The 57,309-nt window shown below is 55.0% G+C and carries 57 protein-coding genes, 6 tRNA genes and 1 pseudogene (2 of these 64 only partly in view); 19 read left to right on the top strand and 45 right to left on the bottom strand.

Features of this window, described 5'->3' with window-relative positions:
• The 12 genes from gltB to C230_RS0117390 all read left to right on the top strand — a co-directional run.
• A protein-coding gene (gene gltB / locus C230_RS0117330) for a glutamate synthase large subunit (RefSeq protein ID WP_018133322.1) crosses the window boundary here: on the top strand, positions 1 to 2,681 show its 3' portion. The gene continues 1,918 nt to the left of window position 1, outside the view; only the last 2,681 of its 4,599 coding nucleotides appear in the window; the start codon falls outside the window, past its left edge; the stop codon is at positions 2,679 to 2,681.
• Positions 2,682 to 2,970: 289 nt separating this feature from the next.
• A tRNA-Leu gene (locus C230_RS0117340) sits at positions 2,971 to 3,057 on the top strand.
• A gap of 11 nt (positions 3,058 to 3,068) precedes the next feature.
• Positions 3,069 to 3,155 (top strand) — tRNA-Leu (locus C230_RS0117345).
• A 60-nt stretch (positions 3,156 to 3,215) separates the two neighbouring features.
• Positions 3,216 to 3,292, top strand: a tRNA-Pro gene (locus C230_RS0117350).
• A 21-nt stretch (positions 3,293 to 3,313) separates the two neighbouring features.
• Positions 3,314 to 3,389, top strand: a tRNA-Phe gene (locus C230_RS0117355).
• A 30-nt stretch (positions 3,390 to 3,419) separates the two neighbouring features.
• Positions 3,420 to 3,495 (top strand) — tRNA-Thr (locus tag C230_RS0117360).
• A gap of 6 nt (positions 3,496 to 3,501) precedes the next feature.
• Positions 3,502 to 3,586: transfer RNA gene (locus C230_RS0117365), tRNA-Tyr, on the top strand.
• Between the two features lie 96 nt (positions 3,587 to 3,682).
• Positions 3,683 to 5,071, top strand: a complete 1,389-nt coding sequence (locus C230_RS0117370; RefSeq protein ID WP_018133324.1) for an RsmB/NOP family class I SAM-dependent RNA methyltransferase — start codon at positions 3,683 to 3,685, stop codon at positions 5,069 to 5,071.
• A 9-nt stretch (positions 5,072 to 5,080) separates the two neighbouring features.
• Positions 5,081 to 5,806, top strand: a complete 726-nt coding sequence (locus C230_RS0117375) for a pseudouridine synthase (RefSeq protein WP_018133325.1) — start codon at positions 5,081 to 5,083, stop codon at positions 5,804 to 5,806.
• A 462-nt stretch (positions 5,807 to 6,268) separates the two neighbouring features.
• Positions 6,269 to 7,609: an Nramp family divalent metal transporter gene (locus tag C230_RS0117380; RefSeq protein WP_018133326.1), complete on the top strand. Its 1,341-nt coding sequence runs from the start codon at positions 6,269 to 6,271 to the stop codon at positions 7,607 to 7,609.
• 265 nt (positions 7,610 to 7,874) lie between these two features.
• Complete coding sequence (locus C230_RS0117385) at positions 7,875 to 9,149, top strand: metallophosphoesterase family protein (RefSeq protein ID WP_018133327.1); 1,275 nt, start codon at positions 7,875 to 7,877, stop codon at positions 9,147 to 9,149.
• The gene (locus C230_RS0117390) at positions 9,146 to 12,760 is read left to right on the top strand and encodes an AAA family ATPase (RefSeq protein WP_018133328.1); all 3,615 of its coding nucleotides are present in this window, start codon (positions 9,146 to 9,148) and stop codon (positions 12,758 to 12,760) included. Before C230_RS0117385 ends, C230_RS0117390 begins: the two co-directional genes overlap by 4 nt.
• Before the next feature lie 162 nt (positions 12,761 to 12,922).
• On the opposite strand, the gene C230_RS0117395 is transcribed toward C230_RS0117390, so the two are convergent.
• The gene (locus C230_RS0117395; protein ID WP_018133329.1) at positions 12,923 to 13,213 is read right to left on the bottom strand and encodes a hypothetical protein; all 291 of its coding nucleotides are present in this window, start codon (positions 13,211 to 13,213) and stop codon (positions 12,923 to 12,925) included.
• Positions 13,214 to 13,396: 183 nt separating this feature from the next.
• Here C230_RS0117395 and C230_RS0117400 point away from each other — a divergent pair, with 183 nt between their 5' ends.
• Complete coding sequence (locus tag C230_RS0117400) at positions 13,397 to 13,651, top strand: hypothetical protein (protein ID WP_018133330.1); 255 nt, start codon at positions 13,397 to 13,399, stop codon at positions 13,649 to 13,651.
• Between the two features lie 221 nt (positions 13,652 to 13,872).
• Here C230_RS0117400 and C230_RS20900 read toward each other — a convergent pair whose 3' ends face one another.
• The 7 genes from C230_RS20900 to C230_RS0117440 all read right to left on the bottom strand — a co-directional run bounded on the left by C230_RS20900 (position 13,873) and on the right by C230_RS0117440 (position 18,956).
• A complete protein-coding gene (locus C230_RS20900; protein ID WP_018133332.1) occupies positions 13,873 to 14,568 on the bottom strand; it encodes a hypothetical protein in 696 nt (231 codons plus the stop codon).
• A 315-nt stretch (positions 14,569 to 14,883) separates the two neighbouring features.
• Positions 14,884 to 15,780, bottom strand: coding sequence for a YitT family protein (locus tag C230_RS0117415; RefSeq protein ID WP_018133333.1), 897 nt, complete (start codon positions 15,778 to 15,780; stop codon positions 14,884 to 14,886).
• A 211-nt stretch (positions 15,781 to 15,991) separates the two neighbouring features.
• Entirely contained in the window at positions 15,992 to 16,420 is a 429-nt protein-coding gene (gene arsC, locus C230_RS0117420) for an arsenate reductase (thioredoxin) (RefSeq protein WP_018133334.1), read from the bottom strand.
• A gap of 18 nt (positions 16,421 to 16,438) precedes the next feature.
• Positions 16,439 to 16,906 carry an ArsI/CadI family heavy metal resistance metalloenzyme gene (locus tag C230_RS0117425; protein WP_018133335.1) on the bottom strand — a complete coding sequence of 156 codons (468 nt, stop codon included), beginning with the start codon at positions 16,904 to 16,906 and terminating at the stop codon, positions 16,439 to 16,441.
• Between the two features lie 65 nt (positions 16,907 to 16,971).
• Positions 16,972 to 18,042, bottom strand: coding sequence for an ACR3 family arsenite efflux transporter (gene arsB / locus C230_RS0117430; protein ID WP_018133336.1), 1,071 nt, complete (start codon positions 18,040 to 18,042; stop codon positions 16,972 to 16,974).
• Between the two features lie 37 nt (positions 18,043 to 18,079).
• On the bottom strand, positions 18,080 to 18,403 hold the full coding sequence (locus C230_RS0117435) for an ArsR/SmtB family transcription factor (RefSeq protein ID WP_018133337.1): 324 nt from the start codon (positions 18,401 to 18,403) through the stop codon (positions 18,080 to 18,082).
• 280 nt (positions 18,404 to 18,683) lie between these two features.
• Positions 18,684 to 18,956, bottom strand: a complete 273-nt coding sequence (locus C230_RS0117440) for an HU family DNA-binding protein (protein WP_018133338.1) — start codon at positions 18,954 to 18,956, stop codon at positions 18,684 to 18,686.
• A 210-nt stretch (positions 18,957 to 19,166) separates the two neighbouring features.
• Between C230_RS0117440 and C230_RS0117445 the strand changes: the two genes are divergently transcribed.
• Complete coding sequence (locus C230_RS0117445; protein ID WP_018133339.1) at positions 19,167 to 20,870, top strand: long-chain-fatty-acid--CoA ligase; 1,704 nt, start codon at positions 19,167 to 19,169, stop codon at positions 20,868 to 20,870.
• A gap of 199 nt (positions 20,871 to 21,069) precedes the next feature.
• On the opposite strand, the gene C230_RS0117450 is transcribed toward C230_RS0117445, so the two are convergent.
• Together C230_RS0117450 and C230_RS0117455 are read right to left on the bottom strand one after the other, a co-directional pair.
• Positions 21,070 to 21,324 (bottom strand): EcsC family protein, encoded by a 255-nt coding sequence (locus C230_RS0117450; RefSeq protein ID WP_018133340.1) that lies wholly within the window; start codon positions 21,322 to 21,324, stop codon positions 21,070 to 21,072.
• A 15-nt stretch (positions 21,325 to 21,339) separates the two neighbouring features.
• Positions 21,340 to 21,855 carry a MogA/MoaB family molybdenum cofactor biosynthesis protein gene (locus C230_RS0117455; RefSeq protein ID WP_018133341.1) on the bottom strand — a complete coding sequence of 172 codons (516 nt, stop codon included), beginning with the start codon at positions 21,853 to 21,855 and terminating at the stop codon, positions 21,340 to 21,342.
• A 112-nt stretch (positions 21,856 to 21,967) separates the two neighbouring features.
• Between C230_RS0117455 and C230_RS0117460 the strand changes: the two genes are divergently transcribed.
• Positions 21,968 to 22,228, top strand: a complete 261-nt coding sequence (locus C230_RS0117460; protein WP_018133342.1) for a hypothetical protein — start codon at positions 21,968 to 21,970, stop codon at positions 22,226 to 22,228.
• A 61-nt stretch (positions 22,229 to 22,289) separates the two neighbouring features.
• Here the strand turns inward: C230_RS0117460 and C230_RS20905 are convergent, their stop codons facing one another.
• Complete coding sequence (locus tag C230_RS20905) at positions 22,290 to 22,583, bottom strand: LysM peptidoglycan-binding domain-containing protein (protein ID WP_018133343.1); 294 nt, start codon at positions 22,581 to 22,583, stop codon at positions 22,290 to 22,292.
• Positions 22,584 to 22,768: 185 nt separating this feature from the next.
• Between C230_RS20905 and lexA the strand changes: the two genes are divergently transcribed.
• Complete coding sequence (gene lexA, locus C230_RS0117470; RefSeq protein ID WP_018133344.1) at positions 22,769 to 23,386, top strand: transcriptional repressor LexA; 618 nt, start codon at positions 22,769 to 22,771, stop codon at positions 23,384 to 23,386.
• Between the two features lie 63 nt (positions 23,387 to 23,449).
• Here the strand turns inward: lexA and glnA (C230_RS20910) are convergent.
• The 17 genes and pseudogenes from glnA (C230_RS20910) to miaB form a co-directional block, all read right to left on the bottom strand.
• Positions 23,450 to 24,787, bottom strand: a pseudogene (gene glnA / locus C230_RS20910) (type I glutamate--ammonia ligase).
• A 64-nt stretch (positions 24,788 to 24,851) separates the two neighbouring features.
• Positions 24,852 to 25,265 (bottom strand): MerR family transcriptional regulator, encoded by a 414-nt coding sequence (locus C230_RS0117480; RefSeq protein ID WP_018133347.1) that lies wholly within the window; start codon positions 25,263 to 25,265, stop codon positions 24,852 to 24,854.
• 131 nt (positions 25,266 to 25,396) lie between these two features.
• Positions 25,397 to 26,707, bottom strand: coding sequence for a type I glutamate--ammonia ligase (gene glnA / locus C230_RS0117485; protein ID WP_018133348.1), 1,311 nt, complete (start codon positions 26,705 to 26,707; stop codon positions 25,397 to 25,399).
• A gap of 108 nt (positions 26,708 to 26,815) precedes the next feature.
• Positions 26,816 to 28,075 carry a methionine gamma-lyase family protein gene (locus tag C230_RS0117490; RefSeq protein ID WP_026174403.1) on the bottom strand — a complete coding sequence of 420 codons (1,260 nt, stop codon included), beginning with the start codon at positions 28,073 to 28,075 and terminating at the stop codon, positions 26,816 to 26,818.
• A 29-nt stretch (positions 28,076 to 28,104) separates the two neighbouring features.
• Positions 28,105 to 28,356, bottom strand: a complete 252-nt coding sequence (locus tag C230_RS0117495; RefSeq protein ID WP_018133350.1) for a hypothetical protein — start codon at positions 28,354 to 28,356, stop codon at positions 28,105 to 28,107.
• A gap of 44 nt (positions 28,357 to 28,400) precedes the next feature.
• Positions 28,401 to 28,583, bottom strand: a complete 183-nt coding sequence (locus C230_RS0117500) for a hypothetical protein (RefSeq protein WP_018133351.1) — start codon at positions 28,581 to 28,583, stop codon at positions 28,401 to 28,403.
• Positions 28,584 to 29,165, bottom strand: coding sequence for a hypothetical protein (locus tag C230_RS0117505; protein WP_018133352.1), 582 nt, complete (start codon positions 29,163 to 29,165; stop codon positions 28,584 to 28,586).
• On the bottom strand, positions 29,146 to 29,754 hold the full coding sequence (locus C230_RS0117510) for a GTPase (protein WP_018133353.1): 609 nt from the start codon (positions 29,752 to 29,754) through the stop codon (positions 29,146 to 29,148). Before C230_RS0117510 ends, C230_RS0117505 begins: the two co-directional genes overlap by 20 nt.
• Positions 29,751 to 30,743 (bottom strand): stage V sporulation protein K, encoded by a 993-nt coding sequence (gene spoVK, locus C230_RS0117515; protein WP_018133354.1) that lies wholly within the window; start codon positions 30,741 to 30,743, stop codon positions 29,751 to 29,753. The genes C230_RS0117510 and spoVK overlap by 4 nt, the downstream gene beginning before the upstream one ends.
• Positions 30,744 to 30,937: 194 nt before the next feature.
• Positions 30,938 to 31,153, bottom strand: coding sequence for a ferredoxin (locus tag C230_RS0117520; protein ID WP_018133355.1), 216 nt, complete (start codon positions 31,151 to 31,153; stop codon positions 30,938 to 30,940).
• An 84-nt stretch (positions 31,154 to 31,237) separates the two neighbouring features.
• Positions 31,238 to 31,384: a small acid-soluble spore protein K gene (gene sspK, locus C230_RS22115; RefSeq protein ID WP_018133356.1), complete on the bottom strand. Its 147-nt coding sequence runs from the start codon at positions 31,382 to 31,384 to the stop codon at positions 31,238 to 31,240.
• 98 nt (positions 31,385 to 31,482) lie between these two features.
• Entirely contained in the window at positions 31,483 to 31,713 is a 231-nt protein-coding gene (gene hfq, locus C230_RS0117530) for an RNA chaperone Hfq (RefSeq protein WP_018133357.1), read from the bottom strand.
• On the bottom strand, positions 31,710 to 32,696 hold the full coding sequence (gene miaA / locus C230_RS20915) for a tRNA (adenosine(37)-N6)-dimethylallyltransferase MiaA (RefSeq protein ID WP_018133358.1): 987 nt from the start codon (positions 32,694 to 32,696) through the stop codon (positions 31,710 to 31,712). The genes hfq and miaA overlap by 4 nt, the downstream gene beginning before the upstream one ends.
• Complete coding sequence (locus tag C230_RS0117540; protein ID WP_018133359.1) at positions 32,693 to 33,487, bottom strand: class I SAM-dependent methyltransferase; 795 nt, start codon at positions 33,485 to 33,487, stop codon at positions 32,693 to 32,695. Before C230_RS0117540 ends, miaA begins: the two co-directional genes overlap by 4 nt.
• Position 33,488: 1 nt before the next feature.
• Positions 33,489 to 35,459 (bottom strand): DNA mismatch repair endonuclease MutL, encoded by a 1,971-nt coding sequence (mutL, locus tag C230_RS0117545; RefSeq protein ID WP_018133360.1) that lies wholly within the window; start codon positions 35,457 to 35,459, stop codon positions 33,489 to 33,491.
• Positions 35,460 to 35,465: 6 nt separating this feature from the next.
• Complete coding sequence (gene mutS, locus C230_RS0117550; protein WP_026174405.1) at positions 35,466 to 38,240, bottom strand: DNA mismatch repair protein MutS; 2,775 nt, start codon at positions 38,238 to 38,240, stop codon at positions 35,466 to 35,468.
• A 115-nt stretch (positions 38,241 to 38,355) separates the two neighbouring features.
• On the bottom strand, positions 38,356 to 39,819 hold the full coding sequence (gene miaB, locus C230_RS0117555) for a tRNA (N6-isopentenyl adenosine(37)-C2)-methylthiotransferase MiaB (protein ID WP_018133362.1): 1,464 nt from the start codon (positions 39,817 to 39,819) through the stop codon (positions 38,356 to 38,358).
• A gap of 207 nt (positions 39,820 to 40,026) precedes the next feature.
• Between miaB and C230_RS0117560 the strand changes: the two genes are divergently transcribed.
• Positions 40,027 to 40,209, top strand: coding sequence for a hypothetical protein (locus C230_RS0117560; protein ID WP_018133363.1), 183 nt, complete (start codon positions 40,027 to 40,029; stop codon positions 40,207 to 40,209).
• A gap of 220 nt (positions 40,210 to 40,429) precedes the next feature.
• Here the strand turns inward: C230_RS0117560 and C230_RS20920 are convergent, their stop codons facing one another.
• From C230_RS20920 to cotE, 5 genes are all read right to left on the bottom strand, one after another.
• The gene (locus C230_RS20920) at positions 40,430 to 41,485 is read right to left on the bottom strand and encodes a YheC/YheD family endospore coat-associated protein (protein ID WP_018133364.1); all 1,056 of its coding nucleotides are present in this window, start codon (positions 41,483 to 41,485) and stop codon (positions 40,430 to 40,432) included.
• Positions 41,486 to 41,520: 35 nt separating this feature from the next.
• Positions 41,521 to 42,960: a putative amidoligase domain-containing protein gene (locus C230_RS20925; protein WP_018133365.1), complete on the bottom strand. Its 1,440-nt coding sequence runs from the start codon at positions 42,958 to 42,960 to the stop codon at positions 41,521 to 41,523.
• A gap of 24 nt (positions 42,961 to 42,984) precedes the next feature.
• The gene (locus C230_RS20930; protein ID WP_018133366.1) at positions 42,985 to 44,355 is read right to left on the bottom strand and encodes a YheC/YheD family endospore coat-associated protein; all 1,371 of its coding nucleotides are present in this window, start codon (positions 44,353 to 44,355) and stop codon (positions 42,985 to 42,987) included.
• 31 nt (positions 44,356 to 44,386) lie between these two features.
• Positions 44,387 to 45,754 (bottom strand): YheC/YheD family endospore coat-associated protein, encoded by a 1,368-nt coding sequence (locus C230_RS0117580; protein ID WP_018133367.1) that lies wholly within the window; start codon positions 45,752 to 45,754, stop codon positions 44,387 to 44,389.
• A gap of 100 nt (positions 45,755 to 45,854) precedes the next feature.
• A complete protein-coding gene (gene cotE, locus C230_RS0117585) occupies positions 45,855 to 46,388 on the bottom strand; it encodes an outer spore coat protein CotE (protein ID WP_018133368.1) in 534 nt (177 codons plus the stop codon).
• A gap of 339 nt (positions 46,389 to 46,727) precedes the next feature.
• Here cotE and C230_RS0117590 point away from each other — a divergent pair, with 339 nt between their 5' ends.
• Complete coding sequence (locus tag C230_RS0117590; RefSeq protein WP_018133369.1) at positions 46,728 to 46,922, top strand: hypothetical protein; 195 nt, start codon at positions 46,728 to 46,730, stop codon at positions 46,920 to 46,922.
• A 97-nt stretch (positions 46,923 to 47,019) separates the two neighbouring features.
• On the opposite strand, the gene C230_RS0117595 is transcribed toward C230_RS0117590, so the two are convergent.
• From C230_RS0117595 to recA, 10 genes are all read right to left on the bottom strand, one after another.
• Positions 47,020 to 47,199, bottom strand: coding sequence for a hypothetical protein (locus tag C230_RS0117595; protein ID WP_018133370.1), 180 nt, complete (start codon positions 47,197 to 47,199; stop codon positions 47,020 to 47,022).
• A gap of 156 nt (positions 47,200 to 47,355) precedes the next feature.
• Positions 47,356 to 47,622 (bottom strand): hypothetical protein, encoded by a 267-nt coding sequence (locus C230_RS20935; protein ID WP_018133371.1) that lies wholly within the window; start codon positions 47,620 to 47,622, stop codon positions 47,356 to 47,358.
• 72 nt (positions 47,623 to 47,694) lie between these two features.
• Positions 47,695 to 48,522 carry a PHP domain-containing protein gene (locus tag C230_RS0117605; protein ID WP_018133372.1) on the bottom strand — a complete coding sequence of 276 codons (828 nt, stop codon included), beginning with the start codon at positions 48,520 to 48,522 and terminating at the stop codon, positions 47,695 to 47,697.
• The gene (locus C230_RS0117610) at positions 48,506 to 49,477 is read right to left on the bottom strand and encodes a dipeptidase (protein ID WP_018133373.1); all 972 of its coding nucleotides are present in this window, start codon (positions 49,475 to 49,477) and stop codon (positions 48,506 to 48,508) included. Before C230_RS0117610 ends, C230_RS0117605 begins: the two co-directional genes overlap by 17 nt.
• An 88-nt stretch (positions 49,478 to 49,565) precedes the next feature.
• Positions 49,566 to 49,826, bottom strand: coding sequence for a stage V sporulation protein SpoVS (gene spoVS, locus C230_RS0117615; protein WP_018133374.1), 261 nt, complete (start codon positions 49,824 to 49,826; stop codon positions 49,566 to 49,568).
• Positions 49,827 to 49,957: 131 nt separating this feature from the next.
• Positions 49,958 to 50,728 (bottom strand): TIGR00282 family metallophosphoesterase, encoded by a 771-nt coding sequence (locus C230_RS0117620; protein WP_018133375.1) that lies wholly within the window; start codon positions 50,726 to 50,728, stop codon positions 49,958 to 49,960.
• 67 nt (positions 50,729 to 50,795) lie between these two features.
• Entirely contained in the window at positions 50,796 to 51,299 is a 504-nt protein-coding gene (locus C230_RS0117625; protein ID WP_018133376.1) for a hypothetical protein, read from the bottom strand.
• A gap of 137 nt (positions 51,300 to 51,436) precedes the next feature.
• Positions 51,437 to 52,975, bottom strand: coding sequence for a ribonuclease Y (rny, locus tag C230_RS0117630; RefSeq protein WP_018133377.1), 1,539 nt, complete (start codon positions 52,973 to 52,975; stop codon positions 51,437 to 51,439).
• A gap of 200 nt (positions 52,976 to 53,175) precedes the next feature.
• On the bottom strand, positions 53,176 to 53,814 hold the full coding sequence (locus C230_RS0117635) for a regulatory protein RecX (RefSeq protein WP_018133378.1): 639 nt from the start codon (positions 53,812 to 53,814) through the stop codon (positions 53,176 to 53,178).
• Positions 53,811 to 54,860 carry a recombinase RecA gene (gene recA / locus C230_RS0117640; protein ID WP_018133379.1) on the bottom strand — a complete coding sequence of 350 codons (1,050 nt, stop codon included), beginning with the start codon at positions 54,858 to 54,860 and terminating at the stop codon, positions 53,811 to 53,813. Before recA ends, C230_RS0117635 begins: the two co-directional genes overlap by 4 nt.
• Before the next feature lie 240 nt (positions 54,861 to 55,100).
• Between recA and C230_RS0117645 the strand changes: the two genes are divergently transcribed.
• Positions 55,101 to 55,451: a hypothetical protein gene (locus C230_RS0117645; protein WP_018133380.1), complete on the top strand. Its 351-nt coding sequence runs from the start codon at positions 55,101 to 55,103 to the stop codon at positions 55,449 to 55,451.
• 133 nt (positions 55,452 to 55,584) lie between these two features.
• Here C230_RS0117645 and C230_RS0117650 read toward each other — a convergent pair whose 3' ends face one another.
• Complete coding sequence (locus C230_RS0117650) at positions 55,585 to 57,165, bottom strand: DEAD/DEAH box helicase (RefSeq protein ID WP_018133381.1); 1,581 nt, start codon at positions 57,163 to 57,165, stop codon at positions 55,585 to 55,587.
• A gap of 12 nt (positions 57,166 to 57,177) precedes the next feature.
• Positions 57,178 to 57,309: the final stretch of a competence/damage-inducible protein A gene (locus C230_RS0117655; RefSeq protein ID WP_018133382.1), read on the bottom strand. The gene runs 1,104 nt beyond the window's last position; only the last 132 of its 1,236 coding nucleotides appear in the window; the start codon falls outside the window, past its right edge; the stop codon is at positions 57,178 to 57,180.

Consider the following 57,309-nt stretch of genomic DNA (forward strand, 5'->3'; position numbering starts at 1 on the left):
CTGTCAGCGGTCTGCATCATCATCTGGTCCGTCAGGGCACGCGGACGAAAGTCAGCCTGCTCGTCGAATCGGGCGAACCGCGCGACGTGCACCAATTTTCGATGCTGATCGGTTACGGTGCGGACGCGGTCAACCCGTATCTGGCGATCGCCACGCTGAAACAGTTGATCGAACAAAACGTGCTGGCGGATGTGACGCATGCGGAAGCGGTGGAAACATATATCCGCACGGCGACGGAAGGCGTCGTCAAGGTGATGTCGAAAATGGGCATCTCGACGGTGCAGAGTTATCGCGGCGCGCAGATTTTCGAGGCGATCGGGATCGGCCAGTCGGTGATCGACCGTTACTTCACCCGTACCTCGTCGCAAATCGGGGGGATCGGGCTCGCTGAGATCGCGAAAGAAACTCTGATGCGGCACGCGCAGGCGTTCCAGTCGGAAGCAGCAGACAAGCTGGAGCCGGGCAGCGATTTTCAATGGCGGCGTGACGGCGAGTATCACGCGTTCAACCCGAAAACGGTGCATACACTGCAGCGGGCTTGCCGCCAGGGCGACTACGGATTGTTTAAAAAATATTCGGAGATGGCCAACGAGCAGCAGCTGGCCTTCCTGCGAAACCTGTTCGAGTTCAAGACCGACCGCCAGCCGGTGCCGATCGACGAAGTGGAATCGGTCGAATCGATTTGCCGCCGCTTCAAGACGGGCGCCATGTCGTACGGCGCGCTGAGCCAGGAGGCGCACGAAGCCCTGGCGATCGCGATGAACCGGATCGGCGGCAAAAGCAACAGCGGTGAGGGCGGTGAAGATCCAAAGCGCTATGTTCCGGATGAAAACGGCGATTCGCGGCGCAGCGCGATCAAGCAGGTGGCGTCGGGGCGGTTTGGCGTCACCAGCCACTATCTGATCAATGCGGACGAGATTCAGATTAAAATGGCGCAAGGAGCGAAACCGGGAGAGGGCGGCCAGCTGCCGGGCAACAAGGTGTACCCGTGGATCGCGGAAGTGCGCGGCTCAACGCCGGGAGTCGGCTTGATTTCGCCGCCGCCGCACCATGACATCTATTCGATCGAAGACCTGGCACAATTGATTTTTGACCTGAAAAATGCGAACCCTGCCGCCCGCATCAGCGTCAAACTGGTGGCGAAAGCAGGAGTCGGCACGATCGCGGCCGGAGTGGCAAAAGGGCTGGCCGACGTAATCGTGATTAGCGGGCACGAAGGCGGCACGGGTGCGTCGCCGCGCACCAGTATCAAGCATGCCGGCCTGCCGTGGGAACTGGGGTTGGCGGAAACCCACCAGACCCTTTTGCTGAACCGTCTGCGCGATCGGGTGGTACTGGAGACGGACGGCAAGCTGATGACCGGCCGCGACGTAGTCATCGCCGCTCTGTTGGGAGCGGAAGAGTTCGGCTTCTCGACCGCTGCGCTGGTGGTTCTCGGCTGCGTGATGGCGCGCGTCTGTCATCTTGACACATGTCCGGTTGGCGTCGCAACGCAAAACCCGGAACTGCGCAAGAAGTTCATGGGCGACCCGGAGCATGTCGTCAACTTCATGCGCTTTGTCGCCCAGGAAGTACGGGAAATCATGGCGCAGTTGGGCTTCCGGACAATCGAGGAAATGGTCGGCCGCACCGATGTGCTGACCGTTGGCGAACGGGCGAAATCGCATTGGAAAGCCAAGCATCTGGACCTGTCCCCGCTTTTGTACCAGCCGGATGTGCCGGTGGAAGTCGGCCGATTCTACCGGCAGCCGCAGGATCACAAGCTGGATGAAACGCTCGACCGACAGCAGCTGCTCAAGCTTTGCGAACCGGCGCTGGTGGGAGGGCAGCGCGTACAGGCGACACTGCCGATCGGCAACACGAACCGCGTCACAGGCACGATCCTCGGCAGCGAAGTGACCAAACGCTGCGGGGCGGAAGGATTGCCGGAAGATACGATTCGCCTGCATTTCAAAGGATCGGCCGGGCAAAGCTTTGGCGCGTTCATTCCGAAAGGCATCACGCTGACCTTGGAAGGAGACGCCAACGATTACGTGGGCAAAGGCCTGTCCGGCGGCAAGATCGCGATTTACCCGGCGGAAAACGCAACGTTTGTACCGGAAGAAAATGTGATCATCGGCAACGTGGCATTTTACGGAGCCACCGCAGGTGAGGCTTACATCCGCGGCATCGCCGGCGAACGATTCTGCGTCCGCAACAGCGGTGCGCACGCGGTGGTGGAAGGAGTCGGCGATCACGGATGCGAGTATATGACGGGCGGACGGGTCGTCATCCTCGGTCCGGTCGGCAAGAATTTTGCCGCCGGCATGTCGGGCGGTATCGTCTACGTGCTGGCACAAGAGGCGGAGCGGTTAGCAGCGCTTTGCAACCGGGAGATGGTGCTGTTGGAGGCGTTGCAAGATGAGCAGGAAATCGCAGAAGTCAAATCCATGATCGAAAAGCATGTGGAGTACACGGGGAGCCGGCACGCACAGGAGATTCTCGACCAGTGGGAGCAGATGGTCGGCAGGTTCGTGAAAGTGATTCCGAAAGATTACAAGCGGATGCTGGAATCGATCGAGCAGTTGAAGCAATCCGGGCTGAACGAGCCGGAAGCGATACTTGCCGCGTTCGAAATCAACAAAGAGAAAAGTGGCAAGCAAGCGGCGAAAAAGATCGATCCGCAGCCAATTCTGTCTTAAAAATCGGCAGGATACGATCGGCGGCGAGGGCAGCGAGAGAGCAAACCCGCCGCCTTTTTCATTTGATCGTTGACTGCACTCCCGATCGTTAAAGAAAAACAAAGAAATCGGAAGAATAGCGGCGAATGTTTCGGATTTTGGCGAAACAGAACCGTTTTTTGTTCCCGTTTGATCGTCCGGCCGGATTGTGGGAAGCGGCAACACGTGGTATGATACCATTTGTCGCGACAAAACAACGGTAGACTGAAGGCAAGCGATCCCAATTGCCAGTCTGGCAAACGAAATATACGCGGTCGTGGCGGAATTGGCAGACGCGCAAGATTCAGGTTCTTGTGGGTGCAAGCCCGTGGAGGTTCAAGTCCTCTCGACCGCACCAAATGTTACTTGGCCGGTGTGGCGGAATTGGCAGACGCGACGGACTCAAAATCCGTTTCCCGCAAGGGAGTGGGGGTTCAAGTCCCTTCGCCGGCACCATCAGTGAGATGTCGTAAAGGGTTCGGCGCATTGTAAGCCGTGCCGTTTTGCGGAAGATGTCGGAATGTAGCGCAGCTTGGTAGCGCGCACGCTTCGGGAGCGTGAGGTCCAGGGTTCAAATCCCTGCATTCCGACCATTTTTTATGCAAGTTCACTTTGGCTCGGTAGCTCAGTCGGTAGAGCAGAGGACTGAAAATCCTCGTGTCGGCGGTTCGATTCCGTCCCGAGCCACCACCAAAACAAAGTGACGCAGCAAAAACAAGTGCCACCTTAGCACAGTTGGTAGTGCACATCACTCGTAATGATGGGGTCGCCGGTTCGAGTCCGGCAGGTGGCTCCATTTTTTGGAGGGGTACCAAAGTGGCCAAATGGGGCGGACTGTAAATCCGTTGGCTTTGCCTTCGTAGGTTCGAATCCTACCCCCTCCACCATAGTCTGATGAAATCGCATACGGGTGTATACATTAACAAACGGGGGAGCGGGGACTCCCTCGTTTTCTTTTAACCAGCGGGAAAGGAAGTGACAGGGTGAAGTTGCCTCCCGTGTTTCTCGAGAAAATGGAGCGGCAGTTGGGCAGCGAGTTTCCGCGATTTTTGCAAAGTTACGAGCAGCCGAGGGCGGCCGGATTACGGGCCAACCGCTTGAAAATTTCGCCGGAAAGGTTGCGGGAACTGCTCCCTTATTTGCAGGAGCGGGTGCCTTGGTGCAGTGACGGTTTTTATTACAATGAAGCGGAAGTCAGACCGGCGAAACATCCTTATTACTACGCGGGCCTCTATTACATACAAGAACCGAGCGCCATGCTGCCTGCCGAACTGCTGCAGGTTGGCCCGGGGGAGCGCGTGCTCGATTTGTGTGCGGCGCCCGGCGGCAAATCGGTGCAGCTTGCTTCGCAACTGGGCAGGGAAGGGCTGTTGGTGGTGAACGATCCGCATCCGCAGCGGGCGAAGGTACTTTTGAAAAATATCGAGCGCTGCGGCATCGTCAACGCGATTGTGCTGAACGAGACGCCTGAGCGTTTGGCAGCCGCTTTCTCCCGTTTTTTTGATAAAATTTTGGTGGACGCGCCCTGTTCCGGCGAAGGCATGTTTCGCAAAGAGCCGGAGATGGCTCACCGCTGGAGCGAACAGGAAGTGGCCAAATACTCGGCGTGGCAGGCGTCGATTCTGGCCGCTGTCCCGGCGATGCTGCGTTCTGGCGGAGAAATGGTGTACTCCACGTGCACCTTTTCGGGAGAAGAAAATGAACAGCAGGTGGACCGCTTCCTATCCGCCCATGCGGAATTCGAACTGGTCGGGATGCGTCGGCTGTGGCCGCATGAGGTGAAGGGCGAGGGACATTTTGCCGCTAAAATGAAACACGTTGCCGGGCACACTAGGGGCAGCGAAAGCGAACGCGCTGCCGCCATCCGGAAGCCGCAAACACCTCCTGTTTCGGCGGCAGCCCGGCAAGCGATTGCCGAATTTTCGCGACAGGTGTGGGGCTATCCGGATCTGTGGCGGCAGTTGCTGCCTGCCGGCGGAACGGTGGTCGAACGATCGGGTCATCTGCTGTGGGAAAGCGACGAATTGCCGCCGCTGCGGGGGCTGAAAGTGATTCGTTCCGGCTGGCTGCTGGGTACGGTGGAAAAAGGCCGGTTTCGCCCCAGTGCCGCCTTTGCGCTCGGACTGCCGCCAGAGGCTGTGCAAGCTGCGGTGCAGCGGTGTGACCTGTCAGCAGCAAGCGAGCAGGAGAATTATCTGGTAGTTCGCTATTTGCGCGGGGAGACTCTGCAGTACGAAGGAAACGTGTGGGCCAAGGGATGGCATCTGGTGACGGCCGACGGGTTTCCGCTCGGTTGGGCGAAGGGAGCCGGCACCTGGCTGAAAAATGAGTTTCCTCCCGGTTGGCGCTGGGAAGACGGGGAAGAGCGATGAGGTGGAACGATGGCGGAAAAAGCGACGCAACGGCTGGATAAAATGTTGGCGCATATCGGGATTGGCACCCGCAAGGAGATCAAAAAACTGGTGAAAGAAAAGCGGGTGACGGTCAACGGCGAACTGGCGAAAGACCCCGGTATGCATGTTTCGCCCGACCGCGACCAGATTCGGGTTGACGGGCAGGCGGTCGAATACCGGGTGTATATCTATTTGATGATGAACAAACCGCAGGGAGTGATTTCCGCGACGGAGGATGGGCTGTCGGAAGTGGTGATCGATTTGTTGGAGCCGCAGCATTCCGCATTTCATCCGTTCCCTGTTGGCCGGTTGGACAAGGATACGGAGGGCCTGCTGCTGCTGACGAATGATGGCAAGCTGGCCCATCAACTGCTGTCACCGAAAAAACATGTACCCAAAACGTATTACGCCGTGATCCGGGGAACCGTGACGGAAGCGGATGCGGAAGCGTTTCGGGCAGGTGTCGTTTTGGACGACGGGTACCGCACTCTGCCGGGCGAATTGACCATTCTCCGTTCCGGGCCGGAATCGGAGATCGAATTGACCATTTATGAAGGAAAATACCACCAAGTCAAGCGCATGTTTGAGGCGGTCGGCAAGCAGGTGACGTATTTGAAGCGGATTGCGATGGGGCCTTTGGCGTTGGATGAAACGCTGGAACCGGGCGAGTATCGCGAGCTGACGGATGAGGAAGTGGCGATGCTGCGGGGGTGACGGACACAGGCAGCTGCTTACGACATGCCGCGTTTTTGCGGGCGATGAGGCGGCTCATGATTTACAAGAGTTCGTCAAGCTGCATCGAACCCTGGTCCCAATTAGTGATCGCTTGCGTGGAAGCCAGCACGTTCGTTCTGCATCGATTGATAAGGTTTACATAATAAAATTATAGGAAATTGCGAACAGGCGATCAAGCTTGTGACACAACGATTTTTCTGCCAACCCCTTTCCTATTTTTCAAAAACAGCATATAATGATCTCAGATAGTTTCCTTTAGGAAAAAATTATGCTGCAAGGAAACATATTTGTGGCACAAAATAGGCCCACCAACATATGTATAGAATGTGGTGGAGAGAGACATTTTTTTACCCAGAAAGTTTCCCTAACGAAAAACAATTGGTGCCAACCATTTTTTTGTCCCGAGTCTACAAATGATCCTTCAGAACGAGGTGAAACATCATGAGTGAACAAACGCTGAACATGGAGACAGCCTGGAGACAGCCCGGCTCGCAACCATCTCTGCCGGAAGTGCACCGTTCCCTGAACATCCCGAAGACCGGTTCCTGGATCCGAAAAATCCTGGCCTTCATCGGTCCCGGCTATCTGGTGGCGGTCGGTTACATGGATCCGGGCAACTGGGCGACCGATCTCGCCGGCGGCTCGATGTTCGGGTACAAACTTTTGGCTGTCATCATGCTTTCCAACTTGATGGCCATTTTGCTGCAAGCTTTGTCCGCCAAGTTTGGAATTGTCACCGGACGCGATTTGGCGCAGGCCTGTCGCGACCATTACAGCAAGCCGGTGGCGATATGCTTGTGGGTGCTGGCCGAATTGATGATCGCTGCCTGCGATCTGGCCGAGGTGATCGGTTCCGCCATCGCCCTCAATCTGTTGTTCGGAATTCCGCTGTTGTATGGAGTGCTGATCACCGCTTTCGATGTGCTTTTGATCCTGCTGTTGCAAAATAAAGGATTTCGCTATATCGAATCGATTGTGATCGCTTTGATCGTGACGATCGGGATCTGTTTCGGCGTCGAACTGTTTCTCTCGAAGCCAAACGTCAAGGAAGTGCTGAGCGGATTCGTGCCTACCCCGGAAATCGTCACAAACCGGGAGATGCTGTACATCGCCATTGGGATTCTCGGCGCCACCGTAATGCCGCATAACCTGTATCTGCACACTTCGATCGTGCAGACGCGGAAATTCGAACAAAACAGCGCAGGAAAACGGGAAGCGATCCGGTTTGCGACAATCGATTCGACTGTCGCCCTGTTGTTTGCTTTGTTTATCAACGCAGCGATCCTGATTTTGTCGGCGTCAACCTTTCACAAGGCAGGCATGACAGATGTGGCGGAGATTGGAGACGCCTACAATCTGCTGTCGCCGATGTTGGGGACGACCGCTGCCAGCATCCTGTTTGCAGTCGCGCTGCTTGCCTCCGGCCAGAATTCGACTCTCACAGGCACTCTGGCCGGGCAGATCATTATGGAAGGGTTCCTGAACATTCGCCTGAAACCGTGGCTGCGGCGGCTGATCACGCGCCTGATTGCGATCATTCCGGCCGTCATCGTTACTGCAGTTGCCGGTGAGAAAGGAACGGCCAATCTGCTGATCCTGAGTCAAGTGATCCTTTCCCTGCAGCTGTCGTTTGCCGTGATTCCGCTCGTTCAGTTCACCGGCGACAAACGGAAAATGGGCGAGTTTGCAAATCCGCTATGGCTGTCCATCCTTGCCTGGACGGTTGCGATCGTAATTGTAGCGCTCAACGTGTACTTGTTGTTCAATACGATCTTTGGGTAAGCGATAGAAAGAGGATCCACATGCTGTTTCTCTCTCAAGGAGGAACAGCATGTGCCGTTTTTAGCCAAGACCCCCCTTTGGTAACCGATTTTCGACTGGCGCGGGAAGGATTTTGCTCCCTTGTTATAGAAGAACAAGCATACCAAGCGACCGATAGCCGGCATGCAGTCATGCCGGTATCTGTTTTGAAAATCTCTGTTCCCTGACAGGATCTGTCACACTTTACGATATAGTTGTGATAAACGGATGAGAGGGGGATTCCGGCATGCGCATTTTACATACGGCCGATTGGCATTTCGGCAAAACGATCGAAGGGCGGGACCGCCTTCCGGAACAAGCGCAGTTTGTGGAAGAGCTTTGCGACATCTGCGAACGGGAAGCGGTCGATCTGGTCCTGATGGCAGGCGATGTTTTTCAGACGCCGAATCCCAGCGCCGCCGCGGAAGAACTGTTTTATTACGCGATCGACCGGTTATCCGCAAACGGAACGCGGGGCCTGGTGATCATCGCGGGCAATCATGACAACCCAGACCGGCTGGTGGCCCCGGCTCCGTTGGCGGCTCGCAACGGGATCGTTTTAATTGGACGCCCGAAGGATGAGATCCATTTTTCCGCAAATCCTTCCGGGAGCCCTGTTGCGAATCGTGTCAAAGTAGTGCAAGCGGGATACTCCTGGCTGGAACTCGCCATCCCCGCTTGCGGGGAGACGGCTGTGATCGCGGCGCTGCCCTATCCCTCCGAGGCACGCCTGCGGGAACTTCTGTCGCAAAGCACGGATGATCCGGAGATGCGAAAAGCGTACAATGGGCAGATCGCTCACATCTTTCAGCAGCTTGCCGCCCATTACCGACCAGATACGATCAATCTGGCGATGAGCCATTTGTACGTACAGGGAGGGGAAATGTCCGATTCCGAACATCAAATTCAAGTAGGGGGAGCTTATTCGGTCGACCCGCAATGTTTCCCAAGGTCGGCTCAATACGTGGCGCTTGGGCACTTGCACCGGCCGCAGGCCGTGCCCGGCTCGCCGGTTCCGGCCCGCTACTCGGGATCGCCGCTGGCGTACAGCTTCTCGGAATCGAATCACAAAAAATCGGTCGTCCTGCTCGAAGCAAGCCCCAGCCAGGCCGTCCGCATTCAGGAAATCCCCCTGTCTTCAGGCAGACCGCTGGTCAAATGGATCGCGAACGAGGGCTTGCCGCAGGCGCTGCAATGGGCGGAAGAAGGGCGCGCCGCAAACGCATGGATCGACTTGACGATCCATACCGACGCGGTTTTGACCATGGAAGAGATCGCAACGTTGCGCCGGATGCACGATGGAATCGTCACCATTCGGCCTGTTTTGCCTGAGATGGACCAGCAGCTGTCGAAACAGGAGTTGAGCTCCCTGCCGCTCGACCAGTTATTCATCCGTTATTTTGAGCGGCAAAAGGGTGGGGCCAAACCGGATGACGAGTTGGTCAAGCTGTTTCTGGAACTGGCAATGGACGAGGCGGACACAGAGGACGCAGGGAACGAAGGGGAGGATATGGCGGGATGAGACCGATTTGGCTGACGATCCATGGGCTACACAGTTTCCGGGAAAAACAGACGATTCGCTTTGACGAATTGTCGGATGCGGGCGTTTTCGGGATTTTTGGACCGACCGGGAGCGGCAAGTCGACGATTCTCGACGCGATCACCCTGGCGCTTTACGGATCGGTCGGACGGGCGAAAAACGGCACGCAGGGAATCCTCAACCACGCGGAAAAGAGCCTTTCCGTTTCGTTTCAATTCCAGATCGGAAGCGGGGCGGACAGAAGAACCTACCGGGTCGACCGGCGTTATGACAGAAACAGGGACGTGACGGTCAAGAATGTTCTCAGCCGTCTGATCGAAGTGGACGCGAACGGCGAACCGCTTGCCGTGATCGCCGAAAAAGACAGAGAGGTCACCCAGTGCATCCAGGAGTTAATCGGTTTGCAGGAAGGCGATTTTTCGAAAGCGGTTGTTTTGCCCCAGGGAAAATTTGCCGAGTTTCTGCGCCTCGCCGGCCGAGACAGACGCCAGATGCTGCAGCGCCTGTTTGGCCTGGAGCGATATGGAAGCCAGCTGACGGACAAGTTACATCAACTGTTTCAAACTGTGGACCAGCGGCACAAAAATGTAATCGAAATACAAAAGGTGCTCGGCGACTGCTCGCAGGAAGCATTGAAGCAAGCGGAGTCTGCGCTGCAAGCGGCCGTCAGGAACGAAACGGCGGCTGACCGCGAGTTGGCGGAAGCAAGACAGCGATACGAGGAAACGAAGCAGTTGGTCGACTGGCAAACGCAATTGCACGCAACCAATCAACAAATCGCCGAGCATCAGGCGATGGAACCACAGATCGGTCGATTGGCGGAAAAAATCCGGAAATCCGAACAGGCGGAAAAGGTGCTGCCATACTTGGTCCGGTTGGAATCGACCCGCGAACAGGAGCAAGCCCGTCGGGCAGAGGTGGAGCAGCTGCGCGATCTGGTACAGACACTCCGGTCCGAAACCCGGGCGGCGCTGGAACGTTTCGAAACTGCGAAACGGGAACGACAGGATCGGGAACCGGCCCTGATCAGGCAGCAATCGCAACTGGAAACGGCTGTCGAGTTGGAGAGGGAGATCCGAATTTTGACCGGCAAAGTTGACGATCTGCAAAGCCGGCTGGACCAAATGCAGGCGGAACATGAACTGGCCAAGGCTTCGATGGAGGATCTGACACGCCAACAGGAATCGATCCGGGCAGCCGTTCAGACGGAAAAAGAGATTCTCGAACAAAACCGGGTCACACCCGCATACAGGGCCCTGGTGCAGGAGACTCTCAGGAAATACGAAGCCTATCGGTCCGCCCTCAATGAAGCGGAGGCAGCCGAACGGGAATTGATGAAACGTGTCAAGGAGCTGGAAACCTGCGAAACAGAACTGGCGGACATGCGGATTCGACTCGAACAAGTAACGGCCGAACTGGAAGAACAGCAGCGGCGGATCAATGAATTGGCCAATGACTGCCCCGCCGACGAGGAGATCCTATCCCAGCTTGAGTTGCGTGTGACAGAAGCGAAAGCGAAGGTCGATCAGTACATCCGGGCAGAGTCAGGACACCGAAAAGACGCCGCAAAAATCTCGGATCTCGAGCAACAACTGGAGAACCTCCACTCTTCGTTGCAACAGCTCGCTTACCAATCGGGAACTATGCGGGAGCAACTGGCCGCTTCTCGCCAGCAATACCAGGAAACGCTCCTGCAAAACCAAAAAGCGCTGGCCATCAAACTGGCGGAAGACCTGTGCGACGGAGAGGCGTGTCCCGTTTGCGGTTCGCTTGAACATCCCAATCCGGTTCGGGCAACCGATCTGCACGAAGCTTCCTCCGAGGAACTGGAACATTTGCAAGCATCGATTGCAGAATTGGAAGCCTCGATCGAACAGCTGCAAGCACAGGAGACTTCCATTCGTGCCGAAATGGCGGCTAAAAACGCCCAAATCGCCGATCTGAAGGAACAGGTAACCGCTCACGCGGCGGAAATGGCTGCCAGCCTGACGGAACTCGGAGATTTTCTGCCGATCGAGGAGGGGCAGCCGGCAAGCGGCCTGTTGTTACAGACGCTGGCCCTGCAGCGAGAGCAACTTGACTGGCAGAGGGAAGCATTCCGCACCTGGAAACAACGGTTGCAAGCGGCAGAGGACAAAGCCCGCCGGCTGAAGGACGATTTTTCATCCGTCGGTTCCGCAGCTGCCGTCAGTCAACAAAAAGTCAATTCCGCCCGCACGGAAGCGGAAACGGCCCGGCTGCAATCGGACCGGAAAAATCAGCTGGCCAAACAGGCGGAAGTCGATCTGCAGGCCGCATTGGACGCCATCGGCGCGACAAACATCGAACAGGCAGCATCCGAGTTGCAAAACAAAGACCGGCAGGTGAGCGAAGCGCAGCAAAAACTGGACACCCTGGAGCAGCAGTGGAACCGGGTCCGTCAGGATCTCGCGGCGGCGGCCGACAGGGAAAGCGCGCTACGTGCCCAACTGACGGGGCTTGCCGCATCCCTGAATGAAGCGCAAACCAATTCGCGGGAAAAACAGGAAAAACTGCATCAGATCACCAATGGCGTTCCGGCAGCAGAATTGCAGCGGCAAGTCAACGAATACCTGGAGCGCCTGGCGCAAAACGAAGAAGCTGCAAAGCGAACTTACGAGGTGAAAAACGGTCAGTGGCAGGAGAAGCAAAACCAATTGACACAAGCGGAAACCCGCTATCAAGAAATTGCCGATTTGGCGGAAGCCCAACAGCAGGAACTGCAACAAAAGCTGAAAGAGGAAAATTTTGCGACTGCGGGAGAAGTCAAGGATGCGATCCTATCGCTGGAGGAACTGGCCGAATTGGAAAAACAAGTTGAGGAATACGAACACCTTGGCAACTCTCTTCGCCGCGACAAAGAAAAATTGGAACGCAATCTGCAGGGGCGTTCCGTGTCCGATGAGATCTGGCATCAGATCCGGCAATCTATGACTGAGGCGGAACACAACAAGGAGCAGGCGCGTTCCGCCAGAGTGGAGGCGGAACTGCACTACAAAACCATGGCGGAGAAGCACAAACTGTGGACGGAACTGGAAAGCGAGCGGCTCCGGTTGGCCAAGCAACTCGAGTATGCAAGCCAGCTGAAAGACGTCCTGAAAGGAGACAAGTTCGTAGAGTTCCTGGCCCAGGAACAACTTCAGTATGTTGCCCGGCAGGCATCCGATCGGTTGAAGCGGTTGACCCGCAATCGCTATGCGTTGGAAGTGGCAGACGACGGCGGGTTTATCATGCGGGACGACGCCAATGGAGGCGTCAAGCGTCCGGTTTCCACTCTGTCCGGCGGTGAGACATTCCTGACGTCCCTGTCCCTTGCGTTGTCGCTTTCCTCGCAGATTCAGCTGAGAGGGAAGTACCCGTTGGAATTTTTCTTCCTGGATGAGGGATTCGGCACCCTGGACCCGGAACTGCTGGATCTTGTTATGTCCACGTTGGAGCAATTGCATCTGGAAAACATGACAATCGGCGTCATCAGTCATGTGCCGGAGCTCCAACAAAGACTGCACCGCCGCCTGATCGTGGAACCGGCCGAACCGGCCGGCCGCGGCAGCCGGGTAAGGATTGAGCGAATGTAACCTGAAAAGACGGGAGACGCATCTTCACGCAATTGGGTGGTGCGGGATGCGAAGGCGATTCAAGCGGGGAAGAAGCAAATTGGATATTTGGAAATCGGGGACATGCAAGAAGGAGGCCGAAGCCTCCTTTTTCCCCTTTGCAAGGTAGGTGTATTCGGGTACTCACCACCAGAAGAATGGTCGAAATGCAAAGATGGAAAAAAACGGGATAAAGAATGGGAACCCAAATCCAAAGAAAAACTGAACGGTTTCTGCGTCCAGGGAGTCGGGCCGGTCAGCGGTGGTCAGCTTCTGTTTTCCTCTTTCCGATTTTCCGCCTGCAAGGGTCCTTCCCGGCAGCGGCTGCAGCCAGATCCCATCCGGTGTCACCCGCTGGAGGATGCCGGTATATTTGCCGTGATGACAATGCACCCAGACCGGTCGCCCCACGAACTGCCTTGCGTAATGATACATCGCAACCCCTCCTTTTTTGTTTACTACATCCTACGAAAATCCGGTTGTACGGGCGTTCCGCTGTTGCTGAATTCTCGCGGGACCTGCGAAAAATGGACATTGTAAAATGGCATGTGTACCCAGAGGGCAGTCGCGTCACGACAGCAAAGCTGCCGGATCGCGCGCTATGTACCCAGAGGGGATTTGATCTACCAGACGGTGCAGGACGCCATCCCCGCAGCTGTGCCCGATGACGACCTGCGAGTGGTTTCGCAGGCGATGGTGGGGGCGATCAACGAGGTCGTGGTGCAAAATCTGTTTGCGAATGGCGAGCTTGTGGAAACGGATAAAAGCGTCGACCTTGATCGGCTGGCTCGTTTGCTCAACCGGATTGTGGTTGCTTCCTATGTCCATTTGGCACGTGTCCATTTGGCACGGGAGTCGGCAGATGGGAAGTGACCTTTTTTCAGCAATTGGTACCAGTACGTATCAGTACTAAGAAAGGGTACAGGAGCAGATCCAAGCCGGCCCGCCGCTTGCGATCAAGGGGATCCTGGATGCCACGATCCGCGGGACGGATCAAAGCTTGTCGGAAGGGTTGGCGATCGAACGGGAGCATATGCTGGCAATGGATGAGGAATTGGAAAAGCCCTGGTTTGCAGGGCTTTTCTGGTGAACGCTCATTGATTTTGCTGATTTTGTGCAGGTGTTTGTTCGCTTGTCCCTTTCAATTCCCAATCCGATTTTTCAACAAACTTGGTGATCCGGTCTTTCGCTTTTTGCAGCAGGGCATCAATCACTTGCTGCTCGGTCATCCCCTTTTCCTCGGCGACCTGCTTGATCGATTTGCCAGACTTGAGCTGCTCCATTAAATCCTTCGGTTCCATGCCCAAAACGGCAGCGGCATCTTTCAAAGGAGCGCCTCCTTTGTGATGGCCTTCTTTGCCGCCAAACGGGCCTTTGTGTTCGACGATTTGCTTTATCCGGTCGGGCAGTTTCGATTTCATCTGATCGGCCCGCTCCTGGGTCAGCTTGCCCGCTTTGACAGCTTCGTCGATTTTGGCCGTCGCTTGCTTCACCAGCAAATCGATCACCAGCTGTTCGGACACGCCGGCGGCAGCCGCTATGTCTGCGACCGACTTGCCGGATTTCAACTCTTTCTGCAGCGTGGCCGCATCTGTTTTCAGCAACTGCAGAAGCTCCTGGTTGTTTTTGATGTCCGCTTTCCAGACCGCTTTTTCATGGTGACCATCCTGTTGCTGTGCCTGCTGCTGGTTGTCGGTGGCAGTCGAATTGGCCGCGAATGCACCTCCGGCTGACAGAACCACCGCTGTTGCCAGTCCGACAGACAGCCAGATTTTTGACTTTTTGTCCATTGCAATCACCTTTCCTTTCCGATTGGGGTAGGTTCGTACATTCCCATTATGACCTTGAAACGTGATATTTTTTTGGAAAAAATGTGGGATTTTTGTGGAAATTGTTGTCCGAAAAAAGTTTTTACAGAGAACAAAGAGGATCCGGAGTTCCGCATCACCTATAAGTTAACATAATATATATTATCGGACTCAATATATAAAAAAGGCGAGTGGGCAATCCCTCAAGTTCTAGCTGAGTCCCAATCGTTCACAGACAATATAGCCAAACTTCTCGATATGGAGTCTTCTCTTAGGTTTTGTCGATCGCCCCAGGGGTTAATGAATATCCCGCTTCTTGAAGCGGCCGCCTCTCACTTCGGCAATCGTGCCGACCGCCAGAAATGCGGAGGGGTCGACCTCTTCCACGATCGATTTTAGTTTCGCTTCTTCCAGCCGCGTGATCACGCAAAATACGACTTTTTTGTCGTCTCCGGTATACGCACCTTCACCGTTCAGATACGTGACGCCGCGCCCCAGGCGGGCCAGGATCGTGTCGCCGATCTCTTTGTAATTTTCGCTGATGATCCAGACCGATTTTGATTCTTCGAACCCTTCGATCGTCAGGTCGATCATTTTGAACGCGATGTAATAGGCGATCAATGAGTACATGGCCCGGTCCCAACCGAACACAAAGCCGGCGCTGCCAAGGATGAAGAGGTTGAGAAACATCACCGTTTCGCCAACGGAGAACGGCGTCTTTTTGTTGACCAAAATCGCCACAATTTCGGTGCCGTCCAGCGATCCCCCATAGCGGATCACCATGCCGACACCGATCCCCAGGATGATGCCGCCAAACACCGCAGCCAGCAACGGGTCCTCCGTCAAGCTCGGAACGGGGTGCAACAGCGTCGTGCCGACCGACATCACCGCGACCCCGAACAACGTGGAAAAGGCGAACGTTTTTCCGATCTGTTTGTATCCGAGCAACAAAAAAGGAAGGTTCAGGAAAAACAAAAACAGCCCGAGCGTCCACCCCGTCAGATGAGAGAGGATAATCGAAATCCCGACGATGCCGCCGTCGATAATCCGATTCGGCACCAAAAAAATTTCCAGTCCGACCGCCACAAACACAGCACCCAGGAAGATGAAAAGAACCCGTTTGGCAGTTCTTTGAAAAGCTTTTCTTTTGTTGCGAATCAACGGTTTCGTTTGTTCCTGCACATCTACCAACATGTCTCCTCTCCTTCCTCAACATCCAAAATATGATCCGCCCCCCAGGCGTCCGTTGCAACGTGAACGCCATCTTGCCACACTTTTTTATTGAACCATATATGGCCCAATTCTTCAAAACAAAAAGACCGTCCATTCTGCTCCGGTACGGAATCCGGGCGAATGGACGGGGGCTGGCAAATCGGATGCCGTTCGCGCCTGACGGCCCCTATCGCTATTTTACGCCAATCTCACCCAAAAAGACTTTGATTCGGTCCCGAATCACATCTCTCACTTCACGGAACTTGTTCAGGATCTGCTCCTCCGTTCCAGTTGCTTTCGCCGGGTCTTCCAACCCCCAGTGGAGCCGTTTCACCTGCGGCGGCGTCACCGGACACCTGTCGTTCGCATCCCCGCACAGCGTGATCACATAATCCGCCCGATGCAAAAGGATGGGGTCGATCAAATCGGATGTCTGCTGTGATATGTCCACGCCCGCTTCTTGCATCACGGCCACCGCCCGCGGATTCAATCCGTGCGTTTCGATGCCCGCGCTGTACACTTCCACTTTGTCCCTTCCGAAATGTTTCGCCCAGCCTTCCGCCATCTGGCTGCGGCATGAGTTGCCTGTGCAGAGAAAATAAATGACCGGTTTTTTGTCCATCGGGCCGCTTCCCCCATTTCACTTCCGCTCATCCAGCTCAATCAGTTCGGCAGCGGGAGACGATGTGCAGCATACGCCTTGCACCACAGGCTCGCCCGCCGACTCGAACTCGGAATCGGCTTTTGTGTAAAAAATTTCCCAGGCGTTTCCCTCCGGATCCCGCACCCAAATCTTGTCCTGGACGGCATAGCAGCAAGTGGTGCCCATTTCGTCGATCGGCACCAGACCCGCTTTTTGCAACCGTTCCTTGACGGCCAAAACGGCATCGGTGTTCTCCACCTGGAAACCCAGATGGTTCAAAACGCCCTTGGGCTCGTGCGGCCGCACATTCATCGAAAAATGGAGCGGCGGATTGTCCAGTTCGAACTTCGCGTAATTGTCCTTCACCTTCGTCGGCTCCGCTCCGAAAAACGCGCGGTAAAATTTCAGATTCTCCTCAAGGTTGTTGACGTTGATGGCGACGTGCATGCGCAGAAAGTTCGGCATTGCCCATGACCCCTTTCAAAATTTTTATGGCAAAACCCCAAAAGACGTCCGCGAGAGAACATTTTTCAGGAATTCGCAAACGAGGATCGGAAATATCGCCGTTGCAGCCACAATGCGACATGAACCAGGCCGATCATGACCGGCACTTCCACCAGCGGACCGATGACAGCCGCAAAAGCGGCTCCCGAATGGATGCCAAACACCCCGACCGCAACGGCGATCGCCAATTCAAAATTGTTGCTCGCCGCTGTAAATGCGAGAGTTGTTGTCACGGGATAATTCGCGCCCGCCTTTTTCCCCATGAAAAATGACACCCAAAACATCACCACAAAGTAGATGAGAAGCGGTATCGCGATGCGCAGCGCATCCAACGGCAAACGAACGATCATGTCCCCTTTCAGCGAAAACATCACCACGATGGTAAAAAGCAGGGAGATCAACGTCAGCGGGCTGATCTTCGGAATAAAGACAGTCTCGTACCAAATGCGCCCCTTGCGCTTCACGAGCGAATAGCGGGTGATGAAACCTGCCAGAAACGGAATTCCCAAGTATAAAAAGACACTCTTTGCCACTTCGGAGAGGGCGATGTCGACAATCATTCCCTGCAAGCCCAGCCATTCCGGCAAGATCGTCACAAAGACCGAAGTGTACACCGAATAGAACAAAACCTGGAAAACCGAATTGAAAGCCACCAGGCCCGCCGCGTATTCGGCGTCTCCCTTCGACAGATCGTTCCAGACGATCACCATCGCGATGCAACGCGCTAGCCCGATCATGATCAACCCCGCCATGTATTCCGGTTCCCCTTGCAAGAACAAAACCGCCAACACAAACATGAAAACAGGGCCGATCACCCAGTTCTGAAGGAGGGAGAGACCGAGGATTTTGGGGTTTTTGAAGACTCGCCCCATTTCTTCATACCGGACTTTTGCCAGCGGCGGATACATCATCAGGATCAAGCCGATCGCGATGGGAATGGAGGTCGTCCCCACCTGAAATTGATTGAGCAGGGTGACGAGATGCGGGAACCAACCCCCCAATCCGATTCCGGTGACCATCGCGGCAAAAATCCATAGGGTCAGATAACGGTCCAAAAAAGATAATTTCTTCGCGACTCTTACATGCGTTTGTGTCATCCTTTGCCATCACTCCTTGTGCCATCTGTTTCGGTTTTCAGTCGCAAGTGACCAGAAGGCCCTGCTCTTCCAATTCCTTGAATTTCGCCGACATGTCGGGCAGATTGTGCAACACATCGCCCAGTTGGCGCAGCGCTTCCCGGTTCAATGAGTAGAACACCCACTGTCCTCTCCTTGTTTCCTTGACTAGCCCGGATGTTTTCAAGCGGCTTAGATGTTTGGAGACAGCCGGTTGTGAGATCCCGAACAGCGGAACGAGTTCGCACACGCAACATTCCCGGACGTTGAGCAATGCGATGATCTGTAACCGGGTGGGATCTCCGAGCGCTTTGAAAGCATCGGCCAATTGTTCAAATTCCATCATTGATCACTCCATGATAATATAACTATATGATTATATAATAGTGCAAAATAATTTGGATGGCAACAGCGGAATCATACGAAAGCCGGTGAATGGCTCACACAGGTGGGTGATATTGTTGGCGAATCGTATCTTGGGCCACCATCCGCCATTAACTTTACCGTAAAAATATTATGTATTCTTTATGTCCCGCCATCTATCAATATGTCTCAAAAATAAAAACGCACTTCCACAAGAGAAGTGCGTGGTACTGAATATGTAAAGCTGCGGTGGAAAGAACTTACTTCACCAGTTCTTTCAATCCGGCGCCCGGTTTGAAAGCTGGCACTTTTGCGGCAGGAATTGTGATTTCCTCGCCCGTTTGCGGATTGCGACCGGTGCGAGCGGACCGTTCGCGGGTTTCAAACGTGCCGAATCCGATCAACTGCACTTTTTCTCCTTTTTTCAACGCTTCGCTGATCGAATCAAGAATCGCGTTGACCGCTTTTTCCGCGTCCGCTTTTTTCAGAGAAGCTTTTTCAGCAACTGCTGTAATGAGGTCGGTTTTGTTCAACCCAAACACCCTTTCTAATTTGAGGATACACATATATTCTGCAAATCCGACGAAAATCCTGCCAACACAGGCGAAATTTCCTTATCCGCAAAATTCTCGCATGTCCTGCCGCATCGTTCGGAAGAATCGCGCATCAATTACAATTTGACCGACCGGTCGGATCATGGTAGGATGAAATTAGTTGAGTGAGATTGAAAGAAGGTGTCTGTATTGTTCGATACACCATGGGCGAATCAATACCCGAAAGAAGTTCCTCTGACGTTGGATTATCCGCAACAGCCGCTGTCCGCTTTCTTGCAGCAGGCCGCCAGGGCATACCCAAAGCAAACAGCCGTTTCGTTTATGGGGAAAGCGCTTTCGTATGAACAACTGCTGGAGCATGCATACCGGTTTGCCAATGGATTGCTGTCACTCGGCGTCCAAAAAGGGGATCGCGTCGGTATCATCTTGCCGAACTGCCCGCAAAGCGTGATTGCCTATTACGGCGCCCTGTTCACGGGGGCTGTCGTTGTCCAATTCAATCCGATGTATACGGAACGGGAAATTCACCACCAGGCATCCGATTCCGGCGCCCGGATTCTCGTTTGTCTTGACCTGGTGTTCCCAAAAGTGGCGAGTGCGATACAAGGCACATCGGTTGAGAAGGTAATCGTCACATCGATCAAGGATTATCTCCCGTTCCCAAAGAATTATCTGTATCCTCTGAAAGCTCGCAAAGACAGACAGGCTGTCGAGATCCGCTACGATGAACGGACGCTGTCGTTTCCGCGCTTGCTGAAAAGTGCTGCTGCAAAACCGGTGCAGGCGGAAATCGATCCGAAAAAAGATCTCGCCCTGTTGCAATACACGGGCGGTACGACCGGTGTATCAAAAGGGGTGATGCTTACCCACGAAAATCTCGTAGCCAACACGCAACAGGCGATGCGCTGGATCTGGAAATGCAAGCCGGGGCAAGAAACCGTGCTGTGTGTCCTGCCGTTTTTTCACGTGTACGGTATGACGATCGGCATGAATCTCGCGATTTCGCTGGCGGCCAAGATGATCTTGTTGCCGCGCTTTCAACCGGTGGATGTACTGGAGACGATCGAAAAAGAGAGGCCGACCCTGTTCCCGGGTGCTCCCACCATGTACATCGCGCTGCTGAACCATGCGGATATCGAAAAATACGACCTCTCCTCGATTGAAGCATGCATCAGCGGTTCCGCCCCACTGCCATTGGAAGTGCAGGAACGGTTCGAATCGTTGACCGGCGGCAAGCTGGTGGAAGGATACGGGCTGACCGAAGCGTCCCCCGTCACCCACTGCAATCCGATCTGGGGGAAACGCAAAAACGGTTCGATCGGGCTTCCCTGGCCGGACACCCAGGCGAAGATCGTGGATCCTGACACCCTGCAGGAAGTGGAACCGGGAAAACCGGGCGAACTGCTGGTCAAAGGGCCGCAGGTGATGCAGGGTTACTGGAATCGGCCGGCCGAAACGGCTGAGGTGCTGAAAGATGGATGGCTGCTGACGGGTGACATCGCGATCACCGATGATGAAGGATATTTTTATATTGTGGACCGCAAGAAAAATTTGATCATTGCAGGCGGCTACAACATTTACCCGCGAGAAGTGGAAGAGGTTCTGTTTGAACACCCGGCCGTCCAGGAAGCGGCCGTGATCGGGGTTCCGGATCCATACCGTGGCGAAACGGTGAAGGCGTATATCGTGTTGAAACACGGACAAACCGTTACGGAAGCGGAACTGGATGCATTTTGCCGGCAACGGCTGGCCGCTTACAAGGTTCCCCGCCTCTACGAATTCCGCAAGGAACTGCCGAAAACGATGGTTGGAAAGGTGTTGAAACGCGCGTTGCAGGAAGAAGAACAAAAGCGCAGGGCGGCTTCGCACGAATCGCCAACAAGCGTTTCGTAGCACCCCAGCGGGCGGTCATTCAGACAGATGAGCCAACCGCCGGCATCCTGGGGCCCACCCGCCTCGCGCGGCCAGTGCCACCCTGCCGAATCTACGTTCCTTCTACTGCGAAACGAACTCTGTTGCAAAAGACCTGCGAAACATACGCTGGTTGAAGACTTGCTAAACAGACTGTGTTGCAAAGACCGGTAGAGCGCCGCTACCGGTCTTTTTCCTGCAGCAGACGCATCCGATACGCGTTTTTTGCTGTCCGGCCGAGTTCATCCAGCAGCGAATAGTTGGCCCAGCCGCTGACAGCGGCACCGAAAATCGGGAGAAACGAAAGGATCTTTTTGAATTCGACGCTTTCCTTGTATTCAGCGTAAATCTGGCGCCACTCGACCGTCTCCTGCAAGCTGCTGCAGGTGGCAGTCAACCCAGCATGTCCGTTCCAATGGTGAATTTGTTGAAACACTCTTTTTCTAGTAGTTCATTTTTTATCCTTATAGATTTCGCGCATCACATGCGCCAGTTCCGGAAGGATGATACGGGTCATCGCCAGCTTCACTGCGCCGGTCGAACCGGGCATCGAAAAAACGGCTTTCCCTTTGCAGATACCGGCGATCGCCCGGCTGAGAATGGCGGCCGGCCCGATATCTTCCGCAAAGCTCAAATAGCGAAAAATCTCGCCAAATCCGGGCATCGTCTTGTCCAACAGCGATTCGACCGCCTCGTATGTAGTGTCCCGGTCGGTAATGCCGGTGCCCCCGTTCAGCAGAATCGCTTCCACATCCGGCGAAGCGGCCGCTTGTTGAACCACAGACTGAATTACCTGATACTCGTCTTTCACGATTCGGTAATCGGTCACCTCGTATCCGTGTTCCCGCAGCAACTGTATCATCAGCTGCCCGCTTTTGTCCGTTTCTTCCGTGCGTGTATCGCTGACGGTAATCACCATGCACTTGACCGTTTTCGGCGCTTCCCTGCGATGTTCTTCAACTGACATATGAAATCACCTCTATCTTGCACTCTAACGGAAAAGCGGCGATGTTTCAATCTGCAGTCACTCGTTGTTTTCCCCCAACATACCGTGCCGGCCGGGGTATTCGAAACGAACGATGGCCGTTCTGTTTGATGTATGGTACATTCATGATACAGCGATTGCCAGATTGGCAGCAAAATGGGGGAATCAACATGTCGCTGATTTACCGGTGATCCTGTTTACGCTAGGGATCGGGTTCACCCTGTATCCGATATTGCCCGGAGCGATATTTGTTTTGGCGGGAGTCGCCACGTTGATCGGATTTTTGCTCGGAACCTTCCTGAAACTGATGCTGGTTCTGCTGCAAATCGCGCTGTTCGCATGGCGGGTGTGGTAGCGAAAGAGGCGTTAAACGCGCCTCTTTTTCGCTTCTGTACCAGTTTTATTTTGTGCGTTTATCAGAAAGCAGGAATCTTCAACACAGTGCCAATCTGCAAGTTGGCCCCCTTTAATCCGTTCGTTTTCTGAATCTGGTAAATCGCCTCCTGGATGTTTTTGCCCGGACAATTCTCCTTCGCGATCGACCACAGCGTATCGCCAGGCTGAACGACCACGACCGTTTCCTCGTTGCTTCCGAATGCCTGGCCGCACCATATCAGATTGAATCCCAGCGCCACAAATAGAATCGCCAAGCAGATGGCTGCTGCACCTTTGACGCTTTTCAAAAACAATCGGTTTTGCTTTGTGTTCATAAATCTGATCCCCTCTCCCGAACATTTGTTCCTTATCATCTTTTATCCTACACCGAACGTCTGTTCTTGTCAAGCGGATGACCGAACTTATGTTTGTATTTTTTTCCACCGCATGCTATAATCCATATATAAGAACTCTATGATTCGTTTCTATTTCTAGTACAGTTAGGAGAGAGAATCGATTTATGAAGTTGTCGAAACGTCAACAACAAATCCTTGAGTTCATTAAAGAAGAGGTGCGGAAAAAGGGCTATCCCCCGTCCGTACGGGAGATCGGCGACGCTGTGGGTCTCGCTTCCAGTTCGACAGTTCACGGCCATCTCGCCCGCCTTGAGCAAAAAGGGCTGATCCGACGGGATCCGGTGAAACCCCGCGCGATCGAGATTTTGGATGGAGACGTCGCCGCGGACACGCCGGAGATTTCAACTGTCATGGCGCCGATCGTCGGAAAGGTGACAGCCGGCAGTCCGATCACCGCGATTGAAAACGTGGAGGACTATTTCCCGCTGCCGGCCCACCTCGTTGGGGATGCGGACGTTTTTTTGCTGACGGTGCAAGGAGATTCGATGATTGAAGCGGGGATTCATGACGGAGACCTGGTCATCGTCCGCAAGCAGCAGACAGCGAATAACGGGGACATCGTCGTGGCGATGACAGAAGATGATGAAGCGACGGTCAAACGGTTTTACAGAGAGGCGGATCATATCCGGCTGCAACCGGAAAATTCCGCGATGGAACCGCTCCGTTACAAAAATGTGACAATTCTGGGGAAAGTGATCGGTGTGTTCCGTCACATAACGTGATCTACAAAGAATGAAGGCCATCGGTCCGCCGGTGCGGCGTCCGATGGCCTTCATTCTTCCAAATTAGTAGGTGGCCAGATATTGATCGCGTTCCCACTGATGGACTGCGGTGCGGAACATATCCCATTCGATCAGTTTTGCCTCGACGAAGTGGGTCAGCGCATGCTCGCCCAGCGCGGAGCTGATCACTTCATCAGCCAGCAGTTCGTCGAGCGCTTCCTTCAACGACGCGGGCAGCGAGCGGATGCCCGCCTTCTCCCTTTCCGCTTCGTTCATCACGTAGATGTTGCGGTTGACCGGTTCCGGCAACGGCAGTTCGTTCTTGATGCCATCCAGACCCGCTTTCAGCATCACAGCAAGCGCCAGATACGGGTTGCAGGACGGGTCTGGATTCCGCAGTTCGATCCGGGTGGACAATCCGCGGGAAGCCGGAATCCGAACGAGCGGCGAACGGTTCTTCGCAGACCAAGCTACATAGCACGGAGCTTCATAGCCAGGCACCAACCGCTTGTAAGAGTTGACGGTCGGGTTGGTAACCGCCGCAAACGCGCGAGCGTGCGCCAGAATGCCCGCCAGATAATGCTTTGCAGTTTTCGACAGGCCGAGTTCGTCGCTCTCATCGTAGAACGCGTTCTCCTTGCCTTTGAACAGGGATTGGTGGCAGTGCATGCCGGATCCGTTGATGCCAAAAATCGGCTTCGGCATGAAGGTCGCGTGCAGCCCGTATTTGCGGGCGATCGTCTTGACCACCAACTTGAAGGTCATGATGTTGTCGGCTGCCGTTACCGCATCCGCATATTTGAAGTCGATTTCATGCTGGCCGATCGCTACTTCGTGGTGGGAAGCTTCGATCTCAAAGCCCATCGACTCAAGCGTCAGGACGATTTCGCGGCGGCAGTTTTCGCCGAGATCGAGCGGCGCGAGGTCGAAGTATCCGCCCTTGTCGTTCACTTCCATCGTCGGGTTGCCGTGCTCGTCAAGTTTGAACAGGAAGAATTCCGGCTCCGGACCGACGTTCATCGCGGTGAAGCCCATGTCGTTGGCTTCCTTCAACACTTTTTTCAGAATTCCGCGTGGATCCCCTTCAAACGGCGTGCCGTCCGGCATGTAGATGTCGCAGATCAGGCGGGCGACTTTGCCGTGTTCCGTTTCCCACGGGAAAATCAGCCAGGTGTCAAGATCCGGGTACAGATACATGTCGGATTCTTCAATCCGCACAAATCCTTCGATCGACTATCCGTCAAACATCAGTTTGTTGTCGAGCGCTTTTTCCAACTGCGAAACGGGCACTTCCACGTTCTTAATGATACCGAGCAGGTCGGTAAACTGCAGTCGAATGTAACGAACGTTTTCTTCCTTGGCCATGCGCAAAATGTCTTCTTTGGTGTAATGGCGATTCATCAATCTTCCTCCCCAAATATGTATTGGCGGCATGGAATGCCGCCGAAAAAAACCGGACTAGGCATCAATGGAAAAAGCGGGACAGTTCGCCTTGGATCAAGGATCCGCTCATTCCGGGACGACCGTACAAGATCAGTTCTTTTTTCAACAGGTCGTGCAGTTCCTTTTCGGAGAGGTCTTTGACCTTTTGCGCCTGTTCCTGCGCTTCTGTTGTCTTTGGCAATTCGGTCGGAACGGTACGGTCACCCAGCACTTTTTTGATTCCAGCCATGTTCAGCCCTTGATCGAGAAGTTTCTTGATCTCGAGCAAACGTTCCACATCGTTGAACGAAAACAAACGCTGGTTGCCTTCCGTCCTTGCAGGCTGAATTAATTTATGCTGTTCATAATAACGAATCTGGCGGGGAGTCAGATCCGTCAACTTCTGAACGATACCGATCGGAAAAAGGGCCATGTTACGGCGAATCTCGTCATTCATCACACACCCTCCCTTTGCATCGAATCTTATAACTATTATATTCCAGCCCGATAAGCGTTGTCAAATCATGTGATTGTACATTACAGAAATAAATAAAATCCCTGACAATCAACGTCAGGGATTTTATACTCTTACTTGTACTGTTTCAGTTCCCAAGGATGGACTTCCAAGCGATATTCATCCCATTCCGCCTGTTTGAGCGAGGTGTAGGCTTCGAACAGGTGATCACCCAGCGTTTCCTTCAGCACCTCGTCCTGGGCGAGGTTGCTGAGCGCTTCGTTCAAATCGGCAGGGAGCGCCTCGATGCCATATTCGGCACGAACGCTTTCCGACATATGGTAAATATTTTCTTTGACTTCCGGTACCAGTTCCAATTTCTTCTCGATTCCGTCGAGACCGGAAACAAGCATGAGCGCAATCGCCAAATACGGATTCGCCATCGGATCCGGGCAACGGACCTCAATCCGGGTGGCCGCTTTGCGAGCAGCCGGGATTCGGATCAGGGCCGAGCGGTTCGAGCAGGACCAGGCGACGTAGCACGGCGCTTCATAACCGGGCACCAACCGCTTGTACGAGTTGACAGTCGGGTTGGTAACGGCTGCAAACGCCTTTGCGTGAGCCAGAATGCCCGCGATGTAATGGCGGGCGGTGGCAGACAAACCGAGCGCATCATTTGCATCGTAGAACGCATTGCCATTCGCCGTAAAAAGGGACTGGTGCACATGCATTCCAGAACCGTTGATGCGCGCGATCGGCTTCGGCATGAACGAAGCGTAGAAACCATGTTGCGCAGCAATCTCTTTAACCACCCATTTGAAGGTTACAATTCGGTCAGCCGTCAGCAGTGCATCCCCATATTTGAAATCCACCTCATGTTGGCCGGTCGCCACCTCATGGTGCAACGCTTCCACTTCATATCCGAGCGCATGCAGAGCGCGCGTGATATCTTGCCGAACTTTTTGGCCCCTGTCTTTTGCACCAGCGTCAAAATAGCCGATGCCGTCGTGCGGCGTGAAAACGGGCTCGCCATTTTCATCAAGCGGGAACAGGAAAAATTCCGGTTCCGGTCCAACATTCAATCCTTCAAAACCAAGCACTTTCGCTTTTTCAAGCGCCCGCTTCAGACACGCGCGAGGATCGCCGGCAAACGGTTGATGATCGCCGGTATAGACGTCGCAAATCACCCGCGCCTCTTTTCCGCCAGACCATGGCAATACCGCAAATGTGGACAGGTCCGGTTTCAGGTACATATCCGAATTTTCAATCGAGGCGAATCCCAAGATGGAGGATCCGTCAAACATGATGTCCCCTTCCAAAACCTTATCCAACTGTGAGATCGGAAGTTCAAGATGCTTGAAATTGCCCAACACGTCGACAAACTGGAGTATGATAAATTCTACTCCATTCTCTTGTACAAGTTTCTTGATGACTGCTTGATCCATTCCCCGGTTCCTCCCTGTTATCAGCAAACGGTGTAATGGTTTGATAATGTCATTATATTTAACAAGAGAAAAGTTGTCAACGTGTGTCAGAAAAAGTTACATAAAAAATTAGATCAGCTTTCGCATCCGCAATGTCTGCAAGACCGTCAGGACGGCAAGCTGCACGTGTTCATACGTCAAGCCACCTTGCATGAACCCGATGTATGGTTCGCGGACTGGCCCGTCAGCCGAAAGTTCGATCGACGATCCTTGCACAAACGTACCCGCCGCCATGATCACCGGTTCCCCGTAGCCCGGCATCGCCCAGGGCTCCGGCTTGACGTGCGAATCCACCGGGGAGGCCGCCTGGACCGCCTGGCAAAAAGCGATCAGCCGCTCTCTGCTCCCCAACTTGACCGCCTGAATAATGTCGGTCCGTGCATCGTTCCAGCGCGGGGAGGTTTCCAGCCCTACCCGTTCGAAAAAGGCGGCTGCGTACACCGCCCCTTTCAACGCTTCACCGACAATGTGCGGAGCTAGGAAGAAGCCCTGCAAAATATTCCGGTTCGTCCCAAGCATCGCCCCCTGCTCAGCTCCGATTCCCGGCGCCGTCAAACGGCACGCCGCTTTGTGTACAAGCTCCGCTCGACCGACCAAATAACCGCCCGTATGCGCCAGTCCGCCGCCTGGATTTTTGATGAGCGACCCTGCGACAAGATCGGCTCCCGCCTCGGTCGGCTCCTTCGTCTCGGCAAACTCCCCATAACAGTTGTCCACCAGGACAACCACATCCGGCTTGATTTCTTTTACAAACCGCACCATTTGTCCGATTTCCTCGATAGAAAACGATCGCCGCCAAGCGTATCCGGAGGATCTTTGAATGCCGATCATTTTCGTTTCGGGTTTGATGCGGCGGCGGATTTCCTGCCAATCGACCCCGTTGTCGAGCAGGGGAACCGTGTCGAAACCGACTCCAAAATCACGCAGCGAGCCATCCCCCTGCCGACCGCGAATGCCGATGACTTCTTCCAGCGTGTCATACGGCGATCCTGTGATGTAGAGAAGCTCGTCCCCGGGGCGCAACACACCGAACAGCGCCAGCGCCAGCGCGTGCGTGCCGGACGCGATATGCGGCCGCACAAGAGCCGCTTCCGCGCGGAATACGTTCGCATACACCCGTTCGATGATTTCCCGGCCGCTGTCGTTGTACCCGTATCCGGTCGACGATGCAAAATGGTAATCGCTCACCTGCGCCTCCTGAAAAGCGGCGAGCACTTTCGCCTGGTTGAACAATACGGTCGATTCGATCTGCCGAATCGCCGGTCCGATTTGTGCCTGAATCGCTTCCGCCATGCGGGCAAACTGCTTGTCCTGGATGAAACGTTCGATCACGATACCGCTCCTTCTTGCCTGATCAGTTACTCAGTTTTGTATTTCGCCAGACGCGCCTGCCACTCTGGCTTTGCGTCAACCTCCAGATACATCCCGTCCGGGCAAAATTCCTGCTTGTACACTTTACACGTTGCACTTGCCGGTGCAGCCGCACCGCCCGCAGTTCCTTTTGGATACGGCGATCCGCTTGCGAATCCGGCGGCAAACTGGCCAGAACCGCTTTTTCCCTGTCTGAATTCGTCTGGTACATCGAGATCTACCTCCGGTCCTCGCACCATTGTAGCATACTCCGCAAAAGAAGAGCACTCATCAAGCAGTGCCCTTACTCGTACGTTTGGTCGCAAATCTTGCAACGGCCCGCCGACAGACTCTCCTGCCGCAGACGGATGCAAGTTTCGGCTTCCCCCAGCTTGCGTCCCCACCGCATACCTTGCCGTCTGCCAACCGTGTAGCCGATGAACAGACAGACAAGCAGCAGCACCAGCATCCAGAGAACGGCGATCATTCAATCTCCCCCCAGCAGTTCGAGGATCATATGAACAATCGGGGTGGCCAGCAACACGAGCACCGATTCCTCCGGCCTGACGAGAACGGCGGCGAGCAAACAAATCAGGGTCAGCAACGTCGTTTCGACCACCCCGATCCGCTTTGCCGCGTTCCGCTGGCCGCTTTGGGTATCCTTGTAGATGTCAACCAAGTCATCGAGCAATTGAATGGTCACCATGATCAGCAGGCTCCATACCATCATCACGGGCCCGGCCAGTAACAGCCCCAACCCAAAGGCGATCAGACCTTCCGCCCACCCCGGCAGCCGGGTGGGCATCCGTTCGAGCAGATCGTATCCCATCCCGATCGCATAACTGGCCAAAAAGAGGCTCAAAGAAATCTCTTTCGCCACAAACACACCGATCCCCAACAACAGAAGCGCATAGGGCAGGATCGCCTTGCCGAGCTTGCCGGCGATCGTCAACCGGCCCACGCACTGGTCATATTCCGCATCCAGCAGATCGTCCATACATTTGATGGCGATCCCGGTTAACACGATACCGAACAAGGTCACCGACCAGCTATACCATTCGCCAAACATATTCTTTCACCTCGCGAAACCCCTGCCGGTACAAGGCGGAGATCGGGATGATCCGCGCCTCCTTGAGTTCTTCCCGCAGCAGCGCGAGCCCCTTGGGGGCGTCCGGCAGGTCGATCTTGTTGGCGAGCATCGCATAGCCGTCCTTGTAACTTCCCAATTCGGCGATCTGCAGGTCCAGCTCCCCCATCGCGCGAACGCCTCCCGCTCTCGCCACCTCTCCAAGGTCGACCATATGCAGAATGCAATCGGTCGCCTGCAGTTCGGCCAACGTTTGCGCCATCGCTTCACGCAATCCCGTGTCCGGGTGAATTCCGTCCGTCAGGCCGGTCGAATCGGTCAGTTTAAATTTGCGAGCCCCTTTCCCTCCCGGCAAATCCAGTTGAATCGATTGCAGCGAACGCGTCTTGTGCTGGCCCAGGCCGGACAGTTCATGGCGGGCGGCTGACAGATCGTATTTTCGCTGACGGATCGTGCCGTCCGGCAGTTGATAATACACTTCCAGCCGCTGCAGCCCCAGAAATTCCGCAAAATTGACGCAGAACATCGTCTTACCCACGTTCGGCCGGCCCACCACCAAACAATTTCTCATGTGCCGACTCCCTCCTCCCATGCAAGATCTTCCGGAAGGATCAACATCAGATCATCCCGCGTTGCCTGCTTGACGTCCAACAAACGGACCGCCTGCTGCCGGATCGCCCGTTCGATCAGATTTCGGACCAGCCGCGCGTTGGAAAAATTGCGTCGTTCCTGCATCCACGCCATCCTCAGATAGGAGCGCAGTTTTTGTTCCGCTTCCGGAGAAAGGCGGTATTCCCGCTTTCGCAACATCTGTTTGGCGATTTGCACAAGCTCTGTCTCTTCGTAATCGTCAAATGTGACGGTGATCGGAAAGCGCGACGGCAACCCCGGGTTGGTCCGCAAAAATAGTTCCATCTCGTATTCATAGCCGGCGAGAATCAGCACAAAATCGTTCTTGTGATCCTCCATCGCCTTGACCAGCGTGTCGATCGCTTCCTTGCCGAAATCTTTCTCGCCGCCGCGGGCCAGGCTGTATGCTTCGTCGATGAACAAGACGCCACCGAGCGCCTTTTTCACTTGCTCCCGCGTTTTCTGGGCCGTATGACCGATATATTCGCCTACCAGATCGGCCCGCTCCACTTCGATCAGATGCCCTTTCGACAAAAAACCGAGATCTTTTAAAAGCCGGGCCAGAATCCTTGCCACGGTCGTCTTGCCGGTGCCCGGATTGCCCTTGAAAATCATATGGAGCACGACCGGTTCGGTCGCCAGTTTCATCGCCTGCCGCCGCTCTTGGATCTGGATCAGCGCGTAGATTTCCTTGACCAGCGCCTTCACCTGTCCCAAGCCGATCATGCTTTCCAACTCTCGCAAGGTGGCTTGGAATCGCGCGGTGTCTTCTGAAGGATTCGAGCGGCCCAGTTCTCGCGGCATCACCGGTTTTTCCTGCAGATGAAGGCGTCGAAGTGCGTCATTCAGTGCCAACTGCCCCGATCGGAATTGATCGAGAATCTCATCGAGATCCCGATACGCGGGCGGACGCCGACCGCTCCTGTTCAATCTCTGTCACCTCGCTTGCCGAGATTGCTTCATCATACGCAAATCGGCCGCAATAGGTGAACGCCCGAAAAAAAGACTAGCGCATCCGTGCGCGTCGCAGCGCCGAGTTGATCGTCCATGATCTAAAAATAAAGCCCCGTGGGGATCATCCCCCACAGGGCCTTATTTGAGAATCGTATCGTAAAGATGCGGGATCAGTCTTCCCACTTGACCGATTCGGTCGGACAGCCGTCCCGTGCATCCATCGCATCTTGCAGGAATTCTTCCGGCACTTCCACAAATCCGTCTTTGCCGCCCGGCAATTTCACAAACGCGTAACCTTCATCGTCCGAATCGTACACGTCCGGGCATGTGGAATAGCAAGCGCCGCATGCAATGCAGGTATCTCTATCCACCCAGGTTTTTGCCATGACAACATTTCACTCCTTCGAATCTTTATGGTAGAAAGTATAATTGATTTGATAAAAACAATCAACCACCGAAGCCTGTATTTTCTACGATTCTTTGCCGGATTCCCGCATCCGGTCGCGCGGTTGCGGGGCGATCGTGCCATCTGGCCGTAGCGCTGCCAATTCCGATTTTGCTTTCGGTTCCTCAATCTTGCGGGGGCCGGGAAAATTCTTCTCTTTGTTTCGCACCATGCCGGACGCCTCCTCCTGTCAAACTGTGCATATGTTTTGCATTTCCCGCCGCCGCTATTCGAAACAAAAACACCGGCCGGCGGCCGGTGCTCAACCCCTTATGCCTCCAGGTTATAATTCACATTGCGCATGGGGGTAAAGGTCGAGATCGCGTGTTTGTAAACCAACTGCTGCTTGCCGTCCACCTCGACAATCACCGTAAAATTGTCAAACGCCTTCACCACTCCGCGTATCTGAAACCCGTTCACCAGATAGATAATGACCGGGATATTCTCCTTGCGAATCTGGTTAAGAAATGTGTCCTGGATATTGATTTGCGTTTTGGTCACGATGTGCTACCCCCATCCTCTTTTATTTCAACTCTATTCGCGAGTTGATGCTGAAATTCCTGCACGAGACGGTAACAGGCGCCGTACAGTTCGTTCCAAGCGATCCGGTCGACTGCAAACCAGCGGATGTTCGGATCCCGCCTGAACCAGGACAGCTGCCGCTTGGCGTAACGCCTGGATCCCCGTTTGATCTGCTCGACCGCTTCCGCCAGCGGAATGCGGCCTTCCAGATAGTCGATAATCTCTTTATACCCGATCGCCTGCATGGAATTCAACTTGCTGTGGATACCATTCGCCAATAACCATTGTACCTCATCCACAAGCCCTTTTGCCAGCATTTGGTCGACCCGGCGGTTGATCCGTTCGTACAGCAACTGGCGATCCTGCATGGTCAGGCCGATTTTTAATGTCGGAAAGCGGGTGGCGCCTTTACTCGGCGGCACATTGGACATTCGCTTGCCTGTGTACTCGTAGATTTCCAGCGCACGAATGATGCGCCGCAGGTCATTCGGATGCAGCCGTCCGGCCGTGACCGGATCGACTTTTCGCAGCCGCTCGTGCAAAAATTCTTGTCCATTGACACGGGCGGCTTCCTCCAACTCCTTGCGAAATTCAGGATCGCCTGCAAACTCCACAAAATGGTATTCCTCCGTGAGCGCCCGAATGTACAAGCCGGTGCCGCCCACCAAAAACGGCAGGCGCCCCCGCCGCCAGATGTCCTCCAACCACTGTTCGGCCAGTTTCCGATAGTTGGCAACGGAAAACGGCGTGTCGGGGTCGACGATATCGATCCCCCAATGCGGCACCCCTTTCATTTCTTCCGGCGTGATCTTCGCGGTGCCGATGTCCATCCCGCGATAGATCTGCATCGAGTCGGCGGAGATGACCTCCCCTTGAAAAGCAGCCGCCAGTTCGACCCCCAACTTGGTTTTTCCGACCGCCGTCGGTCCGACAATCATGACCAGGCCGTTTTGTTGCCTCACTGCGATTCCTCCTCCCGCAACCGGATGACCGAGTAGGTAAACGAACGGGAGCGGCGCAGCGGCTGCGGAAATCCCAACCGTTCAAATTCGCCGCTGGACGGCCGTTCTTTGAGAACGACCGATTTTCGGGCGATCCGTTTCGCTTCCTGTACCGCTTCCGGCGACAGCGGATCGGGCACCGACAACAGCCGCACCGGCTGAAAACTGTGAGCATCTGCAACGGTCACCCGAAACATCGGGTCAAAATACACCACATCGACCGACTGGTCCGGCAGCGCCCGCATGGAATCGAGATGATCGCCCGTCCGTACCTGTACACGCCGCATCGCCTGATCGAACTCCGGCACGTCCGATTTCCATGTGCACAGTCCTTCGCGTACCAGCACAGCCAAAACGGGGCTCCGTTCGATCCCCACCACTTTTCCGTGCGGGCCGGCGGCATGTGCGAAGACGATCGCATCCGCACCCATGCCGAGCGTGCAATCCAACACACTGTCGCCCCGCTGCAGACCGCTTTTTTCGATCAGTACATCCGTATCTCCGGCCAGCATGCGTTTGACACGAACCAACGCCATCGAAGGGTGAAAAAACACTTCCTGATCCTCGACGAACAAGGTCAAACGCTCCCCCGCAACGAGGATTTGGTCGACCCGCAGTTGCCGCCTCATTTTGCGAACCGTCGTCTTCCGCGGCACATAGCGGACATGCAGTTCCTGAGCCAGTCGCATCGCTTGCCGGACTTGCGCTTCGGACGGGTTGGGCACGGTTGTAACGACAAGAGAATCATCCATGCTACATCACTCGCTTAAACTGTTTCTCCAGATCGTGCCTGGTCATGTGGATGATGATCGGACGGCCGTGCGGGCAGGTGAACGGATTTTCCAGTTCGGAAAGCTGCTCGCACAAGGCGACCATTTCCGGCATCGACAGCCACTGATTGGCTTTGATCGCCGACTTGCAGGCTTTTGTGATCAGTTTGTCCTCGATCAGCGAACGAGGATCTTTCACCTGCCGCTCCGCCAAAAATTCGTCGATCACCTCCTGCGTCAGCCGCCCTGTATCGAGCCCTCCCCAGATATCCGGCACCGACCGGATCAGGAACGAGCCGCCGCCGAACGGTTCGATTTCGATCAGATATTCAGCCAGCAAAGGCAGCTGTGTTTCCAGCTTTGCAGCTTCCGAAGGCGACAGGTTGAGTGTCAGCGGAACCAAAAGCGGCAACGGGCGGATTGCTTTCTCCCGCAGCCGGTTGCGAAACTTTTCATACAGGACTTTCTCGTGCGCCGCGTGCTGGTCAATTATATAGAGTCCTTCCTCACTTTCGGCGATCACATACATGCCAAGCGCCTGCGCAATCGGCCGAAAGCGGGGAACTTTCCTGGCAGGCGGTTGCGGCTCAGCCCGGTACAGATCGATCGCCGCTTCCAATGAAGCACGATTGTTGTTACGGCCGGCTGGCCTGACGTCCCGTTCCGGCATGTTTTCCGCAGCAGAACCGGTTTGCTGCTGATGGGACAGTTTTCCGGGCAGTCCGGTTTCCTCAAGCCGATCGGGAAGTTTGGCGGAATGGCCGGTTTCCCGGATCTTCTCCGGTTGTTCTCCGTCCGCGGTTGGCTCATTCGGTTCGCGAAGTTGCCCGGCAAACCCGGTTGGCCCCGGCCGGGCAGTCCCGGCTTGCGCCTCGTATTGCACCCGAATCGGGTGATCAAACCTGAATGCCGGCTGTTCCGATTTTTCCCCGGGTTGTCTGCTTGGCAGCGCCTTGGGTATACAAGCAACTCTTTGCAGGGCGCTCTCGACAGCCTGCTGCATGCAGGAAAAAACGTCCTTCTCCTCCGAGAACCGCACTTCCAGTTTGGTCGGATGGACGTTCACATCGACCAGCGACGGATCCAGTTCGAGATGCAGCACGCATACGGGATAGCGGTTGATCGGCAAGCGGGTATGGTACGCAGCTTGCACCGCGTTAAACAACTGGTAGCTTTTGATATAGCGGCCGTTGACAAAAAACGCGCAATGGTTCCGATTCGCCCGGTTCAACTCGGGATATCCGGTCAGTCCGGTAATTCGGTAATCGTAATTTTTCCAGTCGACCTCCATCATTTGCTTCACGATGTCCCGGCCATAGATCGCTGCCACGGCGTGAATCAGCTTGCCGTCGCCACTTGTTTGCACCAGTTGGCGGCCGTTGTGGGCCAGGCGGAACGCGACGTCCGGGCGGGCCAATGCGATTTTCTCTATATAATCGGTCGCATGCCCCAGTTCCGTTTGAATCGATTTCAGGTATTTGAGCCGAGCCGGCGTGTTAAAAAACAGGTCGCGCACAATCAGTTCCGTGCCTTTCCTGGCGGCGGTCACGCCCGTTTCTTGCAGGCGTCCGCCTTCGATTCGCAAAAACGTACCCGCCGTATCGTTCTCCGTTCGCGTTTTCAGTTCGACGCGGGCGACCGCAGCGATCGATGGCAGCGCCTCACCGCGAAAGCCGAGCGTGCTGATCCGGAACAAGTCTTTGTCTTCCCGGATTTTGGAGGTGGCGTGCCGCTCGAAGGCAAGCGGTACATCGTCCGGATCGATGCCGGATCCGTTGTCGGTGACGCGGATCAGTTCCAGTCCGCCTTGCTGCAGTTCCACATCGATCTCGGTGGCGCCTGCATCGAGCGCGTTTTCCACCAATTCCTTGACCACCGAGGCGGGCCGTTCCACCACTTCGCCGGCCGCAATCTTATTCGCGAGCTGGTCGTCCATCACGCGGATTTTCGCCACTTTTCATCATCCCTTCACAACCATCTGCTGCAGCCGGTACAAAGTCGTCAGTGCTTCGATCGGCGTCATATTCAGCAAGTTGAGCGAGCGTAACTCGTCCACCACCGGATGCGTGTTGAGGTCGAACAGAGACAATTGTGCGCTCTCCGTCCGAGACGAACCGCGCGTTGCGAAAGAGGCAGCAGTCACCCCAGCTGTTGCAGAGGAGCCCCCGGCCGTTGCAGACTCGGCTGCAGACGCAGCACCGGCGGTATCAGCGACTTCCGCGGCAGGAGCAGACTCACGGGCCTCCACATCACCGGCGGTATCAGCGGCTCCAGCGCCAGGAGTCGTCAGCGCCGCTGAAGCTTCCCGTTTTCCGGACGGCAGATTTTCCAGCACATGCAAAATTTCTTTCGCCCGCTGCAACACCGGCTCCGGCAGACCGGCCAATTTTGCCACCTGGATTCCGTAACTGCGGTCGGCCGGCTGCGGAATGATCTTGCGCAGAAAGACGATCGAATCGCCTTTTTCCTGCACGTGTGTGGAATAATTGGTGACGCCTGGCAAACGGTCGGCCAGTTCTGTCAGTTCGTGATAGTGAGTGGCAAATAAGGTTTTCGCCCCGATTTTCGGCGACTGATGCAAAAATTCGATGACCGCCTGGGCGATCGAAATCCCGTCAAACGTGCTCGTCCCACGCCCGATTTCGTCCAAAATGATCAGGCTACGGCGGGTTGCGTGGTGCAGGATGTTGGCGAGTTCCACCATCTCCACCATAAACGTGCTTTGCCCGGCCGCCAAGTCATCCGCTGCGCCGATCCGCGTAAACACCCGGTCGACAATGCCGATTTCCGCCTTTTTGGCCGGAACGAATGACCCCATTTGCGCCATGATGACGATCAGCGCCACCTGCCGCATATAGGTGCTCTTACCCGCCATGTTCGGACCGGTGATCAGGGCGATCTGATGATCGCCGCAATCGAGCAGCGTGTCGTTCGGCACAAATGATTCGTGTTTCAGCACCGCTTCCACAACCGGGTGGCGGCCCTCTTCAATCCGCAGCCTGTCTGAATCGGTAATCAGCGGCTTTGTATATCTTCGTTCCACGGCAACGGTTGCTAGCGATTGCAGCACATCCACCTGCGCGATCTTTTCCGCCGCCCGTTGGATGTTCGGCAGCACAGCTGCCACCTGATCGCGCACCTGCACGAACAACTCGTATTCGAGGTCGATCATCTTGTCTTCCGCTTCCAGAATGAGCGATTCTTTTTCCTTCAATTCGGGCGTGATATAGCGTTCGCCGTTCGCCAGCGTCTGCTTTCGTTCGTAGTAATCGGGCACCAGATGCACATTCGCCTTCGTCACTTCCAGGTAATACCCGAACACCTTGTTGAACCCGACCTTCAGTGATTTGATGCCGGTCTTCTCCCGTTCCGCTTGTTCCAGTTGGGCGATCCACCGTTTGCCTTCGCGGCTCGCCTGTTTCAGCCGGTCCAGATGCTCGTCAAACCCGTCCCGAATCAGCCCGCCGTCGCGAATCCCGACCGGCGGTTCTTCGACGATCGCACGCCCGATGAGGTCGACGATCGCATGCATCTCTTCGATTTGCCGCCCGATCTCCTGCAATAGCGGACTCTCGCACTGCAGCAGCCGGCGGCGTAACTCCGGCAACACCGCCAAGGACGACGCGATCGCCAGCAGATCGCGGCCGTTCGCCGAGCCGTACGCGACACGGCCCATCAAGCGCTCCAAATCATATACCTCTTGCAGCATCTGCCGCAAATCTTCCCGCAGCAGCAGTTCTTCCACCAATTCTTCCACCGCTTGCAGCCGCAGCTCGATGTCGGCGCGGACGGCCAATGGACGCTCCACCCATTTTTTCAGCAGCCGCCCGCCCATCGCGGTCACTGTCTTGTCCAACAGCCACAGCAGCGATCCGTATCTGTTTTTCTCGCGGATCGTTTCCGTCAGTTCCAGATTGCGGCGGGAAAAAGCGTCGATCACCAGATGCGAATCACGGGTTAACAAGAGCGGCTTTTTGAGATGATGCAGGCTGCGTTTTTGCGTGCTTTCCAAATAAGCGAGCAGCATACCGGCCGCCATCACCGCTGCCGTGGCGTCGGCCAGCCCGATCGATTCCAGCGATCTCAGTTGAAAATGCTCCAACAATCGTGACGCCGCCCGCGATTCGGATTGGGAGCCGGGCTCGCCGCCTGTGATGGCGCAGCCGAACCGTTCGCGGATTTGTTCCGCCAGCGCTGCGTGCCCTTCTCCGGCAGGCAGCAATATTTCCGCCGGCTGAAACTGTTGGAGATCGTCCCAGAACGACCCATCCGCCGATTCGCAAACAAAAAATTCGCCGGTCGTCACATCGCAAAACGCCAGGCCGGTGCGCTCCCCCGTCTGTACGGCCGCGGCTATGTAATTGTTGCTTTTTTCCTGCACCGATTTGCCGTCCATGATCGTTCCTGGCGTCACCACCCGCACGATCTCCCGCCGGACGATCCCTTTCGCTTGGCTCGGATCTTCCACCTGTTCGCAAATCGCTACTTTGTACCCTTTTTCAATCAACCGCTGGATGTAAGATTCGGCCGAATGATAAGGGACACCACACATCGGAATCCGCTCGTCGGCTCCGCCGTCCCGGCCGGTCAACGTAATCTCCAGTTCCTTGGCGGCGGTCACCGCATCGTCAAAAAACATTTCGTAAAAATCTCCCAACCGGAAAAACAGCAACGCGTCCCCCGCCTGCCGCTTGATCGAGAGATATTGTTCGATCATAGGTGTATACCGTGCCATGACATCCTCCGATACCCAAACTTGTCCCTATTATAGCATGAACTGGCAAACGCTGAGTTGATCATCCATGATCAAAAAAGAGCACGGGTTCTCCGTGCTCCGTTTTCGCCTGTATTTACACAGCCATCTCCTCGCCTGACGTTACCAATTTGCCTTTCAGATAAAAGGTTTGCGGCTCGGTCACCGTCACCTGCGCAAGCTGGCCAATCAGGTGTTTCGGCCCCTGGAACAGCACGATTTTATTGGTCCGCGTGCGGCCTTGTAGAAACTCGGCGTTCGTTTTCGATTCGCCTTCCACCAGCACTTCGACCGTTTCTCCTTTCATCGCGTCGTTGATTTCGCGCGAAATCCGGTTTTGCAGCTCGATCAGCCGCTGCAGGCGGCGCTTCTGGTCCGCTTCCGACACCTGTTGTTTGAAGCGGGTTGCCGGCGTGCCCGCGCGCGGTGAATAGATAAAGGTGAATGCGCCGTCAAACCGCACTTCTTCCACCAGGCTGAGCGTATCTTCGAACTGCTCCTCCGTCTCGCCGGGGAACCCGACAATGATATCGGTTGTCAAGGACACGTTGGGAATCGCTTGCCGGATGCGTTTTACCAGATCCAGATAGAATTCACGCGTATAGCCGCGGTTCATCCGGCGTAAAATCGTGTTGTTGCCCGACTGCACCGGCAGGTGGATATGTTCCACCACCTTGTCGCAGCGGGCGATCGTGGCGATCAGTTTGTCGGTGAAATTCCACGGGTTCGACGTTGTAAAGCGAATCCGCTCAATACCCGCCACCTCGTTGCAGGCGGCCAGCAGGTCGGCAAAATCGTATGCTTTCAGATCGATTCCATAGTCATTCACATTTTGCCCGAGCAGCGTAATTTCTTTAAACCCTTGCGCCGCCAATTCTTTCACTTCCGCCACAACGTCTTCCAGCAAGCGGCTGCGCTCCCGTCCGCGGGTATACGGCACGATACAGTACGTACAGAACTTGTTGCAGCCGTACTGGATGTTCACCCACGCCTTGATGCCTTCCTTCCGCAGTTTCGGCAGGTTCTCAACCACATCGCCCGCCTTGTCCCACACTTCAAAAATCGTCTCCTGCGAATGCCGCGCCCGGTCGATCAATTCCGGCAACCGGTGCAGGTTGTGTGTCCCGAACACAATATCCACCCACGGATACGTTTTGGCCACCATCTGCTGCACGACTTCCTCCTGCGCCATGCATCCGCACAAACCGAGAATCAGTTCCGGATTGCGGTTTTTCAGCGGTTTGATGCGGCCGATTTCGCCAAACACTTTGTCCTCCGCATTTTCCCGCACCGCACACGTATTGAACAGGATAAAATCGGCCTCTTCCAGATTGGAAGCGGCAGTGTACCCCATCTCCTCCAGCATGCCGGCCATGATTTCCGTATCGTGTTCGTTCATCTGGCAGCCGTACGTCTTAATGTGATACTTCTTGCCAACGCCTATGCGGCCGACATTTTTTGCGATCGCCCGGTAATCGACACTTTTCCGCTCGACCAGCGTCGGCCGGTGCATCTCGCCTTCCGCTTGCGTGAAATCTTCCAGTTGCAAAAGGTCGCTCATCGTCGACACTCCTTCCCTACAAGATCGAATCAGCATGATCTATCGCTCAAATCCATTGTTTCCAGCAGAAAAAAACCCCGTCTCATTACGGGGGCATGTCGAGTATACCACAGAAACAGGCCGCAGATCAATTCTTTCAATAAAGCAAACAGTTTTTGCCCATACTACCGAATAAAATGGTTACACACCGGCAGGAAGGTGATAAGGATGCGAGCCTCCAAACTGCTGAAAAACATTTGGGCGAGAATGGCGGCAAACAGGCAGGAGCTTGAAGTTTCGGAAGAACTGACAAACGCTTACTTCGGCGATCAGGCTGCCTGGCAGGTGAACAACACCGCCGAACAAACGGAGGTAACACCGTCAGAAAAGCCGGATCCGGACACTCAATAACTCGTTGGCCAGACACTTGCCAGCTATTTGCGCCGGGAAGATTGTCCAAATCATTGGTGAGCCATTCGCATTATGCGGATGGCGTTTTTTCTGTGCCGCCACTTGGCAAATGATCGCCCCTTCGTATCAGTTTCATTGCCGTCATGCTGGCAGGCAGCGACAGGGGATCGTCGGGCGGTTCCGTATGGACAATGGCGCATCTCGGAGATGAGAGGGTCTTTTACTTTTGGCTACGGACCAGTGATTTGTGGGTCGCCAGGTAGACGCAAAACTCGAGCAACCTCTGCATGGACAACCGGCGAATCTCCGGTTCGTCAAATTTTCCCGGCTTCGCGTTCGCTTCAAAAAACCACGGTTTGCCGGATTCATCGACGCCGATATCCATCGACATTTCGCCTAGTATGCCCGGCGTTTCCTCCTCGATTACGCTCGCCAGTTTCAGTACGCTCTGTTTCACATCTTGCAATATCCGAATACCTTTTCCGTTAAAGCTTGCCAGCAGCGCTTCCTGCGCGTTCCGGATGGTGCCACCGTTCGGCACGTGGGTGACGATTCCAGACTCCGGGGCGACTCGCGCACCGACGCCGGTAACGGACCATTCGCCGCGTCGGTTTTTTTGCACCAGTACCCGCAGGTCGTACACATGTCCGTCTACTTTTGCCAGCGAAACGCTGCGCTGCAATACGTATTTTTTATATCGGCGGTTGCGGGTTAATGTGAAATACAGATCGCGAATGCTCGCGTATCGGATGTTAGGTCTGCCTTTCACATGTGAATTGATCAGCACTCCGTTCTCTGTCTGGTCGATCCGCAAGATCCCTTTTCCGCCGTAACTTTGCACCGGTTTTACGTACAATTGCCGGTGCAATTCCAACATTTGCTTTAAATCGGCAGGAGATTGCAGGTCTTGCGTCTCCGGCAACAGATGGCGCGTCTCCGGATGATGGCCGACGATGCGGTACAGTTCACCTTTATCAAAATAACCCGGATTAAAAATTGGGATCCCGAGCTCCTCGAGATCGCCCATCAATCGCTTTACATCGGGACTCTGTTCAACTCTGCGGGCAAGTATCCGGTTGTAGATGACGGTGGGCAGCGGACAGGCTGCTTTTTCCCAACTTCCGTTCCACTTCAATCCCCAGCAGGTTTGCCTCTCCAGGTCGATTCCCTCGATCGGCAGTACGTAGACGGGAATTCGAAGGCGTTTTCCCATGCGGATCATATCGCGTAAGCTGGCCCGGTCGAGTATTTTGGCGGTCAGAATCCCAACAATCATGCAGTTTCATCCTTTCATAAGACCCCATCAGCATACTATGTGCGAACCAGCTTTCCGGTTCTTGTCGGTCTCGGGTAGCGAATTCCCCACGCCCGCCTGATATCGGCCAATTCGTCCCACGACTCTTCGTTGCGAACCATGTCAGCAATCAGATCAAGTTCCTCCTTGTACCGCTCATAGGTGCCGGTCTGCTGGATGTCGCCCCAGATTTCCTCAAAATATGGCCGCAGCATCCGTTTATCCCCAAGGTAAAAAGCCCGTTGCAGTTCGGGGGACAAAAACGGAGCCCGTTTCAGCTGGCGATAATGATTCGCCACCAGATACGCCAGACAAACGACTGCCTTCGCGATGTCGGGAGAGATCAACCAACTGCCTAACGTTCGGTATTCCCACCCACCGTGCGACTTTAACCGGACATCGCCGAGAAATCCGTATTTCGGCCGGCGGCGGGAGGAAGCGGACGTATCTTCCAGCATCATCACCGGCAATGCCAAATAATTGTCCAGCGCCTTGACCAGCTGACTCGATAGAGGAAGGTTGGAAAAATGGATATGTCCGCCGATGCCATAATTGCGAAGCGGCATGGAACCGGCCAGCCAATGCAGTTGGCGGGGAATCATCCGTTTTGCTTCCAGCAATGTGTCTTCAATATTTTTCACCAGCCGCAACGGGGACGAACTGGGATCCGGCCGGATCTCGGCCAACGGAAAGCGGGTTCCCGCCCGCCGGATGCTCAGCGCGTCACAGCCGACTTTGCCGCTACGCGGCAGGTATTTTGACGCGACTACCAGCCTGCCCTCGGGGTTTCGCAACATAAATTCCAAGTCGGTTCCCATCAAAAAAGAAGGAGTGTCGGGCGACTCCTCTGCCCTCATCCAATCACGGATCGCTGCTTCATATAAATCCAATAACCGGTCTTTCAGTACTGGCGCCGGCCACACATCGAGCACATACGAGAATCCCTTGCTCGTAAGACCGAGACTTACCAATCCAAAATCCAATCCCAAGGCGTGAACGGCCCGGATTGCCAGGCGGCTGATGCGCGTTGCCACCTTATCCTCATCCGGCCGAACTTCCCGAAACCGTTCACTGATCTGGTTGATCCGGCGGTCCAACCAAATCAGCTTGCTGTCTGAACGAAACAACGCCAGCGCCCGCATATTAAACACGGGGACGCGGTAGTGGCGGATGATGGAGATGGAGCGTTCTTTTTCCTGTTCCTCCGAATATGGACAGCGGACTCCATTCAGCCGGAGAATCGACAACATTTCACTGCGGGAACGGGTCGCAAGAATCGCTGCCTTCGGATTGAGCACCTGTTCCGGTTCCAAATCGCTGCCTGATGTGTTTCCCCAGCGAATTACCCGGTCATGGCTGGTGATTGGACCCATACCTACCACCCCGTCAAATTCTGGGATCCGTCTCAATAAGCGTTTGGCTGTCGGTTGCCCAGCGTGCAGAAGCAGGTATCCCATCGTCCGTCTCCTTTCTCCGATCGATTAGGTAATCCCAGCCAGATATTTTCCGTAAAGCAGAGGCCGGCGGAATGATTGCAACACAAGTTTCATCGATCCTTGTTCGGTGAACGGTTTTTTCCACGGTTTGGAATTCACTTCAATAATCCACACCCATCCTTTTGTATCAATCCCGATATCGAGCCCGATTTCCCCGTACTGTTGGCCGGATACCTCCTCCAGCACCGTCGGTACGGTGCCGACCAGCTTGCGGATCTTCCGCAGGATCCGTCTGGTTTGTTCCGGGTTCGGATAGATCTCTCGCAACACCTTGGCAACTGCCAACGCGTCGCCGCCGGTGCTCAAGTTCGAGGTGATGTCGCCTGCCTGCGCAATCCGGCAGAACATCTTCGTGCGCTTCCAGGCACCGGTCTCATCCTTTTGCACCAAAACTCGAATATCAAACGGCCGTCCCTGGTACGTTTTCAACTGCAAACCTTCCTGCGCCAGAAAAGCCCGTTTTTTCATACGCGGCTGCAGCTTTCGCAATACTTCGGCCGGTGACTTTTGCACCCCTTGCACCGGAATGCCTTGTTTGCCCTTGATTTGGTAGAAAAAATGGCCGTCTGCCAGACGCATCAACTTAATGATTCCGATTCCCTTCGATCCGTTGATCGGTTTCAGGTAAACGGGATTGTAACGTTCCAGAAAAACGGCCGTCCGTTTCACGTCCTCATGCAGGATCGTTGCCGGCAAGTAGCCTTTTGTCTCATCTCTCGCCGACAACCACTGATGCACTTGCGCTTTGTCAAAGAATCCAGGATTGAAATAGGCGGCCCCCAATCGCTTCAGCAACTGCTGTTTCACCGCCTTGACATCTGGGCGATTTTCGAATTTTCGCGTGATGATCTGGTCATACACGACATCCGGAAACGGCACGCTGCGCAAATCCCACTGGCGCCTGCCGTTCGCCTTGTGCAAGATATAGCCTTGCAACTTGTTTGACGTTACATCCTGCGGCCCGAACACATAAGCGAACATCCGCTCTTCTGTCGCAAGTGACAGCAGATGTTCAAAAATCGGCCCCTGTTGACCGGCGATCTCCCCGTTTTTCACCCGGACATTGGCAAAAATCGCAAAGACGGGGCCGATTCGCAACATCTCTCCCGTTTTATAAAGAAACAACCTGCTGTCCTCAAGCAATGCAAGCGACTCTATCACATCAGGCGAAAACGTACAAATTGAGGAATTCTCATGCATCGGATACGCGACACGCACCGAGAGGTGGACGCCGCCGCACTGGATTTCGTGCTGTCCCGGCCTGATCCCGAGCTGGTTGCATACTGTCTTGGAGAGAAACAGATACCCTCTATGCTCAGAGGAAACAGATGTGACCGTGATCGGTATGGTTTTCAATCCACATCTTCCCTCCTTGCCGTCCAAACTTTCAGTCTGATGCCGAACCGTCGCGGAAGCCGGCCGTATACCTAGCATATTCAAGAGCTCTGCGCAGTGACAGCGCTCGTATTGCCGGATCCAAAATCTTCAGCATGCGGCGGCCCGGATTCGGATTGACCTCAATCAACCAGGGGCGTCCGCCGCGATCGACGGCAAAATCGATGCCCAGTTCCCCCATCTCTCCTTTGCGCCGTTCGATCCGTTTGGCGATCTGCAACGCCAACCGATCCATCTCTCCGATCAACGCCCGCACCCTGGCTGGGGCAAACCCCGCCCGCCTGAGCAAATCGCTGCTTTCAAACACGTCGGCACCGGTCGAAACATTGCTTGTCACGCTGCCTTTTTGACCGAGTCGAGCCACTCTGGCGGTCACTTGCCAGCGGCCGTTGCCATCCCTTTGAATCAGCCAGCGAAAATCGGCCGCCCGCCCCATCCCGTCCCCGATCAGTTCAATCCCCTGCTGGACCAGAAACTCGCGCTGCACAACAAATGTTTTATAAAACCAGGCTTGCTGTGCCGCCAGATTCACGATCACTCGCCGCGTCCCGCCCGCTTGCTGAATCTGCATCCTCACTTTTCCCGCTTCCGGGTGACGGCTGACGCGGTACACGTCTCTGCCTTGCGTTCCCTGCGCAGGCTTCAGATACAGCACCGGGAAAGACTGCAGCATATCGAAAACGTCTCGTGCAGAACGGAGTTTTCGGGTCTGTGGAAGATAGGGAGCAATCGCCGGATCTTTGGCCAGCATCCGGTGCACGGCCAGCTTGCTTTCGAGCGGCCGATAGAACATTTTAACTCCCGACACCTGCAGCTGGTGAAACTCCTGTTTCGCCACCGATTTCAACTCGGGAGGCAGCAAAATCGTTTTTTTCATGCATACGTCCGGCCACGGATATTCCCCTTCTCTCCAGGTGGCGGAACGTTCGTCATAACTCCAGCCGGCCACCGTTCTCCGTTCCCGGTCCAAACCTCCGATCGGCGTAATATACAGCGGAATGTGCAATTCTCTCGCGATGCTTGTCATATCTTGCAGCAAACGGGTGATGGTGCCGAATGGTTTTTCCCGGCTCCCCGTATACCGGGAATAAACGGCGACAAACGGTCCAAACCGGATCCCGCTCCGGTTCGCTTTCCATGTGATCGGTCCATCCGGCAGCCTTAAGTCACGCACGATATCCTGCGATACGGACACGTGATCCAGGTCATGGCCGCGCACCGTTGCGCCGAGAGATTTTTGACCGGCTGTAAGGCGGATCCGCTCTCCCGCCGACCATGCGAACCGAACCAGCCAACGTTTTGGTACGCGGATCTGCCGATTGCCCTGCATGAGGATCCCGATCAATCCGCTGCCAAGCATTTGTCTCTCCTCCCCTTTCCGACATAACGGCAAGAGATGCAGAAAAAAAGGGCACAGCGGCCCCAGGGGAAAAAACGGGCGACGCATTGGAGCGTCGCCGTCAATCTTCGAATTCTTCTTCCTCGAAGATGTCGTCTTCCAACGGTTCTTCGTCGTCTTTCTCCGGCTGGTCGGAAACCAGCACGAACAGCTTGGTTTTGCCCATCACTTCGACGGCCAGTTCTTTTTCAATGCGAACGAGAATCTCATTGCCGCCGTCGACGATCGTTGCATCCAGGCAGTTCGGTTGTTGCAGCACTTTCACCGATACTTGCATGCCTTCCCGGCTGCAGTACGGATCCAGTTCGCGCAGCGGGATCTGTTGCACATACGAAACCGTATCCTTTGCCACTCCCGTATCGGTGTTTCCATTGTAGGAGTACCATACGTTCACATCGAACCGGCCGTGGACTTCCACAAAGTCCCCGACCATTTCCGCACTGCATGAATGGTTCATCACCCAGCATCCGCCGATGGTGGATGGCCGGTTGGCAGGACGGATCGTGTAGGTTGTCTGCGAATACTTGCTGCCTTTGCCGCAGACTGCCAGCGTATAGATTTCCCGGCAACGGACGTCCTTGTCAAAGTGTGCCATGCAGCTACCTCCTCTTCAGGTTGTTTCGGGTCTCCATCAAAGCGCTGAATCCGACGGGCCGCTTTTGATGGCTGCTCGCGTGCAAGCCATCGGTTGCACCCGATGTTCCCTGCACCTCCGCAGATGCCCTGGGTCATCTGTCCGTATATCCTATGCCGGAAGCAACATTTGGGTACTTGCCGAACCGCCCAAAATAAAAGCCGCTCCAATAAAGAATCCCTCGGGAGTGGCGTGAAAGCAGCCTCCGCCTGCACGGCATTTCGATTGTCACGGATCCAAATAAGATTTGGCGTGCGGGGCATCCTAACGAATGAGTACAGTGGAAAGGTGGGAAATGGTGTGCCAAACCATAAGAACATCTTCCGGAACAAAATGGACTTTTCGCGGGAAGAATTCACCACCGAACTGTACAAACCTCTCGGGATGCCGCGTGCGCGAGAGAAAAAGTCGCAAAAGGGCCAGTACCGAAAATGGGACTTCACTCACAAGTCATTGAAGCGGCAAATGCACGAAAAAGACGGCCTCGACACGTAACTGGCAGCTTGTTGCGGCGGTCCGCAGGCGACTGCGGACCATAAAAAACACCCCACAACCATCCACGCGACCATCATCGCCAACAGCAGACCCGTCCCTATACTTCCAGCACCATTCCCTTTTCGGCCACGAGGATCTCACCGGCGAACGCTGTCGCCGCCTCCCGTTTGGGTTCCTGGTCATAACCGGGATAAATGTGGATCAGGCAGAGCTTTTGCACGCGTGCTCGCGCCGCCCGGTGCAGGGAACGGCGAATTTTCACCCAGAATCCGTACACGCATCCGATTCATCCTCCTTGATTCGACAGAAAACGAGCGAAAATCCGATAAAAAATCGAAATCCGGCGAAAAATCTAATTTCCTCGGAAAAGAGCCAGCGGTCTCCCGCTATCTTAGTTTCTTAGAATTTTATCTTTGCAAAGAAAAAATCCCCTCTACGCGAAGGGATCTGAAACCTCATCAACTTCCGAGTGTTGCTGCTTGACTCCCGTTCTCAGCAGCAACAGTTGCGTCGCATATTTCCGGTTTTGCTTCCGAAGCAGTTGATTCTCCTTTTCCAACCGGACAATCTGCCGGAGTTTCTCATGTGTCGATTGCTCCAAAAGGTTCATCAGGATGCGCCGGCCGGCTCGCAGTTGGGAAATTTTCTTCTCCAGTTCGCGGATCTTCTCCTCTACCCTGTCAGCTTCATGCATATCCAAGGAGAAGTCCCCCCTCCAGACCAGGATGATTGGATGATCTGCCTACCCCAGTATATGCCGGAAACGGCTCGGTTAAAACACCCCCGATTTTTCCCGAAGCTGCTGCACAACCGATCGGTTGACCGTGACGGTGCCAAGCTCACCGCGATGCTCGGCACCCGCGCCGTGAAAATCGGATCCGCCAGTCGCGATCAGCCCGAGCTCATTGGCCAGTTTGGTATAGCGCTGCCGGACGTCTGTCGGATGGTCCGGATGCGATGCTTCAATTCCCAAGAGTCCTGCCGGAATCAACTCTTCGATCAAAGCGTCCTTTCCCACCAGTCCCGGATGAGCCAGCACAGGCACGCCACCCGCGTCCCGAATCGCGCGGATCGCCTCTTGCGGCGACAGCTTGCAACGTTCCACATAGGCTGGCGCGCCTTTGCCCAAATAGTGGTCAAACGCACCGCGAATGTCTTGCACAACCCCCTTTTTCATCAGCACACGCGCAATATGGGGTCGGCCGACCGCTCCCCCGCCCGCCTCCGCCAGCACCTCGTCCCGTTCAATCGGGATGCCGAGTTCATCGAGCTTTTGCAAAATCCGCTCCATCCGATTGATCCGCTCGTTTCGCAACTTGCGAAACAAATCCTGCAGCGACCCGGAATCCAGGTCAAAATAATAGCCCAGCACGTGCACCTCTTTTCCTTCATATTCCGCGTTGATCTCCACACCGGGAACCACATCGACGTGCAACCGTTTCCCGGTCTCGATCGCTTCCGCAATCCCGTCCGTTGAATCGTGGTCCGTGATTCCCACCCCGGCCAATCCGCGCCGCCTGGCGTGTTCCACCAGCTCTCGCGGCGTGAACGTGCCGTCCGATGCAGTCGTATGTGCATGCAAATCATACCGCCCGTTCATTTTGATCCTCCTGCTTCAACACAGCTTTCAGCACGCGCAAGAAATTTTCGCCGCATAGTTTGGCTGCAATCGCTGGCCCGTATTCCTTGTCGAGCGCCGCCAGCAATTTTGGATAATCGGCGCCGGAACGCAGATCGACCATCGTCCGCGGAATTCCGTCAAAATCGGATCCCAACCCGACGTGATCCTCCCCGCCAAGCGCCAGGATGTGGTCGATGTGTCGCAGCAAATCGGCGATTCCCACCGGTTCCTTGCCGATAAAATAGGGCACAAACGTCACCCCGATCACACCGCCGTTGCGAATGATCGCCTTGATCTGCTCATCATCCAGATTCCGCCGATGGGCATACACCGCTTTCGCATTCGAATGGGAGGCGATGATCGGCGCCTGCGTGATCTCCAGCACATCCTGCACGCCTCTTGGCGCCAAATGGGACACATCGATCAGCATCCCGAGCCGGTTCATCTCCCGCACCACTTCCCGGCCGAACGGGGTCAAGCCCCCGTCCTCCGGCTCGCCGACGCCGTATGCGAGCGCGTTCTTGTGATTCCAGGTCAGACCCATCGCCCGCACGCCGAGAGAATAAAGCACCCGCAACGGGCGCAGATCGTCTGTCAGAAACTCGCCGCCTTCAATCGAGAGCAGCGCCGATTTTTTGCCCGCCCTCCTGTTCCGTTCGATATCGGCATATGTCAAAACGGGGAGCATCCGGTCTTCCCGGCATACTTGCGTCCGAAACGTGTCAATGTAGCAGATGAGTTTCGCCAAATGTTCCTGCGGCGTATACGGCGGATCGACATACAGCGCAAAAAATTGCAGATCGATCCCCGCCTGCAAAATTTTCGGATAGCTCAGATGCAACGGCGAACCGGCATCCCCAAACTGCAGATGCTCCGTCTCCATGCGATACAAAATATCGGCGTGCGCGTCGATCAGAAACGGTTTTCCTGTCATCCGCAACACCCTCCCAAAAAAACAAGAAAGTCCTGTTTACAGACGCGTAAACAGGCCGTGAAAAATATGGACAAACGCAATCATCGCTTTATCTCGGCTCGACAATCAGTTTAATCGCAGTCCGCTCTTCTCCGTCAATCTGAATGTCGGTGAATGCCGGAATGCAGATCAGGTCGACTCCGCTGGGCGCCACGAATCCTCGTGCAATTGCCACTGCTTTGATTGCCTGGTTGAGCGCGCCTGCCCCGATCGCCTGAAGTTCGGCGGCCCCCCGTTCGCGGAGTACGCCTGCAAGTGCGCCGGCCACAGAGTTAGGGTTGGACTTTGCTGAAACTTTTAATACTTCCATAGACATGGACCTCCAGGAGTGAGAAATTTTCTGCGACTCACTTTTACTATATTCGCACTCTAACAGAAAATTCCTTCCTTCCGGTTGCAAATTTTCTAAAAATTTGCGTGTACCACCGTTACAAAATGAAACTACCTTAACGAAATGCGGGTGACGGAAGAGGCCGTCCCTTTGTCAGTGAGATCAACCACGACCGCGTTCAGCATGGCAGGCCCCGTTTCCACATCAAACCGGACCGGCATCTGGGTGAGAAACCGCTGCAGCACCTGCTCCTTTTTGATGCCGATGATGCCGTTGACAGGGCCGCACATCCCGACATCCGTCAAATAGGCAGTGCCGCCCGGCAAAATCTGTTCATCCGCCGTCTGCACATGCGTATGCGTACCGATCACGGCCGAGACGCGTCCATCGACGTAATGGGCGAACGCCAATTTTTCCGAGGTCGCCTCCGCATGGAAATCGACAAACACATGTTTCGTTCGCGGTTCAATCTCCGCCAAAATGCGGTCGATCGCGGCAAACGGAGAATCGTAATCCCCCATAAACACCCGTCCGATCAGATTGACGACCGCCACTTGCAGCACCCCGATCTTCACCAGTGTATAGCCGATGCCGGGAACCCCCGGCGGAAAATTGGCCGGCCGCACGATCCGCCTGTCATGCTCAATGTACCCGAAAATCTCCCGGTTGTCCCAAACGTGGTTGCCCATCGTCAAAATATCGATCTGCGCATCAAACAACTGCTCCGCCAGCTTCGGCGTAATTCCGCGGCCGTTGGCCACATTTTCCGCGTTCGCGATGATCAGGTCAGGGCGGTATTGTTCCAGCAATCCGGGCAATCGGGCGGCGACGATCGAACGCCCCGGCTGCCCGACGATATCTCCGAGAAACAAAATTCTCACACCGCACTCTCCTAACGATTTGCCGGAATTTCTTTCATCATACCACAAACTGCGAACGCCGGCGCGGCTACCTGTTGTACACGAACACCTTGCCGCCTTCCCGGTACGCGATGATCGGCCTGTCTTCCACCAAAATGTCGCGATGACCGAGCAGGCGGTCGATGAGCTCGTCCTGCACGTCTTTCATATCGTCATCCACCAACAGCGGTTCGAGCGCCACCTCGTTGGCAAAATGGTTTCGCAACACGGACGTCAGCAGGCAAATTTCACCCGCGCAAATCCGCTGAATCGATTGTTGATAGGTGAGCAGCGTGATGTCCTCCAAAGGAGTAAACTGCAATTTCCCGATCGGCGAAAAATCGCGATCCAGCTCGGCACAAGCCGCAAAATGCGCGATCAGGTCTTGCGTGCAGGCTTCCCGTTTCCCGCCATCCAGGTTCCCCTGCAGAAAAAACGAAAAAATCAGCGACTGGCTGTCCGGCTCATACCGCACAGAAGCCACTTCCGGATAGCGAATCAGCATCGACACCAGCAAATGGGCGGCAGCCGATTCATGTCTACGAACATGCATTTCATCCACTACTTTCCAGTCTGCAACATTCGGGAGTAATGGCGGCTTCCGCCATTCCCGATAGGTATTTCGCTGTTTGTCGGGAAATTCCTGCAGAGAATTGAAAGCAAAAAAAATAAAGTAGCCTTGCGGCTACTCTACTTTGCGTATTCGACGGCTCTGGTCTCACGAATGACGGTCACTTTGATTTGCCCAGGATAATCCAGTTCTTGTTCAATCTTCTTGGAAATCTCCTTAGCGACGCGTACCGATTCTGCGTCGTCGATGAGCTCGGGTTTCACAATGATTCGAATTTCGCGACCCGCCTGGATCGCATACGATTTTTCAACGCCTTCAAACGATTCGGCGATTTCTTCCAATTTCTCAAGACGCTTCAGGTAAATATCGAGCGTTTCCCGGCGCGCTCCCGGTCTTGCGGCGGAAATCGCATCGGCTGCCGCCACAATCACCGAAATCGGCGAGGTGAATTCGATATCTCCGTGATGAGCGCCGATCGAATTGATCACAATCGGATGTTCCTTGTATTTCTTGGCCAGGTCGACGCCGATTTCGACGTGCGAACCTTCCACTTCATGCGTGATCGCTTTTCCTACGTCATGCAGCAGACCGCCGCGCCGCGCCAGGTTGACGTCGAGTCCCAGCTCGGCAGCCATCAGGCCCGCCAAATGAGCCACTTCAATCGAGTGTTTCAACACGTTTTGGCCATAGCTAGTCCGAAACTTCAAACGGCCGAGAATTTTCACCAGATCCGGGTGAATGCCGCTGACACCCGTTTCGAATGTCGCCTGTTCACCCTCTTCGCGAATTCGATCATCGATTTCGCGACGCGCTTTTTCCACCATTTCTTCAATCCGGGCCGGATGGATGCGTCCGTCCGCCACCAGTTTTTCAAGAGCCACGCGAGCGACTTCCCGCCGAATCGGGTCAAATCCCGACAAAATGACAGCTTCCGGCGTATCATCAATGATCAGATCAATTCCAGTCAATGTCTCCAGGGCCCGAATGTTGCGCCCCTCGCGGCCGATGATCCTGCCTTTCATTTCATCATTTGGCAGAGATACAACCGAAACTGTCGTTTCTGCAACATGATCAGCTGCACAACGCTGGATCGCGGTAGCGATGATTTCCTTCGCTTTCTTTTCCGCCTCATCCCGCGCTTGCTGCTCAATCTCCTTCATCAAGATGGCAGCTTCATGCCGGCATTCCGCTTCCACATTCGCCAGCAGAATCGATTTCGCTTCCTCCTGCGTGAGTCCGGAGATTCTCTCCAGTTCAGCCACCTGTCGTTGGTACAACTCATCCACTTTTTGCCGTTGCTCATCCACGAGGCGTTCCAGATTGGACAGCGATTCAGCGCGCTTTTCGATCGCTTCCGTCTTGCGGTCTAGCGTCTCTTCTTTTTGCAGCAACCGGCGTTCCAGCCGCTGAATTTCGGTGCGGCGTTCGCGAATGTCCTTCTCCGCGTCCGTCCGCAATTTGTGAACTTCCTCTTTCGCTTCCAGGATCGCCTCTTTTTTCCTTCTTTCCGCTTCCTTGTTCGCTTCTTCCAGAATCTGCGAGGCCCGCAATTCGGCTGCCGCAATCTTACCTTCGGCAACGTTGCGCCGCCACAGATAGCCTGCGCCGACCCCTAAAACAAGCGCAATCACAGCAATCACAAACATCATTGGTGACATGCTTCAAGCCTCCCAGCTCAGATTGGGAAACCCTGAGCCATGGACGCAGCCTTGCCCGGTCAAGGGCAAGCAAATCGGTATCATACAATGCGATTTACGCAAAGACCATTGAAGCTGTTCATACGCATCTCAATTTTAGCCTTAGTGTAAATCATTGTCAAGAAAAGGGATTTGGGAGCGACTGGGAAGGCGAATCGACGTTATTTTTTCCGTAATTCGCGAAGGATGGAACGGATCGTGTCGTTGGAAAACCCCTTGCCGGCCAGATAACGGGCGATTTTCTGCGCGATTTCCCGTTCGTTCGCCGGATCGCCGCCCGTTTTCGCAAACTTTTTTCGCTCGATCAGGCGTCTAGCCGCCTCCGTCTCATCCTCATAGGCAGCCAACGCCCGTTCGATCGTATCGCCGGATACACCCGTTTGCTGCAGTTCCCAGCAGATCATCCGCCTACCCCGCGGCTTCGAGCGGATCCGGTTGTACACAAAATCGGCAGCGAATCGTTCATCGTCCAGATAGCCGAGCGATTCGAGATAGCGGACGGCCGCTTCCGCGATCTCAGGCGGTATCTCTTTTCGCTTGAGGTAAGCAAGCACCTGTTGGCTGCTGCGGGACCGCTGGGCCAGGTACTTGGCCGCCAGATCGCACGCATGCAACCGCGTTTCTTCCCTTTCCCACTCCGCCAGATCTGCCTCCGTTACCGGGAGACCGACGCGAAGCTGCAGACGGTAGACCAACTCCCGCCGCATGCCCAGCGCAAACTCGCCATTCACAAAAAGGCTCACCCGGTCCGGATGAGCCTTCTGCCGTTCAATCGCCGTAATGATGCGTTCCGGCCTCATTCATCAAAAAACTCCTCTTCCTCATCGGCAAAACTGTCGGCGGCAGTTACAGCAAACGGGCCTCCAACCTGATACGCTTCCCGCACCTTCTGTTCGATCCTCTCCGCAATCTGCGGATTGTCTTTCAAAAACTGCTTCGCATTCTCGCGGCCCTGGCCGAGACGTTCGCCCTCAAACGAATACCAGGCTCCGCTTTTGACGATGATGTCCAGTTCGGTGGCCATGTCGATGATCGTACCTTCCCGTGAAATGCCTTCCCCAAACATGATGTCGACATCGACCGATTTGAACGGAGGCGCCACCTTGTTCTTGACCACCTTGATCTTCGTCCGGTTGCCGACCAGTTCGTTGCCCTGCTTGAGCGCTTCCGCGCGGCGCACTTCCAGGCGAATCGTCGAGTAAAACTTGAGCGCCCGGCCGCCCGTGGTCGTTTCCGGATTGCCGAACATGACGCCGACCTTTTCCCGGATCTGGTTGATGAAGATGGCGATCGTCTTCGATTTGGAGATCGCGCCCGACAGCTTGCGCAGCGCCTGCGACATCAACCGCGCCTGCAGGCCAACGTGCGCATCGCCCATCTCCCCTTCGATCTCCGCCTTCGGAACGAGCGCCGCCACCGAGTCGACGACGATGATGTCGACCGCACCAGAGCGAACCAGCGCTTCTGCGATTTCCAACGCCTGTTCGCCGGTGTCCGGTTGGGCGATCAGTAGTTCGTCGATATTGACGCCCAATTTTTGCGCGTAAATCGGATCCAATGCGTGTTCCGCGTCGATGAACGCCGCTTGTCCGCCACGTTTCTGCACTTCGGCGATCGCATGCAGCGCCACCGTTGTTTTCCCTGACGATTCCGGTCCATATACCTCAATGATCCTGCCGCGGGGAAATCCGCCCACTCCCAGGGCGATATCGATCGCCAATGAGCCGGAAGAAATGGTTTCCACCGTCATATTCGCCGCTTCGCCCAGCTTCATGATCGAGCCTTTGCCAAACTGTTTCTCGATCTGACGTAACGCCATATCCAGCGCCGCTTTTCGATCGCTCACGTGTGTACCTCTCCTTTTTCGACAAAAAATCACATTACTAGATTCGCGCTGACTGTCCCCAGTTCCTGCTATCATCTTACAACACCGAAAACAAAAAAGCAAACATTTGTTCCGTAATATATCGAACTTTTTTATTGCTGTATTTGCAAAAAAATCCGCTACAAGCAGCCGCCCCATCGCCCGGATGTAGACAAAACTCATGCTTTACTCTTTGCGAAACATTTGGTGAATATAACTGATGTGAGTGAAGAGAAAGAATCGATACGATTGGTCTACGATCAAAGTGTCGGATTAAGTGCAGTAGCAGTAAAAAACAACAAAAGCGGTGACAGGGTGATCCCACTTAAAGATAATAGTTTTCTGGCTTTAACAAAGGAGAAAGATATAGATTTGACTGATGTGGTTGAAAACGTGATAAAACTAAAGCAAGAACAGACAAAAAATACTGGAAAATATACCAATTCCGGCGTCAGTATGCCTGCAGTCGAAACTATAAATCAAAATGGCAATAACAGACTACTTACGATTGCAGCCGTTGGCCTTCTTCTCGTGCTAAGTGCCGGGGTTTACCTTGTTTTAAGAAAAAAATAAATTTTCTCGATTTATAGCACTAAGCTCCAAGGATGTATTTATAATCCTTGGAGCTGATTTCGTTCAGGAATCGTTCGTGCCAAAAAAGCGGACCGCAATCACGCAATCCGCTTCGCTTTTGACACGACCTCGATCAGCTGCGGCGTTCCCGCGGGCGGGCCGGTTCCAGGTTGACGCGGGAACCGTTCATCCGCGTCTGGCGCAGCGATTCAAAGACAAACGGGGCTGACTCCTGCTCCACCTCGAGGAAAGCAAATTTGTCGAAAATGTCGATCCGGCCGATCGCGTTCCCCGGAATACCCGCTTCTTCCGATATGAATTTGACCAGATCGGCCGGTCCGATGTTGGCGCTGCGGCCGATGTTGATGAAAAACCGGACTTTGCCCGGCGCCGCGCCCGTGTCGCCGAAATCGTAATCCTGTCCCTCTTCCGTTTGCAAGTCGCCGACGCTCAGTTTCAATGCGGCGGCCGCCAAATCGAGCGGATCAAACTCATCAACCAGGTTGCCCAAAATCGCCCTGTAATGCGCCAAACCGCCTTCCTGGATGCAGGCGCGCAGCCGCTCCCGCCAGCTTTCCGCCTGCCGCTCCGCCACATCGGCGAGCGACGGAACTTCCCGCGGCACTATTTTCGCTTTCGTCTCTTTTTCAATCGTTTTCAACAATTTGAATTCCCTCGGCGTGACCAGCGTAATGGCCAGTCCCCGGCGTCCCGCCCGGCCGGTGCGGCCGATCCGGTGCACGTAGGATTCCGGGTCCTGCGGGATGTCATAGTTCACCACGTGCGACACGTTTCCGACGTCGATCCCGCGCGCCGCCACATCGGTTGCTACCAGCAGCTCGATGTCGCCGTTGCGGAATTTTTTCATCACGCGGTCGCGCTGCGCCTGCGACAGGTCGCCGTGCAATCCGTCCGCCATATAGCCGCGCGCAATCAGTGCTTCCGTCAGCTCGTCGACGCCCCGTTTCGTACGGCAGAAAATGATGCCAAGCTGAATTTCCTGGCTGTCGATGATGCGGCACAAACTTTCCAGCTTGTTGCGCTCCAGCACCTTGTAGTAGACCTGTTCGATCAGCGGCACTGTCACGTCGCCGCGGTTGACCGTAACGCTGACCGGATTTTGCATGTAGCGTTGCGCCAGCCGCTTCACTTCGTCTGGCATCGTCGCAGAAAACAGCAGCGTCTGCCGGTCGTTCGGCGTGCTCTGCAAAATCGATTCGATATCGTCAATGAATCCCATGTCGAGCATTTCGTCCGCTTCATCCAGCACCACTGTCTGCAACCGGTCCAGCTTCAGCGTGCCGCGGCGGATGTGATCCAGCACGCGGCCGGGGGTGCCGATCACAATATGAACGCCCTGCTGCAGCGCCTTGATCTGGTGGCCGATCGATTGGCCGCCGTAGATCGGTAACGTCCGCACCCGTTTGTAGCGGGCGATTTTGCGCAGCTCACCAGCGACCTGGATGGCCAGTTCCCGCGTCGGCGTCAAAATCAGTGCCTGCACATGGCGGGTGTTGGTCGCCGTCATCTCGACCAACGGGATGCCGAACGCAGCCGTTTTTCCCGTTCCCGTCTGCGCCTGTCCGATCACGTCCTGCCCGGTGAGGACCACCGGAATGCACTGCGCCTGGATGGGAGAAGGCTCTTCAAACCCCATTTCGTCGATCGCCTGTTGCACCTTTTTGTTTAGTCCCAGTTCTGCAAATGTCGTCATTCTATCACCTTTCTAAGTCAAACGTTTGAATAATGAATAGAGCGCGTTTTTGGCGGAGCGGATGCGGATCTGCTGGCGGTCTCCGCGAAACCGGAATTCCTTCGCGGTCGTTCCGTCCGGTCCGGCGACGGCGATGTGCACAAG

Origin of the sequence: Effusibacillus pohliae DSM 22757 (assembly GCF_000376225.1) — a bacterium.
In the GTDB taxonomy this organism is placed as follows: domain Bacteria; phylum Bacillota; class Bacilli; order Tumebacillales; family Effusibacillaceae; genus Effusibacillus; species Effusibacillus pohliae.

Bases quoted from the DNA above. Each gene is read 5' to 3' on its own strand.
- C230_RS0117375 (WP_018133325.1), top strand. From the start codon at position 5,081: ATGGCGGAAAAAGCGACGCAACGGCTGGATAAAATGTTGGCGCATATC.
- C230_RS0117380 (WP_018133326.1), top strand. From the start codon at position 6,269: ATGAGTGAACAAACGCTGAACATGGAGACAGCCTGGAGACAGCCCGGC.
- C230_RS0117385 (WP_018133327.1), top strand. From the start codon at position 7,875: ATGCGCATTTTACATACGGCCGATTGGCATTTCGGCAAAACGATCGAA.
- C230_RS0117390 (WP_018133328.1), top strand. From the start codon at position 9,146: ATGAGACCGATTTGGCTGACGATCCATGGGCTACACAGTTTCCGGGAA.
- C230_RS0117395 (WP_018133329.1), bottom strand. From the start codon at position 13,213: ATGTATCATTACGCAAGGCAGTTCGTGGGGCGACCGGTCTGGGTGCAT.
- C230_RS20900 (WP_018133332.1), bottom strand. From the start codon at position 14,568: ATGGACAAAAAGTCAAAAATCTGGCTGTCTGTCGGACTGGCAACAGCG.
- C230_RS0117415 (WP_018133333.1), bottom strand. From the start codon at position 15,780: ATGTTGGTAGATGTGCAGGAACAAACGAAACCGTTGATTCGCAACAAA.
- arsC (WP_018133334.1), bottom strand. From the start codon at position 16,420: ATGGACAAAAAACCGGTCATTTATTTTCTCTGCACAGGCAACTCATGC.
- C230_RS0117425 (WP_018133335.1), bottom strand. From the start codon at position 16,906: ATGCCGAACTTTCTGCGCATGCACGTCGCCATCAACGTCAACAACCTT.
- arsB (WP_018133336.1), bottom strand. From the start codon at position 18,042: ATGACACAAACGCATGTAAGAGTCGCGAAGAAATTATCTTTTTTGGAC.
- C230_RS0117435 (WP_018133337.1), bottom strand. From the start codon at position 18,403: ATGGAATTTGAACAATTGGCCGATGCTTTCAAAGCGCTCGGAGATCCC.
- C230_RS0117455 (WP_018133341.1), bottom strand. From the start codon at position 21,855: ATGTCAGTTGAAGAACATCGCAGGGAAGCGCCGAAAACGGTCAAGTGC.
- C230_RS0117460 (WP_018133342.1), top strand. From the start codon at position 21,968: ATGGCCGTTCTGTTTGATGTATGGTACATTCATGATACAGCGATTGCC.
- C230_RS20905 (WP_018133343.1), bottom strand. From the start codon at position 22,583: ATGAACACAAAGCAAAACCGATTGTTTTTGAAAAGCGTCAAAGGTGCA.
- lexA (WP_018133344.1), top strand. From the start codon at position 22,769: ATGAAGTTGTCGAAACGTCAACAACAAATCCTTGAGTTCATTAAAGAA.
- C230_RS0117480 (WP_018133347.1), bottom strand. From the start codon at position 25,265: ATGAATGACGAGATTCGCCGTAACATGGCCCTTTTTCCGATCGGTATC.
- glnA (WP_018133348.1), bottom strand. From the start codon at position 26,707: ATGGATCAAGCAGTCATCAAGAAACTTGTACAAGAGAATGGAGTAGAA.
- C230_RS0117495 (WP_018133350.1), bottom strand. From the start codon at position 28,356: ATGGTGCGAGGACCGGAGGTAGATCTCGATGTACCAGACGAATTCAGA.
- C230_RS0117500 (WP_018133351.1), bottom strand. From the start codon at position 28,583: ATGATCGCCGTTCTCTGGATGCTGGTGCTGCTGCTTGTCTGTCTGTTC.
- C230_RS0117505 (WP_018133352.1), bottom strand. From the start codon at position 29,165: ATGTTTGGCGAATGGTATAGCTGGTCGGTGACCTTGTTCGGTATCGTG.
- C230_RS0117510 (WP_018133353.1), bottom strand. From the start codon at position 29,754: ATGAGAAATTGTTTGGTGGTGGGCCGGCCGAACGTGGGTAAGACGATG.
- C230_RS0117520 (WP_018133355.1), bottom strand. From the start codon at position 31,153: ATGGCAAAAACCTGGGTGGATAGAGATACCTGCATTGCATGCGGCGCT.
- sspK (WP_018133356.1), bottom strand. From the start codon at position 31,384: ATGGTGCGAAACAAAGAGAAGAATTTTCCCGGCCCCCGCAAGATTGAG.
- C230_RS0117540 (WP_018133359.1), bottom strand. From the start codon at position 33,487: ATGGATGATTCTCTTGTCGTTACAACCGTGCCCAACCCGTCCGAAGCG.
- mutS (WP_026174405.1), bottom strand. From the start codon at position 38,240: ATGGCACGGTATACACCTATGATCGAACAATATCTCTCGATCAAGCGG.
- miaB (WP_018133362.1), bottom strand. From the start codon at position 39,819: ATGAGCGACCTTTTGCAACTGGAAGATTTCACGCAAGCGGAAGGCGAG.
- C230_RS0117560 (WP_018133363.1), top strand. From the start codon at position 40,027: ATGCGAGCCTCCAAACTGCTGAAAAACATTTGGGCGAGAATGGCGGCA.
- C230_RS20920 (WP_018133364.1), bottom strand. From the start codon at position 41,485: ATGATTGTTGGGATTCTGACCGCCAAAATACTCGACCGGGCCAGCTTA.
- C230_RS20925 (WP_018133365.1), bottom strand. From the start codon at position 42,960: ATGGGATACCTGCTTCTGCACGCTGGGCAACCGACAGCCAAACGCTTA.
- C230_RS0117580 (WP_018133367.1), bottom strand. From the start codon at position 45,754: ATGCTTGGCAGCGGATTGATCGGGATCCTCATGCAGGGCAATCGGCAG.
- cotE (WP_018133368.1), bottom strand. From the start codon at position 46,388: ATGGCACACTTTGACAAGGACGTCCGTTGCCGGGAAATCTATACGCTG.
- C230_RS0117605 (WP_018133372.1), bottom strand. From the start codon at position 48,522: ATGAACGGGCGGTATGATTTGCATGCACATACGACTGCATCGGACGGC.
- C230_RS0117610 (WP_018133373.1), bottom strand. From the start codon at position 49,477: ATGACAGGAAAACCGTTTCTGATCGACGCGCACGCCGATATTTTGTAT.
- spoVS (WP_018133374.1), bottom strand. From the start codon at position 49,826: ATGGAAGTATTAAAAGTTTCAGCAAAGTCCAACCCTAACTCTGTGGCC.
- C230_RS0117625 (WP_018133376.1), bottom strand. From the start codon at position 51,299: ATGCATGTTCGTAGACATGAATCGGCTGCCGCCCATTTGCTGGTGTCG.
- rny (WP_018133377.1), bottom strand. From the start codon at position 52,975: ATGTCACCAATGATGTTTGTGATTGCTGTGATTGCGCTTGTTTTAGGG.
- C230_RS0117635 (WP_018133378.1), bottom strand. From the start codon at position 53,814: ATGAGGCCGGAACGCATCATTACGGCGATTGAACGGCAGAAGGCTCAT.
- C230_RS0117650 (WP_018133381.1), bottom strand. From the start codon at position 57,165: ATGACGACATTTGCAGAACTGGGACTAAACAAAAAGGTGCAACAGGCG.